General features: G+C 53.5%; 53 protein-coding genes and 4 tRNA genes (1 of these 57 running past the window's edge). 43 read left to right on the top strand and 14 right to left on the bottom strand.

What is annotated here, in order from left to right; genetic code table 11:
- The 10 genes from rffA to OGV77_RS06520 all read left to right on the top strand — a co-directional run.
- A protein-coding gene (gene rffA / locus OGV77_RS06565) for a dTDP-4-amino-4,6-dideoxygalactose transaminase (protein WP_047413319.1) crosses the window boundary here: on the top strand, positions 1–638 show its 3' portion. Its footprint begins 493 nt before the window's first position; the window shows 638 of its 1,131 coding nt (coding positions 494–1,131); its start codon lies off the left edge, out of view; it ends in the stop codon at positions 636–638.
- Position 639: 1 nt separating this feature from the next.
- Positions 640–1,890: a lipid III flippase WzxE gene (wzxE, locus tag OGV77_RS06560; RefSeq protein ID WP_043018978.1), complete on the top strand. Its 1,251-nt coding sequence runs from the start codon at positions 640–642 to the stop codon at positions 1,888–1,890.
- The gene (locus OGV77_RS06555; RefSeq protein WP_043018979.1) at positions 1,887–2,966 is read left to right on the top strand and encodes a TDP-N-acetylfucosamine:lipid II N-acetylfucosaminyltransferase; all 1,080 of its coding nucleotides are present in this window, start codon (positions 1,887–1,889) and stop codon (positions 2,964–2,966) included. The genes wzxE and OGV77_RS06555 overlap by 4 nt, the downstream gene beginning before the upstream one ends.
- A complete protein-coding gene (gene wzyE / locus OGV77_RS06550; protein WP_043018980.1) occupies positions 2,963–4,318 on the top strand; it encodes an ECA oligosaccharide polymerase in 1,356 nt (451 codons plus the stop codon). Before OGV77_RS06555 ends, wzyE begins: the two co-directional genes overlap by 4 nt.
- Positions 4,318–5,058: a lipopolysaccharide N-acetylmannosaminouronosyltransferase gene (gene wecG, locus OGV77_RS06545; protein WP_047407609.1), complete on the top strand. Its 741-nt coding sequence runs from the start codon at positions 4,318–4,320 to the stop codon at positions 5,056–5,058. The genes wzyE and wecG overlap by 1 nt, the downstream gene beginning before the upstream one ends.
- 278 nt (positions 5,059–5,336) lie before the next feature.
- Entirely contained in the window at positions 5,337–6,722 is a 1,386-nt protein-coding gene (gene thrP / locus OGV77_RS06540) for a bifunctional threonine/serine APC transporter ThrP (RefSeq protein WP_043018982.1), read from the top strand.
- 102 nt (positions 6,723–6,824) lie between these two features.
- Positions 6,825–6,901, top strand: a tRNA-Arg gene (locus OGV77_RS06535).
- Between the two features lie 56 nt (positions 6,902–6,957).
- Positions 6,958–7,033, top strand: a tRNA-His gene (locus OGV77_RS06530).
- Positions 7,034–7,053: 20 nt separating this feature from the next.
- Positions 7,054–7,139, top strand: a tRNA-Leu gene (locus tag OGV77_RS06525).
- Positions 7,140–7,180: 41 nt separating this feature from the next.
- Positions 7,181–7,257 (top strand) — tRNA-Pro (locus tag OGV77_RS06520).
- A gap of 545 nt (positions 7,258–7,802) precedes the next feature.
- On the opposite strand, the gene hemY is transcribed toward OGV77_RS06520, so the two are convergent.
- Genes hemY through hemC form a run of 4 tightly spaced genes read right to left on the bottom strand, consistent with a single transcriptional unit; the run spans position 7,803 to position 11,865 of the window.
- Positions 7,803–9,002, bottom strand: coding sequence for a protoheme IX biogenesis protein HemY (gene hemY, locus OGV77_RS06515; protein ID WP_043018983.1), 1,200 nt, complete (start codon positions 9,000–9,002; stop codon positions 7,803–7,805).
- Positions 9,003–9,004: 2 nt separating this feature from the next.
- Entirely contained in the window at positions 9,005–10,165 is a 1,161-nt protein-coding gene (gene hemX, locus OGV77_RS06510; RefSeq protein ID WP_087050442.1) for a uroporphyrinogen-III C-methyltransferase, read from the bottom strand.
- 21 nt (positions 10,166–10,186) lie between these two features.
- A complete protein-coding gene (hemD, locus tag OGV77_RS06505; protein ID WP_043018985.1) occupies positions 10,187–10,927 on the bottom strand; it encodes a uroporphyrinogen-III synthase in 741 nt (246 codons plus the stop codon).
- Positions 10,924–11,865 (bottom strand): hydroxymethylbilane synthase, encoded by a 942-nt coding sequence (gene hemC, locus OGV77_RS06500; protein WP_043018986.1) that lies wholly within the window; start codon positions 11,863–11,865, stop codon positions 10,924–10,926. The genes hemD and hemC overlap by 4 nt, the downstream gene beginning before the upstream one ends.
- A 395-nt stretch (positions 11,866–12,260) precedes the next feature.
- On the opposite strand from hemC, the gene cyaA reads away from it, so the two are divergent.
- On the top strand, positions 12,261–14,807 hold the full coding sequence (gene cyaA / locus OGV77_RS06495; protein ID WP_043018987.1) for a class I adenylate cyclase: 2,547 nt from the start codon (positions 12,261–12,263) through the stop codon (positions 14,805–14,807).
- A 75-nt stretch (positions 14,808–14,882) separates the two neighbouring features.
- Here cyaA and cyaY read toward each other — a convergent pair whose 3' ends face one another.
- Entirely contained in the window at positions 14,883–15,203 is a 321-nt protein-coding gene (gene cyaY, locus OGV77_RS06490; RefSeq protein ID WP_003828967.1) for an iron donor protein CyaY, read from the bottom strand.
- Between the two features lie 138 nt (positions 15,204–15,341).
- Between cyaY and lptM the strand changes: the two genes are divergently transcribed.
- The 8 genes from lptM (at position 15,342) to corA (ending at position 22,353) form a co-directional block, all read left to right on the top strand.
- A complete protein-coding gene (lptM, locus tag OGV77_RS06485) occupies positions 15,342–15,545 on the top strand; it encodes an LPS translocon maturation chaperone LptM (RefSeq protein WP_003017937.1) in 204 nt (67 codons plus the stop codon).
- 48 nt (positions 15,546–15,593) lie between these two features.
- Complete coding sequence (gene dapF / locus OGV77_RS06480; RefSeq protein WP_003017933.1) at positions 15,594–16,418, top strand: diaminopimelate epimerase; 825 nt, start codon at positions 15,594–15,596, stop codon at positions 16,416–16,418.
- Positions 16,415–17,122 carry a DUF484 domain-containing protein gene (locus OGV77_RS06475; RefSeq protein ID WP_043018988.1) on the top strand — a complete coding sequence of 236 codons (708 nt, stop codon included), beginning with the start codon at positions 16,415–16,417 and terminating at the stop codon, positions 17,120–17,122. The genes dapF and OGV77_RS06475 overlap by 4 nt, the downstream gene beginning before the upstream one ends.
- On the top strand, positions 17,119–18,021 hold the full coding sequence (gene xerC, locus OGV77_RS06470) for a tyrosine recombinase XerC (protein ID WP_032945700.1): 903 nt from the start codon (positions 17,119–17,121) through the stop codon (positions 18,019–18,021). The genes OGV77_RS06475 and xerC overlap by 4 nt, the downstream gene beginning before the upstream one ends.
- A complete protein-coding gene (gene yigB, locus OGV77_RS06465; RefSeq protein ID WP_087050441.1) occupies positions 18,021–18,737 on the top strand; it encodes a 5-amino-6-(5-phospho-D-ribitylamino)uracil phosphatase YigB in 717 nt (238 codons plus the stop codon). The genes xerC and yigB overlap by 1 nt, the downstream gene beginning before the upstream one ends.
- A gap of 88 nt (positions 18,738–18,825) precedes the next feature.
- Positions 18,826–20,988, top strand: a complete 2,163-nt coding sequence (gene uvrD / locus OGV77_RS06460) for a DNA helicase II (protein WP_286502633.1) — start codon at positions 18,826–18,828, stop codon at positions 20,986–20,988.
- A gap of 202 nt (positions 20,989–21,190) precedes the next feature.
- Positions 21,191–21,247, top strand: coding sequence for a YsgD/CorL family protein (ysgD, locus tag OGV77_RS06455; protein ID WP_212723238.1), 57 nt, complete (start codon positions 21,191–21,193; stop codon positions 21,245–21,247).
- A 155-nt stretch (positions 21,248–21,402) separates the two neighbouring features.
- Positions 21,403–22,353 carry a magnesium/cobalt transporter CorA gene (corA, locus tag OGV77_RS06450; RefSeq protein ID WP_003017920.1) on the top strand — a complete coding sequence of 317 codons (951 nt, stop codon included), beginning with the start codon at positions 21,403–21,405 and terminating at the stop codon, positions 22,351–22,353.
- A gap of 73 nt (positions 22,354–22,426) precedes the next feature.
- On the opposite strand, the gene rarD is transcribed toward corA, so the two are convergent.
- Both rarD and yigI read right to left on the bottom strand, forming a co-directional pair.
- Positions 22,427–23,320: an EamA family transporter RarD gene (rarD, locus tag OGV77_RS06445; protein WP_043018990.1), complete on the bottom strand. Its 894-nt coding sequence runs from the start codon at positions 23,318–23,320 to the stop codon at positions 22,427–22,429.
- A gap of 51 nt (positions 23,321–23,371) precedes the next feature.
- Positions 23,372–23,839: an acyl-CoA thioesterase YigI gene (gene yigI, locus OGV77_RS06440; RefSeq protein WP_003017917.1), complete on the bottom strand. Its 468-nt coding sequence runs from the start codon at positions 23,837–23,839 to the stop codon at positions 23,372–23,374.
- A gap of 289 nt (positions 23,840–24,128) precedes the next feature.
- Between yigI and pldA the strand changes: the two genes are divergently transcribed.
- The 3 genes from pldA to rhtC all read left to right on the top strand — a co-directional run bounded on the left by pldA (position 24,129) and on the right by rhtC (position 27,600).
- Complete coding sequence (gene pldA, locus OGV77_RS06435; RefSeq protein ID WP_047407588.1) at positions 24,129–24,998, top strand: phospholipase A; 870 nt, start codon at positions 24,129–24,131, stop codon at positions 24,996–24,998.
- Positions 24,999–25,086: 88 nt separating this feature from the next.
- Positions 25,087–26,916, top strand: coding sequence for an ATP-dependent DNA helicase RecQ (gene recQ / locus OGV77_RS06430; RefSeq protein ID WP_087050439.1), 1,830 nt, complete (start codon positions 25,087–25,089; stop codon positions 26,914–26,916).
- Between the two features lie 63 nt (positions 26,917–26,979).
- Complete coding sequence (gene rhtC, locus OGV77_RS06425) at positions 26,980–27,600, top strand: threonine export protein RhtC (RefSeq protein ID WP_087050438.1); 621 nt, start codon at positions 26,980–26,982, stop codon at positions 27,598–27,600.
- A gap of 38 nt (positions 27,601–27,638) precedes the next feature.
- On the opposite strand, the gene OGV77_RS06420 is transcribed toward rhtC, so the two are convergent.
- On the bottom strand, positions 27,639–28,523 hold the full coding sequence (locus OGV77_RS06420; protein WP_087050437.1) for an Rpn family recombination-promoting nuclease/putative transposase: 885 nt from the start codon (positions 28,521–28,523) through the stop codon (positions 27,639–27,641).
- 162 nt (positions 28,524–28,685) lie between these two features.
- Positions 28,686–29,306, bottom strand: coding sequence for a homoserine/homoserine lactone efflux protein (rhtB, locus tag OGV77_RS06415; protein ID WP_003828938.1), 621 nt, complete (start codon positions 29,304–29,306; stop codon positions 28,686–28,688).
- Positions 29,307–29,416: 110 nt separating this feature from the next.
- On the opposite strand from rhtB, the gene pldB reads away from it, so the two are divergent.
- From pldB to OGV77_RS06400, 3 genes are all read left to right on the top strand, one after another.
- Positions 29,417–30,433: a lysophospholipase L2 gene (gene pldB / locus OGV77_RS06410; protein ID WP_043018994.1), complete on the top strand. Its 1,017-nt coding sequence runs from the start codon at positions 29,417–29,419 to the stop codon at positions 30,431–30,433.
- Between the two features lie 15 nt (positions 30,434–30,448).
- Positions 30,449–31,249, top strand: a complete 801-nt coding sequence (gene yigL, locus OGV77_RS06405) for a sugar/pyridoxal phosphate phosphatase YigL (protein WP_008787091.1) — start codon at positions 30,449–30,451, stop codon at positions 31,247–31,249.
- Positions 31,250–31,329: 80 nt separating this feature from the next.
- Entirely contained in the window at positions 31,330–32,229 is a 900-nt protein-coding gene (locus OGV77_RS06400; protein WP_016157852.1) for a carboxylate/amino acid/amine transporter, read from the top strand.
- On the opposite strand, the gene metR is transcribed toward OGV77_RS06400, so the two are convergent.
- Positions 32,117–33,070 carry an HTH-type transcriptional regulator MetR gene (gene metR, locus OGV77_RS06395; protein ID WP_043018995.1) on the bottom strand — a complete coding sequence of 318 codons (954 nt, stop codon included), beginning with the start codon at positions 33,068–33,070 and terminating at the stop codon, positions 32,117–32,119. The two genes, OGV77_RS06400 and metR, sit on opposite strands and share 113 nt — an antisense overlap.
- 235 nt (positions 33,071–33,305) lie before the next feature.
- Here metR and metE point away from each other — a divergent pair, with 235 nt between their 5' ends.
- Positions 33,306–35,567: a 5-methyltetrahydropteroyltriglutamate--homocysteine S-methyltransferase gene (gene metE / locus OGV77_RS06390; protein WP_087050436.1), complete on the top strand. Its 2,262-nt coding sequence runs from the start codon at positions 33,306–33,308 to the stop codon at positions 35,565–35,567.
- 96 nt (positions 35,568–35,663) lie between these two features.
- Here the strand turns inward: metE and OGV77_RS06385 are convergent, their stop codons facing one another.
- A complete protein-coding gene (locus OGV77_RS06385; protein ID WP_047407573.1) occupies positions 35,664–36,470 on the bottom strand; it encodes a dienelactone hydrolase family protein in 807 nt (268 codons plus the stop codon).
- Between the two features lie 265 nt (positions 36,471–36,735).
- Here OGV77_RS06385 and udp point away from each other — a divergent pair, with 265 nt between their 5' ends.
- The 9 genes from udp (at position 36,736) to tatD (ending at position 44,678) form a co-directional block, all read left to right on the top strand.
- Positions 36,736–37,497: a uridine phosphorylase gene (gene udp / locus OGV77_RS06380; protein WP_003828923.1), complete on the top strand. Its 762-nt coding sequence runs from the start codon at positions 36,736–36,738 to the stop codon at positions 37,495–37,497.
- Positions 37,498–37,638: 141 nt separating this feature from the next.
- Positions 37,639–39,069 carry a DNA recombination protein RmuC gene (rmuC, locus tag OGV77_RS06375; RefSeq protein ID WP_087050435.1) on the top strand — a complete coding sequence of 477 codons (1,431 nt, stop codon included), beginning with the start codon at positions 37,639–37,641 and terminating at the stop codon, positions 39,067–39,069.
- Between the two features lie 94 nt (positions 39,070–39,163).
- Entirely contained in the window at positions 39,164–39,919 is a 756-nt protein-coding gene (ubiE, locus tag OGV77_RS06370) for a bifunctional demethylmenaquinone methyltransferase/2-methoxy-6-polyprenyl-1,4-benzoquinol methylase UbiE (RefSeq protein ID WP_003017897.1), read from the top strand.
- Positions 39,920–39,932: 13 nt separating this feature from the next.
- Positions 39,933–40,538 carry a ubiquinone biosynthesis protein UbiJ gene (gene ubiJ / locus OGV77_RS06365; protein WP_047407569.1) on the top strand — a complete coding sequence of 202 codons (606 nt, stop codon included), beginning with the start codon at positions 39,933–39,935 and terminating at the stop codon, positions 40,536–40,538.
- Positions 40,535–42,175 (top strand): ubiquinone biosynthesis regulatory protein kinase UbiB, encoded by a 1,641-nt coding sequence (gene ubiB / locus OGV77_RS06360; protein ID WP_043018999.1) that lies wholly within the window; start codon positions 40,535–40,537, stop codon positions 42,173–42,175. Before ubiJ ends, ubiB begins: the two co-directional genes overlap by 4 nt.
- A gap of 78 nt (positions 42,176–42,253) precedes the next feature.
- Complete coding sequence (gene tatA / locus OGV77_RS06355; RefSeq protein WP_003017888.1) at positions 42,254–42,508, top strand: Sec-independent protein translocase subunit TatA; 255 nt, start codon at positions 42,254–42,256, stop codon at positions 42,506–42,508.
- A 3-nt stretch (positions 42,509–42,511) separates the two neighbouring features.
- Positions 42,512–43,060, top strand: coding sequence for a Sec-independent protein translocase protein TatB (tatB, locus tag OGV77_RS06350; RefSeq protein ID WP_286502632.1), 549 nt, complete (start codon positions 42,512–42,514; stop codon positions 43,058–43,060).
- A 2-nt stretch (positions 43,061–43,062) separates the two neighbouring features.
- Positions 43,063–43,854 carry a Sec-independent protein translocase subunit TatC gene (gene tatC / locus OGV77_RS06345; protein WP_016155142.1) on the top strand — a complete coding sequence of 264 codons (792 nt, stop codon included), beginning with the start codon at positions 43,063–43,065 and terminating at the stop codon, positions 43,852–43,854.
- 41 nt (positions 43,855–43,895) lie between these two features.
- The gene (gene tatD / locus OGV77_RS06340; RefSeq protein WP_043019002.1) at positions 43,896–44,678 is read left to right on the top strand and encodes a 3'-5' ssDNA/RNA exonuclease TatD; all 783 of its coding nucleotides are present in this window, start codon (positions 43,896–43,898) and stop codon (positions 44,676–44,678) included.
- A 5-nt stretch (positions 44,679–44,683) separates the two neighbouring features.
- Here the strand turns inward: tatD and rfaH are convergent, their stop codons facing one another.
- Positions 44,684–45,172, bottom strand: a complete 489-nt coding sequence (gene rfaH, locus OGV77_RS06335; RefSeq protein WP_043019003.1) for a transcription/translation regulatory transformer protein RfaH — start codon at positions 45,170–45,172, stop codon at positions 44,684–44,686.
- Between the two features lie 204 nt (positions 45,173–45,376).
- Here rfaH and ubiD point away from each other — a divergent pair, with 204 nt between their 5' ends.
- The 4 genes from ubiD to OGV77_RS06315 all read left to right on the top strand — a co-directional run bounded on the left by ubiD (position 45,377) and on the right by OGV77_RS06315 (position 49,744).
- Positions 45,377–46,870: a 4-hydroxy-3-polyprenylbenzoate decarboxylase gene (gene ubiD / locus OGV77_RS06330; protein WP_003828905.1), complete on the top strand. Its 1,494-nt coding sequence runs from the start codon at positions 45,377–45,379 to the stop codon at positions 46,868–46,870.
- 40 nt (positions 46,871–46,910) lie between these two features.
- Positions 46,911–47,612 carry an NAD(P)H-flavin reductase gene (gene fre, locus OGV77_RS06325; protein ID WP_003828903.1) on the top strand — a complete coding sequence of 234 codons (702 nt, stop codon included), beginning with the start codon at positions 46,911–46,913 and terminating at the stop codon, positions 47,610–47,612.
- Positions 47,613–47,841: 229 nt separating this feature from the next.
- Positions 47,842–48,753 (top strand): ROK family protein, encoded by a 912-nt coding sequence (locus OGV77_RS06320; protein ID WP_087050434.1) that lies wholly within the window; start codon positions 47,842–47,844, stop codon positions 48,751–48,753.
- A 10-nt stretch (positions 48,754–48,763) separates the two neighbouring features.
- Complete coding sequence (locus tag OGV77_RS06315) at positions 48,764–49,744, top strand: LacI family DNA-binding transcriptional regulator (protein ID WP_286502631.1); 981 nt, start codon at positions 48,764–48,766, stop codon at positions 49,742–49,744.
- A 283-nt stretch (positions 49,745–50,027) separates the two neighbouring features.
- Here the strand turns inward: OGV77_RS06315 and fadA are convergent, their stop codons facing one another.
- A complete protein-coding gene (gene fadA, locus OGV77_RS06310; RefSeq protein WP_043019006.1) occupies positions 50,028–51,191 on the bottom strand; it encodes an acetyl-CoA C-acyltransferase FadA in 1,164 nt (387 codons plus the stop codon).
- Positions 51,192–51,200: 9 nt separating this feature from the next.
- Positions 51,201–53,390, bottom strand: a complete 2,190-nt coding sequence (fadB, locus tag OGV77_RS06305; protein ID WP_087050433.1) for a fatty acid oxidation complex subunit alpha FadB — start codon at positions 53,388–53,390, stop codon at positions 51,201–51,203.
- Positions 53,391–53,578: 188 nt separating this feature from the next.
- Between fadB and pepQ the strand changes: the two genes are divergently transcribed.
- From pepQ to hemG, 4 genes are read left to right on the top strand one after another with little or no spacing between them, the layout of a single operon-like run.
- Positions 53,579–54,910, top strand: a complete 1,332-nt coding sequence (pepQ, locus tag OGV77_RS06300) for a Xaa-Pro dipeptidase (protein WP_043019008.1) — start codon at positions 53,579–53,581, stop codon at positions 54,908–54,910.
- Positions 54,910–55,524 (top strand): IMPACT family protein, encoded by a 615-nt coding sequence (locus tag OGV77_RS06295; RefSeq protein WP_042313949.1) that lies wholly within the window; start codon positions 54,910–54,912, stop codon positions 55,522–55,524. Before pepQ ends, OGV77_RS06295 begins: the two co-directional genes overlap by 1 nt.
- 38 nt (positions 55,525–55,562) lie before the next feature.
- Positions 55,563–57,014 carry a Trk system potassium transporter TrkH gene (gene trkH, locus OGV77_RS06290; RefSeq protein WP_047407543.1) on the top strand — a complete coding sequence of 484 codons (1,452 nt, stop codon included), beginning with the start codon at positions 55,563–55,565 and terminating at the stop codon, positions 57,012–57,014.
- An 11-nt stretch (positions 57,015–57,025) separates the two neighbouring features.
- Positions 57,026–57,571: a menaquinone-dependent protoporphyrinogen IX dehydrogenase gene (gene hemG, locus OGV77_RS06285; protein ID WP_075145426.1), complete on the top strand. Its 546-nt coding sequence runs from the start codon at positions 57,026–57,028 to the stop codon at positions 57,569–57,571.
- The last annotated feature ends 100 nt before the right edge of the window (positions 57,572–57,671 follow it).

Below are 57,671 nucleotides of genomic sequence, written 5' to 3'. Positions count from 1 at the left end.
CGCTGGGGACGATTGGCCACATCGGCTGCTTTAGCTTTCATGAGACCAAAAACTACACCGCAGGCGGTGAGGGCGGCGCGACGCTGATTAATGATAAAAAATTAGTCGAACGTGCGGAGATCATCCGTGAAAAAGGGACGAATCGCAGTCAGTTTTTTCGCGGGCAGGTCGATAAGTATACCTGGCGTGATATCGGCTCCAGCTATCTGATGTCCGATCTGCAGGCCGCTTATCTGTGGGCGCAGCTGGAAGCAGCGGACCGTATTAACCAGCAGCGTCTGGCACTGTGGCAAAAGTATTACGATGCCCTCGAGCCGCTGGCGCGCGCCGGGCGCATTGATCTGCCTTCTGTTCCGGAAAACTGCGTGCAGAATGCCCATATGTTTTACATCAAGCTGCGTGATATCGACGATCGCACTGCGTTGATTAACTTCCTGAAAGAAGCTGAAATTATGGCGGTATTCCACTATATCCCGCTGCATGATTGCCCGGCTGGCGATAAATTTGGCGTGTTCTCCGGTGTTGATCGTTACACCACCAAAGAGAGCGAGCGCCTGCTGCGTTTACCGCTGTTCTACAATCTGTCGCCGGTGAACCAACGTACCGTCATTACGACCTTACTCAACTATTTCGCCTAATATGTCGCTTGCAAAAGCGTCCTTATGGACGGCGGCCAGTACGCTGGTAAAAATCGGTGCAGGTTTGCTGGTCGTGAAGCTCCTGGCGGTGTCGTTTGGCCCGGCAGGCGTGGGGCAGGCGGGTAACTTCCGCCAGATGGTCACCGTGCTTGGCGTGTTGGCGGGAGCCGGCATTTTCAATGGCGTCACGAAATACGTTGCGCAGCATCATGACGATCCGAGCCGGCTCCGTAAGGTGGTCGGTACATCTTCCGCGATGGTGCTGGGATTCTCTACGCTGATGGCGGTGATTTTCCTGCTGGCGGCCGCGCCTATCAGTCAGGGGTTATTTGGTCATACACATTACCAGGGGCTGGTTAGGCTGGTTGCGCTGGTGCAGATGGGTATTGCCTGGGCGAACCTGCTGCTGGCACTGATGAAGGGCTTCCGCGATGCGGCGGGTAACGCGCTGTCGTTGATTGTGGGGAGCCTGGTGGGCGTGGCGGCTTATTATGGCTGTTATCGCCTGGGAGGATATGAAGGCGCCTTGCTGGGTCTGGCACTGGTACCTGCGCTGGTTGTTATCCCTGCCGCTATTATGCTGGTTAAGCGCGGGGCGATCCCCCTGCATTATCTGAAGCCCTCGTGGGACAATGGTCTGGCAGGACAGTTGAGCAAGTTTACGCTGATGGCGTTGATAACTTCCGTAACGCTGCCTGTGGCATACGTGATGATGCGAAATCTGCTGGCGGCGCAGTATAGCTGGGATGATGTGGGGATCTGGCAGGGAGTGAGCAGTATTTCAGATGCTTATCTGCAATTTATCACCGCCTCATTCAGCGTTTACTTGCTGCCAACGTTGTCGCGTTTGACCGAAAAGCGCGACATTACACGCGAGGTGATCAAGTCGTTAAAGTTTGTGTTACCGGCGGTTGCCGCCGCGAGCTTTACCGTCTGGCTCCTGCGCGATTTTGCGATCTGGCTGCTTTTCTCCGTTAAATTTACCGCCATGCGCGACCTGTTCGCATGGCAACTGGTCGGCGATGTGCTGAAAGTCGGCGCCTACGTTTTTGGTTATCTGGTAATCGCGAAAGCGTCACTGCGGTTTTATATTTTGGCTGAAATTAGCCAGTTCGTATTGTTGACGGCGTTTGCCCATTGGCTGATCCCTGTACACGGCGCGTTGGGCGCGGCGCAGGCTTACATGGCAACGTACATTGTCTATTTTTCTCTTTGTTGTGGCGTGTTTTTACTCTGGCGTAGGCGGGCATGACTGTACTGATTCACGTTCTGGGATCGGATATCCCTCACCATAACCAAACCGTGCTGCGGTTTTTCAACGACTCGCTGGCCGCAACGAGCGAGCACGCACGCACGTTTATGGTTGCAGGCCAGGATACGGGGTTCAGTGAGAGCTGCCCGGCATTATCGCTGAGTTTCTACGACGGGAAAAAGGCGTTGGCTGAAGCGGTTATTGCGAAGGCGAAAGCGGATCGCCAACAGCGATTTTTCTTCCACGGTCAGTTCAACATCAGCTTGTGGTTAGCGTTGCTGAGTGGGGGGATTAAATCAGAGCAGTTTTACTGGCATATCTGGGGGGCGGATTTATATGAAGTCTCCAGTGGACTGAAATTCCGCCTGTTTTACCCGATTCGGCGTATGGCGCAGAATCGCGTGGGATGCGTGTTTGCCACGCGGGGTGATCTACACTATTTCGCCGAACAACACCCGCGTGTGCGTGGTGAGTTGCTCTATTTCCCAACGCGGATGGATCCGTCGCTCAATAATATGAGCAGTGAGTGCCCACGCAGCGGCAAGATGACGGTGCTGGTTGGTAACTCTGGCGATCGTAGTAATGAGCATGTAGCCGCGCTACGCGCCGTGCATCAGCAGTTCGGCGACACGGTGAATGTGATCGTGCCGATGGGTTATCCTGCCAATAATACCGCCTATATCGACGAGGTTCGCCAGGCGGGCCTGGCATTGTTTAGCGCTGATAATCTGCAAATTTTAAGCGAAAAGTTGGAATTTGATGCCTATCTGGCATTATTGCGTCAGTGTGATTTGGGTTACTTTATTTTTGCCCGCCAGCAAGGGATCGGAACCCTGTGTTTGCTGATCCAGGCAGGTATTCCGTGCGTGCTCAACCGAGAAAATCCCTTCTGGCAGGATATGGTGGAACAGAATCTCCCGGTATTATTTACCACTGATGAACTCAATGAAGGCGTTGTACGCGAAGCGCAGCGCCAGTTAGCATCGGTAGATAAAAATACAATCACCTTTTTTAGCCCGAATTATCTGCAGCCATGGCATAACGCGCTGCGCGTTGCTTCAGGAGAAATCGTATGAGCCTGATGCAATTCAGCGGTCTGCTGGTGGTCTGGCTGCTCTCCACCTTGTTTATCGCCACGCTGACCTGGTTTGAATTCCGTCGCGTGCGCTTTAACTTCAATGTTTTCTTCTCGTTGCTGTTTTTGCTGACGTTTTTCTTTGGGTTCCCGCTGACCAGCATCCTGGTGTTCCGCTTTGATGTGGCAGTCGCTCCGCCGGAGATCCTGCTGCAGGCTCTGCTATCAGCTGCCTGTTTCTATGCCGTCTACTACGTGACGTATAAAACGCGTCTGCGCAAGCGAGTAGAGAATAAGCCGCGCAGGCCGCTGTTTACCATCAATCGTGTTGAAGCCCATTTGACCTGGATTATCCTGATGGCGATTGCGCTGGTGAGCGTGGGCATCTTCTTTATGCACAACGGGTTCCTGTTGTTCAGACTGCAATCCTATAGCCAGATTTTTTCCAGTGAAGTCTCTGGGGTCGCTTTGAAGCGTTTCTTCTACTTCTTCATTCCGGCAATGCTGGTGGTCTATTTCCTGCGTCAGGACAGCAAAGCGTGGTTGTTCTTCCTGGTGAGCACCGTCGCGTTTGGTTTACTGACCTATATGATTGTGGGCGGAACTCGCGCCAATATCATTATCGCGTTTGCCATTTTCCTGTTTATCGGCATCATTCGCGGCTGGATTTCACTGTGGATGCTGGCCGCCGCGGGCGTACTGGGTATCATCGGGATGTTCTGGCTGGCGCTGAAGCGCTACGGGATGAACGTGAGCGGTGACGAGGCGTTCTATACTTTCCTGTATCTCACGCGTGACACCTTCTCGCCGTGGGAGAATCTGGCGCTGTTGCTGCAGAACTACAACAATATTGAGTTCCAGGGGCTGGCGCCGATTGTCCGTGACTTCTACGTCTTTATCCCCTCCTGGCTGTGGCCAGGGCGGCCGAGTATTGTACTCAATTCAGCGAATTACTTTACCTGGGAAGTGTTGAACAACCACTCGGGTCTGGCGATCTCGCCGACGTTAATTGGCTCGCTGGTGGTGATGGGCGGGGCGTTTTTTATACCGTTAGGCGCGATTGTCGTCGGGTTAATCATCAAATGGTTTGATTGGCTGTATGAATTAGGTAACCGAGAAACTAATCGCTATAAGTCGGCGATTTTGCACAGTTTCTGTTTCGGTGCCATTTTTAATATGATCGTTTTGGCACGTGAAGGGTTAGATTCGTTTGTCTCACGAGTGGTCTTTTTCCTCGTGATTTTCGGTGTCTGTCTGCTGGTGGCAAAATTGTTATTCTGGCTGTTTGATAGCGCGGGACTCATTCATAAACGAATAAAGTCGGTGCCCCGGACACAGGTTGAAGGATCGTAATGACGGATAATAATACTGCGCCGCTGTATTCGCTGCGTGGATTACAACTGATTGGCTGGCGTGATATGCAGCATGCGCTGAATTACCTGTTTGCAGAGGGGCATCTCAGACGGGGAACGCTGGTGGCTATTAATGCTGAGAAAATGCTGACAGCGGAGGATAACCCAGAGATCCGCACACTGATTGATGCTGCTGAATTTAAATATGCAGATGGAATTAGCGTTGTGCGCTCCTTGGGTAAAAAATACCCGCAGGCGCAGGTATCACGCGTGGCGGGGGCCGATCTTTGGGAAGCGCTGATGGCGCGAGCCGGGCAGGAAGGAACGCCTGTTTTCCTGATTGGCGGCAAGCCTGAAGTTCTGGCGCAAACTGAAGCCAAACTACGTGCTCAGTGGCGCGTGAACATTGTGGGTAGCCAGGACGGTTATTTTACGCCGGAGCAGCGTCAGGCGTTATTTGAGCGTATCCACGCCAGCGGCGCGCAATTTGTGACGGTGGCGATGGGCTCGCCGAAACAAGAGATCTTTATGCGTGATTGCCGGAAGATTCATCCCGACGCACTGTATATGGGCGTCGGGGGGACCTACGACGTCTTTACCGGTCATGTGAAGCGTGCGCCTAAAATCTGGCAAAATCTGGGGCTGGAGTGGCTGTATCGCTTACTGTCACAGCCAAGCCGTATCTCTCGTCAACTTCGCTTATTACGCTACCTCCGCTGGCACTATACCGGCAACCTCTGACGTCCTCTCTCCTCTGATAAGTAGCGTTATCTGCTAATTACGCTACTTATTCACAACATTATCGCTGCTTTCTCGCACAATCTATTTATTTTTTGAATGCTTTAATTGCCATTTAAGCGATTTTAGGAAACCATTCGCAACAATCATTGCAGTGCCGCGGTGTTTTTAGCGCCAACCGTTATGCGGTCGGTGCCGTATGGCCTGTGATGGAATAACAAGATGTACCCATAACGAGAACCGGTAGTACCGGACAATATGCAAACACAACAAGAGGATTTATGGCCGAGAACAAACCTGAGCTTCAGCGTGGGCTGGAGGCTCGTCACATCGAATTAATTGCCCTTGGGGGCACTATTGGCGTTGGGCTGTTTATGGGGGCCGCCAGTACCCTGAAATGGGCGGGGCCTTCGGTCTTGCTGGCGTATATCGTCGCCGGGCTGTTCGTCTTTTTCATTATGCGTTCTATGGGAGAGATGTTGTTCCTCGAGCCGGTTGCCGGTTCATTCGCTGTTTACGCCCATCGTTATATGAGCCCCTTCTTTGGCTATCTCACCGCCTGGTCATACTGGTTTATGTGGATGGCGGTGGGGATATCAGAGATTACCGCCATCGGGGTGTACGTTCAGTTCTGGTTCCCGGAGATGGCACAATGGATACCCGCACTGATTGCTGTCGGACTGGTTGCGTTGGCAAACCTCGCCGCAGTTCGTCTGTATGGTGAAATTGAGTTCTGGTTTGCCATGATCAAAGTGACCACTATCATTGTGATGATCGTCATTGGATTAGGGGTGATTTTTTTCGGCTTTGGCAACGGTGGTCAGGCAATCGGCTTTGGCAACCTGACCGAGCACGGCGGCTTCTTTGCCGGCGGCTGGAAGGGCTTCCTGACGGCATTGTGTATTGTTGTGGCGTCTTACCAGGGCGTAGAGCTGATCGGTATTACTGCGGGTGAAGCGAAGAATCCACAGGTCACTCTGCGAAGCGCGGTGGGTAAAGTACTGTGGCGTATCCTGATTTTCTACGTTGGCGCGATTTTTGTTATCGTCACTATTTTCCCGTGGAATGAGATTGGCAGCAACGGTAGTCCGTTCGTTCTGACCTTTGCCAAAATTGGTATCACCGCCGCAGCGGGGATTATTAACTTTGTGGTGCTGACGGCGGCGCTATCTGGCTGTAACAGCGGCATGTACAGCTGTGGGCGGATGCTCTACGCGTTGGCAAAGAATCGCCAGCTTCCTGCCGTTGTTGGAAAAGTATCTCGTCATGGCGTACCGGTTGCTGGTGTGGCTATTTCTATCGCGATCCTGCTGATTGGTTCGTGCCTGAACTACATCATTCCCAACCCGCAGCGTGTGTTCGTGTATGTTTATAGCGCCAGCGTGCTGCCGGGGATGGTGCCGTGGTTTGTGATCCTGATAAGCCAGCTGCGTTTCCGTCAGGCGCATAAAGCGGCGATCGCCAGTCATCCTTTCCGCTCGATTTTGTTCCCGTGGGCGAATTATTTGACGATGGCGTTCCTGATTTGCGTACTAATCGGCATGTATTTTAATGAAGATACCCGAATGTCGCTGTTTGTTGGCATTATCTTCTTACTGGCCGTGACGCTCATTTATAAGGTTTTTGGTCTGAATCGTCATGGTGCAGCCCATAAATTGCGGGAATAAGCGACAAAACGCACAAACCATGACCAAACGATAATTTATTTTAAAAAAGCACTAGACAGAAGACCGAGACCTCCGTAATATCCAGCCCCGCAACGGCGCTAAGCGCCCGTAGCTCAGCTGGATAGAGCGCTGCCCTCCGGAGGCAGAGGTCTCAGGTTCGAATCCTGTCGGGCGCACCATTAAGTTAGGTGCCGGAGCTGCGGTGGTTTTAATACCGCGTAAAAGATTTGCAGTGGTGGCTATAGCTCAGTTGGTAGAGCCCTGGATTGTGATTCCAGTTGTCGTGGGTTCGAATCCCATTAGCCACCCCATTAATTTAAAGTTGTGAAATGCGAAGGTGGCGGAATTGGTAGACGCGCTAGCTTCAGGTGTTAGTGTCCTTAGGATGTGGGGGTTCGAGTCCCCCCCCTCGCACCACGACTTAAAGAATTGAACTAAAAATTCAAAAAGCAGTAAAACGGCGAGTAGCGCAGCTTGGTAGCGCAACTGGTTTGGGACCAGTGGGTCGGAGGTTCGAATCCTCTCTCGCCGACCAATTTTGAACCCCGCTTCGGCGGGGTTTTTTGTTTTCTGATTTCCCCTTCTCAGCCTTTATTCCCGCGAATTACCTGATGTCTTAAAAAGTCCGGATCCATGGTTTTTGCAGTGCAATCGTGGCATGCCTTGTGCAATAATATGCAGGTAGATGCTCATTCCATCTCTTATGTTCGCCATCTGGCCTCATAAACTCAGGAATGATGCAGAGCCGTTTACGGTGCTTATCGTCCACAGACAGATGTCGCATCTTATATGCTAAATCATTCATGATGTGTCGAGACGGCCAGCATGGGAATCCCCCGGAGCTTACAAAGGTAAGTGACAGGGGTGAGCGTGTGCAGCCAACGAAGAGACAGCGTGAAGGATGAAGCATATAGCCTCATCAAACACCATGGACATAACGTTGAGTGAAGCACCCATTTATGTTGTCATACAGACCTGTTTAACGCCTGCTCCAAAAGAGCGGGCGTTTTTTTATGCATCTTGAATGATTTTGTGTATACGATTGCCCGGCAAGCGAAAGCGCCACCGGGCATTCAGGAGTTACTGCGGGGAGTTGTTGTTCTGCAGCGTCAACATCAGGCCATCACGACGCATGGTGGCGGCTTCTTCCGGCTGATGCAGTCTGTCCAGCGCGTCAGCAAGCCAGGCGTAGTCATAGGCATCCGGGCGCTGCTTGAGGGCTGCACGGAAGGCGAGCGTGGCTTCCTGCCATTCGCCGTGCTTCATTAGCGACTGACCCAGCGTGCTCCACAGCAACGGGCGATCGCCGACGGCTTTAATCTGCTGGCGCAGCACTTTTTCTATCTGTTCCGGGTTATTGGTTTTCAGACGCGGGATCGGCAGCACCAGGCGGTCGTCATACTGGCGTTTCAGACCATCAATGATGACCTGCTGCGCCGTATCGTGATCGTCACACTCAATCAGATGTTCAGCCATCGCCACCTGCAGGGCGACCTGGTGACGGGTTTTACGGTTCTGGTTTTTCCACCATGCGCGTAGCCCTTCGCTGCCCTGATCGGCGCGAACCTGATCCATCAGACCAACCCATGCCTGTTGTTCCAGCATAGCGCGGTGCTCGTCATCACCCACGCGCGCTTTCGCCATGGATGGAATGATATCCAGTAGCGAACTCCATGCGCCGGTACGAATGTAGGCCTGTTCAGCCAGACGCAGCACTTCCGGATGACGTGGCGTCACTTCCAGCAGTTTATCAACGCTGTGGCGCGCGGCGTGATTTTCATTACGCGCCAGCTGTAGGCGAACGCGAGCGATTTCTACCGGGATCGTATCATTTCCAGCCAGTTCAGCAGCACGCTCAAGGTGTTGGTTGGCGCGAGCTTCGTCACCGCGCTGCTGAGCCGCTTCTGCCGCCAGCAGGTAATTCACTACCGGCTGTTCTGCGTGATCGGCGTTTTTCGACATCAGCTTTTCAACCTGCTGATAATCGCCTTCTGCCAGCTTGAGCAGCGCCTGCTCGGTTTGCTTACGGGCGCGACGACGCTTCCGACCGACAAACCATCCGCGGGTATGCGCGCCTGTGCGGAAAATTCGGCGCAGTAGCCATTCAATCGCGAACAGGACGACCATGGCGACGATCAGGATGATCACCAGGCCCGTCACGCTGGTTTCAATATTGTAATTATCCGTCTGGATCAGCACGTAGCCCTGATGACCGGCAATCATCGGACCGACAACGATCCCGGCGATCAACAGCACAAAGAGCAATAATACTTTTAGCATCATTATTCTCCTTGCGGCGCAGTTGCCGGAGCGTCTGCTGCAGGTGCAGGTGCTGTGGCGGGTTGTGCCAGTAAATTACGTACGCGGGTCTGCATTAACTTGTCGAGAAGAGCCTGGCTTTGCAGCGTATCCGGTACGTCCATGCTGATGCTTTGTTGGCTCAGCTGGTCTACTTCTTCCAGGAAAGCTTTCGTTGCTGCATCGTCAGTGTCGTAGTAGGCGCGCACCCAGGTGGAGACGTTTTCCAGCGCCTGGCGATATGTTTCTTCCTGATGACGTGGCACGGCCTGGGCGGCTACTAACAAGCGGGAACGGATGTTTTCCCGTAAGTACACGTCCTGGTTTGGTGCCAGCAGCGGGACGGCGGTTTCATCACGACGGCGAACGGTGATAAAGCTGTCCATAAAGTTCTGCCAGCTTTTTTGCAGATTGACGCGCCATTCGCTGATCGAGCTGGAAAGCTCGCTGCTGTCGGAATCCATCGGCGAATCGTCGGTGTCGTTGTCGGCCAGACGCAGGTTATCGATCTGGTTAGATAGCTGATTCACTTTCAGGATAATGCCGTCATAGTCGACCTGAGTCACCGCGGAGAGGCTCGCGATATCGTCGGTAATCGCGCGACGGGCGGCGATCAGGCTCGGATCGTTCATATCCGCAAGGCTGGCGTCAGCGCTTTTCAGCAGCGCTGCGGCGGTAGTAACGTCCTGATCGCTCCATAATTTGCGACCGGCCAGTTTCACCAGAAAATCAGCCTGCGCCAGTAGCCATGTCCCGGCATCGCTGCCGGAGATAGTGGCGACCTTTTGCTGGACTTCGTCAAGCTGTTTGACCAGCGCGGCCTGCTGGCGTGTGGCTTCATCCAACTGCGTTGCCTGCTGTTTAATGATGCCTTCCAGCTCAGCTTTTTGACTCTCTTGCGCTTTTTGCAGCGCCGTCAGCTGGTTCGCCAGCGCATCGCTGGTTGCCGTCTGCGTTGTTGCCTGCTGTTTCCCCCAGCCATACAGCCCAACGCCTGCTGCCAGAGCAATAGCAATCGCCACAGCGCTCAGAATCAGCGCCGTGCTGCTCTTACTCTTTTTTTCAGTATTGACTGGCTGTGACGTGGTTTCCACGGCCTCCCTGGTCTCTTCAACCACGGCGGAGGATTTTTCTTGTTCCGTCATTATGGCATCCCATTATGAGAGTTATTGTAATGCGCGTAGTAGCGCATCGTTGTCGGCGTTATCAGCGACCTTAATATCTTGCCAGCCCAGTTCCCGGGCGAGGTGCGCCAGACGCTCACTGACGACCAGCAGCCGACAGCGTAGTAACCAGTGCTCACGATACCACTGCGGAATGAGCGACCAGAGCTGTTGTAGCATCTCTCCACTGGTAACAACCACCGTGGTCACGCCACGAGATTGCCAGCGCATCGCTTCTTCTGCACCATCGTAATATTTTGCACTGCGTTGATAACATTCACAAAAATCGACATCAGCTCCGCGTGCTGTTAGGGTTTCACCTATCAGCTCACGGCCACCGTTGCCGCGTAATATAAGCGCGCGTTTTCCCGCAATATTTTGTAATTCAGGTAATTGTAGCAAGACTTCGCTAATTTCCCGATCCAGAGGGTAGTGAATATTGAAACCGCTAACGGTGTGCAGCGCCAGCGCCGTTGTGCGGCCAATGGCAAAATAACCCGGAAGTGAGGGCCAGCTTTTCCTCTGCTGCTGAAGCTCAGCATCTGCAAAGGTAACGGCATGCTGCGAAAGGGCGAAGACCAGATCGTTCTCCGTCAGCGCTGACAGTCGGGAAGCAAGCGTTGCCAGTTCCCGACCCGGTGAAAACTCGATGAGCGGAAAACTCCAGGCCACCTGCCCCAGTGCGCGCAGACGGCTCACTAACTCTTCCCCTGCGGGAGACGGGCGGGTGACCAGAATACTCATGCGGGGGCTTCTCCGTTGTAAACTTCAGCCAGAATGGCGCGTGCACCGTTCTCCAGTAGCTCTTCAGCCAGAGAGATGCCCATTTGTTCAGCAGTCTGCGCCGCACCGCGACGCTCTCCGCATACCATCTGCGAACCGTCAGGCGCGCCGACCAGCGCCCGCAGCCAAATCTCACCGTCGATGAGTTCCGCATAACTGCCGATCGGGACCTGACAGCCCCCTTCCAGGCGGGTGTTCATCGCGCGTTCGGCTTTAACGCGTAGGGCGGTCTCTTCATGATTGAGCGGCGCTAACAGCGCCTGAGTGCGCATATCATCCAGTCGGCATTCTATGCCTACTGCGCCTTGCCCGACAGCGGGCAGGGAGACTTCCGGCGGCAGAGCGGTACGGACTCGCGACTCAAGACCTAAACGTTTTAGTCCGGCGACCGCCAGAATAATAGCGTCATAATCGCCGTTATCCAGTTTGCCGAGACGGGTGCCTACGTTGCCGCGCAGCGAACGGATGACGAGATCCGGGCGTCGCTTTGCCAACTGGCACTGGCGACGCAAACTGGATGTCCCGACGATGCTGCCCGCGGGGAGTTCATCCAGCGTGTTGTACTTATTTGAGACGAAAGCATCACGCGGATCCTCTCGCTCGCAAATGGTCACCAGTCCAAGGCCGTCAGGGAATTCAACCGGCACATCCTTCATGGAATGCACGGCGATATCGGCGCGTTTTTCCAGCAGTGCGACTTCCAGCTCTTTAACAAACAACCCTTTCCCTCCAACCTTCGCCAGCGGGGTATCAAGGATCACATCGCCACGGGTTACCATAGGAACCAGTTCCACGATCAGACCGGGGTGGTTTGCCATTAAGGCGTCTTTGACATAATGTGCCTGCCAGAGCGCAAGGGGGCTTTGGCGTGTGGCAATTCTCAAAACATTGTCTAACATGCTTGTTACCGTCATTATCAATCATTGACCATCCTAACATCCTTATCAAAGGGATGTCAGCGTTACGCTCAAACGTAAGTGAGAGGAAAAAGGCGCTGCATCATCACTGGCAGTGAATAATGACGAGAAACCTCCCGACCGTATGAAGGAATTTACACGTAACGAACGGTGCTACACTTGTATGTAGCGCATCTTTCTTTACGGTCAATGAGCAAGGTGTTAAATTGATCACGTTTTAGACCATTTTTTCGGCTGTACAGCATAAAAAAATATGGCCGAAAAACAGGTAACGGTTATTTTTGACATACGGTTTATCCGAATTGATGACGATTATTGTGCGCGCTTGCGCCGCAGCAATCGCCAACATGACGGGTAGCAACATCAGGCGATACGTCTTGTACCTCTATATTGAGACTCTGAAACAGAGACTGGATGCCATAAATCAACTGCGTGTGGATCGCGCGCTTGCTGCCATGGGACCTGCCTTCCAGCAGGTATACAGTCTGCTGCCGACATTATTGCACTACCACCATCCGCTGATGCCGGGTTACCTCGATGGTAACGTTCCCAAAGGCATATGTCTTTACACGCCTGATGAAACCCAACGCCACTACCTGAACGAACTGGAACTGTACCGCGGTATGTCGCCGCAGGATCCTCCCAAAGGCGAGCTGCCGATCACCGGCGTTTACTCAATGGGCAGCACCTCTTCGGTAGGGCAAAGCTGTTCCTCTGACCTTGATATCTGGGTCTGCCATCAATCCTGGCTGGATAGCGAAGAGCGCCAGTTGCTGCAGCGTAAATGTAGCCTGCTCGAAAGCTGGGCCGCCTCGCTGGGCGTGGAAGTCAGCTTCTTCCTGATTGATGAAAACCGTTTCCGTCACAATGAAAGCGGCAGTCTCGGTGGCGAAGACTGTGGCTCGACGCAACATATCCTGTTGCTTGATGAATTCTATCGCACCGCTGTGCGCCTCGCGGGTAAACGTATTCTGTGGAATATGGTGCCGGGAGATGAAGAAGAGCATTACGACGATTACGTCATGACGCTCTACGCACAGGGGGTGTTAACGCCAAATGAATGGCTGGATCTCGGCGGACTCAGTTCGCTCTCCGCCGAAGAGTACTTTGGCGCCAGCCTGTGGCAGCTGTACAAGAGTATCGACTCCCCGTACAAAGCGGTGCTGAAAACGCTGCTGCTGGAAGCCTATTCCTGGGAATACCCCAATCCGCGCCTGTTGGCGAAAGATATAAAACAGCGCCTGCACGATGGCGAGATCGTCTCTTTTGGTCTCGACCCTTACTGCATGATGCTGGAGCGCGTGACCGAGTACCTCACGGCCATTGAAGACCCGACGCGCCTGGATTTAGTGCGTCGATGTTTCTACTTAAAAGTGTGTGAGAAACTGAGCCGCGAGCGCGCCTGCGTGGGTTGGCGTCGTGAAGTATTAAGTCAGTTAGTGAATGAGTGGGGCTGGGATGACGCGCGTCTGACTATGCTGGATAACCGCGCTAACTGGAAGATTGACCAGGTACGCGAAGCGCATAACGAACTGCTCGATGCGATGATGCAGAGCTATCGTAATCTGATCCGCTTTGCGCGGCGCAATAACCTCAGCGTCAGCGCCAGTCCGCAGGATATCGGCGTGCTGACCCGTAAGCTGTATGCCGCCTTTGAAGCGTTGCCGGGTAAAGTTACGCTGGTGAACCCACAGATATCTCCGGATCTCTCGGAACCGAATCTGACCTTTATCCATGTGCCGCCGGGTCGTGCCAACCGTTCGGGTTGGTATCTCTATAACCGCGCGCCTAACATGGACTCGATCATCAGCCATCAGCCGCTGGAATATAACCGCTATCTCAATAAGCTGGTGGCGTGGGCCTGGTTCAACGGCCTGCTGACCTCGCGTACGCATTTGTTTATTAAGGGTAACGGCATTGTTGATTTGCCGAAGTTGCAGGAAATGGTCGCCGACGTGTCGCACCACTTCCCGTTGCGACTGCCCGCGCCAACGCCGAAAGCGCTCTATAGCCCATGCGAAATTCGCCATCTGGCGATTATCGTTAACCTTGAATATGACCCGACGGCGGCGTTTCGCAATCAGGTGGTGCATTTTGATTTCCGTAAGCTGGACGTCTTCAGCTTTGGCGAAGAACAAAATTGCCTGGTGGGTAGCGTCGACCTGCTGTACCGCAACTCGTGGAATGAAGTGCGTACCCTGCACTTCAACGGCGAGCAGGCGATGATTGAAGCGTTAAAAACGATTCTGGGCAAAATGCACCAGGATGCCGCGCCGCCGGATAGCGTTGAGGTCTTCTGCTATAGCCAGCATCTGCGCGGTTTAATTCGCACCCGTGTGCAGCAACTGGTGTCTGAGTGTATCGAATTACGCCTCTCCAGCACTCGTCAGGAAACCGGACGCTTCAAAGCGCTGCGCGTTTCCGGGCAGACGTGGGGACTGTTCTTCGAGCGCCTGAACGTTTCGGTACAGAAGCTGGAAAACGCGATTGAATTCTATGGCGCGATTTCACATAACAAACTGCACGGGCTTTCCGTTCAGGTTGAGACTAACCATGTGAAACTGCCGTCGGTGGTAGACGGTTTTGCCAGCGAAGGGATTATTCAGTTCTTTTTCGAAGAAACGGGTGATGAGCAGGGCTTTAATATCTACATTCTGGACGAGAGTAATCGGGCCGAGGTGTATCACCACTGCGAAGGTAGCAAAGAGGAACTGGTACGCGATGTCAGCCGTTTCTACTCATCATCGCACGATCGCTTTACCTACGGCTCCAGCTTCATCAACTTTAACTTGCCGCAGTTCTATCAGATTGTGAAAACAGACGGGCGCGCGCAGGTAATCCCGTTCCGTACCCAGCCAATTAGCGCCGTTCCGCCAGTCAGTCAGGACAGCGAAACGCCGCTGTTACAGCAGTATTTCTCGTGAGTTAACTTGCCCGGATGCGCGACGCTTACCGGGCCAAAGTAGGCCGGATAAGCGAAGCGCATCCGGCACTAAAACTTAACGGAAACTTACCTCTTCACCCGCCTGCTGCGTTGCCGCCTGTTCCAGCAGATCCCAGAACGTTTCGCCGCTACGGTCGCAGATCCACTCGTCGCCTTTCAGGTCAAAGTGGTAGCCGCCCTGTTTGGTCGCCAGCCACACCTGGTGCAGCGGCTCCTGACGGTTAATAATAATTTTGCTGCCGTTTTCGAAGCTGATGGTCAGCACGCCGCCGTTGATTTCACAATCGATATCGCTGTCGCCATCCCAGTCGTCCAGACGCTCTTCAATGGTCATCCACAGGGTGTCAGCAAGGCGATGAAATTCACTGTCGTTCATTTTCTTATCCTGTTTTTCGTGATGACGGCAGTATAACCTGAAACAAAACGCGTTGCAGATTACAGGCTAACTCTTGCTTTTACGCCTTCTCCTGCGATGATAGAAAACAGAAAGCATGAACTTTACAGGCAACCGATAATGAAAAACGTGTTAAAGCCACTCGCTGTCATTTTTACTCTGTTCAGCCTGACGGGCTGTGGGCTAAAAGGCCCGCTCTATTTTCCGCCAGCAGATAAAACCGCGCCGCCTCCGACCAAGAGCGTTCAGCCGCAATCGCAATCCACCACGCCTGAGAAAAACGATCGTGGGATTAGCGACGGACCTTCTCAGGTGAATTACTGACGGCAGGAATAGAGTTACATTTCTGTACCCGCGTGAACGGAGTGAATGATGCAATTCTCTAAAATGCATGGCCTTGGCAACGATTTTATGGTCGTCGACGCGGTAACGCAGAATGTTTTTTTCTCACCAGAGCTGATTCGCCGCCTGGCCGACAGGCATCTCGGCGTTGGATTTGATCAACTGCTGGTGGTTGAACCTCCGTACGATCCGGAGCTGGATTTCCACTACCGTATTTTTAATGCTGACGGCAGTGAAGTGTCACAGTGTGGCAATGGCGCCCGTTGTTTTGCCCGCTTTGTTCGCCTGAAAGGGCTGACCAATAAGCGTGATATCCGCGTCAGTACCGCGAATGGTCGTATGGTATTAACCGTAACCGACGACGAGCTGGTGCGGGTGAATATGGGTGAACCCAACTTTGAACCCTCGCAGGTTCCGTTTCGCGCCAACAAAGCAGAGAAGACCTATATTATGCGCGCGGCTGAACAGACAGTATTGTGCGGCGTGGTTTCAATGGGGAATCCGCACTGCGTGATTCAGGTTGATGATGTAGATACGGCCACGGTAGAAACCCTGGGACCGGTTCTGGAAAGCCACGAACGCTTCCCTGAACGCGCTAACATCGGGTTTATGCAGGTGGTAAAACGCGAGCATATCCGGCTGCGCGTCTATGAGCGCGGCGCGGGTGAAACGCAGGCCTGCGGCAGCGGTGCGTGCGCCGCCGTTGCGGTCGGTATCCAGCAGGGGCTGCTGGCAGAAGAAGTAAGGGTGGAATTGCCGGGCGGTCGACTTGATATCGCCTGGAAAGGTCCGGGTCATCCGCTGTATATGACTGGCCCGGCGGCACATGTCTACGACGGATTTATTCACTTATGAAGCAACCAGGGGAAGAACTACAGGAAACGCTCATGGAGCTGGACGACCGGGCGGTCGTCGATTACCTGCAACGTAATCCTGAGTTTTTTATCCGTAATGCCCAGGCCGTTGAAGCGATGCGTGTTCCGCACCCGGTGCGGGGCACGATTTCTTTAGTAGAATGGCATATGGCGCGGGCGCGTAATCATATTAACGTGCTGGAAGAGAACATGGCGCTGTTGATGGAACAAGCCAACGCCAATGAAAGCCTGTTCTATCGTCTGCTAAATCTGCAAGGACGGCTGGTGTCGGCCAGCAGTCTTGACGACATGCTGATGCGATTTCATCGCTGGGCGCGTGAGTTAGGCCTGGCCGGGGCGACGGTTCGTCTGTTCCCGGATCGCTGGCGACTTGGCGCACCATCAAAATTCACCCATCTGGCATTAAGCCGTCAGGCCTTTGAACCGTTGCGTATCCAGCGTTTGGGCCAGTCTCGGCATTATCTTGGGCCGCTCAATGGTCCGGAACTGTTGGTCATGATGCCGGAGGCGAAAGCGATAGGCTCGGTGGCGATGTCGATGCTCGGGCAAGATGGATCCCTGGGCGTGATGCTGTTCAGTAGCCGTGACGTTAATCATTACCAGCAGGGGCAAGGTACGCAATTACTGCAGGAAATCTCGCTGATGTTGCCGGAACTGCTGGAGCGCTGGATTGAACGCGTATGACCGATTCACCCCTTTCTCAGGATGTGGCGCGCTTTTTGCGCTATCTGGGCGTTGAGCGCCAGCTTAGCCCGATCACATTGCTTAATTATCAGCGTCAGCTTGATGCCATCATTGCGTTAGCCGGAGAAACCGGTCTGCAAAGCTGGCAACAATGTGACGCTGCGATGGTACGCAGTTTTGCCGTGCGCAGCCGTCGTAAAGGGCTGGGGCCAGCGAGTCTGGCGCTGCGCCTCTCCGCGTTGCGCAGTTTCTTCGACTGGCTGGTTAATCAGGGCGAACTGAAAGCCAATCCGGCAAAAAGCGTTTCCGCGCCGAAAGCGCCGCGTCATCTGCCTAAAAATATCGATGTCGACGACGTTAATCGTCTGCTGGATATCGATCTCAACGACCCTCTTGCCGTGCGTGATCGGGCAATGCTGGAAGTAATGTACGGCGCGGGGCTGCGTTTATCTGAACTGGTTGGGCTGGATATTAAACATCTCGATCTCGACACCGGCGAAGTGTGGGTGATGGGCAAAGGCAGTAAAGAGCGGCGTCTGCCAATTGGCCGCAATGCGGTGGCGTGGATTGAGCATTGGCTGGATCTGCGCGGGCTATTTGGCAGCGATGACGATGCGCTATTTTTGTCAAAACTGGGCAAACGTATCTCGGCGCGCAACGTGCAGAAACGCTTTGCGGAATGGGGTATCAAGCAGGGGCTGAACAGCCACGTACATCCCCACAAATTACGCCACTCCTTTGCGACGCATATGCTGGAGTCGAGCGGCGATCTGCGCGGAGTGCAGGAGTTATTGGGTCATGCCAATCTCTCCACGACTCAAATCTATACCCATCTTGATTTTCAACACCTGGCTTCAGTGTACGATGCGGCGCATCCGCGCGCCAAACGGGGGAAATAATGCGTTTTTACCGGCCTTTGGGGCGCATATCTGCGCTCACCTTTGACCTTGATGACACCCTTTACGATAACCGTCCCGTTATCACTCGCACCGAGCAGGAAGCGCTCGCGTTTGTACAGAATTACCATCCGGCGTTGAATTCGCTGCAAAATAGCGACCTACAGCGCCTACGTCAGGCTGTTCGCGACGCCGAGCCGGAAATCTACCACGATGTTACCCAATGGCGTCACCGTGCCGTAGAGCGCGCTATGCTGGAGGCGGGGTTGTCAGAGGCAGAAGCCAAAATGGGGGCGAATGCGGCGATGATGAATTTTGCCAAATGGCGTAGCCGTATTGATGTCCCGCAGTCAACGCATGACACGTTGAAGGCGCTGGCCCGCAAATGGCCGCTGGTGGCGATCACCAACGGTAATGCGCAGCCGGAACTGTTTGGCCTGGGCGATTATTTTGAGTTTGTGCTGCGCGCCGGTCCCGACGGGCGCTCAAAACCGTTCAGCGACATGTACGCGCTGGCGGCGGAAAAACTGAAAATGCCCGTAGAGGAAATCCTGCACGTGGGCGACGACCTGACGACTGACGTGGCGGGGGCCATCCGTTGCGGTATGCAGGCCTGCTGGATCAAACCGGAAAATGCCGACCTGATGCAAACCGCAGACAGCCGTTTGCTGCCGCATATCGAAATTTCACAGTTGGCATCTCTGACCTCGCTGATATAATCACCAGCAGAACTCTGTATATATACCCAGCTTTTTGGCGGATGGCGCTACGCTTTTCCGCCTTACCTACTTTTACGCGGCGGTGCCAATGGACGTTTCTTACCTGCTCGACAGCCTTAATGATAAACAGCGTGAAGCGGTGGCCGCGCCACGCAGCAACATGCTGGTTTTGGCAGGCGCGGGGAGTGGTAAAACGCGCGTGCTGGTGCACCGTATTGCCTGGTTACTGACGGTTGAGAACAACTCGCCGTACTCCATTATGGCGGTGACTTTTACCAACAAAGCGGCGGCGGAAATGCGCCACCGTATTGGTCAGATCATGGGAACCAGCCAGGGCGGTATGTGGGTGGGTACATTCCACGGTCTGGCGCACCGTCTGCTGCGCGCGCACCATATGGATGCAAACTTGCCGCAGGATTTCCAGATCCTCGACAGCGAAGACCAACTGCGTTTGCTTAAGCGTCTGATCAAGGCGATGAACCTTGATGAGAAGCAGTGGCCACCGCGTCAGGCGATGTGGTTCATCAATAGCCAGAAAGACGAAGGTCTGCGTCCGCATCATCTGCAAAGCTACGGTAACCCGGTTGAGCAAACCTGGCAGAAAGTGTATCAGGCTTACCAGGAAGCGTGTGACCGCGCGGGGCTGGTGGATTTCGCCGAGCTGCTGCTGCGCGCTCATGAACTGTGGCTTAACAAGCCGCATATCCTGCAGCACTACCGCGAACGCTTTACCAATATCCTGGTGGACGAATTCCAGGATACCAACAACATTCAGTACGCGTGGATCCGCCTGCTGGCGGGCGATACCGGCAAAGTGATGATCGTGGGTGATGACGATCAGTCGATCTACGGCTGGCGCGGAGCGCAGGTGGAAAACATCCAGCGCTTCCTCACGGATTTCCCGGGCGCAGAAACCATTCGTCTGGAGCAGAACTACCGTTCGACCAACAACATCCTCAGCGCGGCTAACGCCCTGATTGAAAACAATAATGGGCGTCTGGGTAAAAAGCTGTGGACTGATGGCGTTGATGGCGAACCGATCTCGCTTTACTGCGCGTTCAACGAACTCGATGAAGCGCGCTTTGTGGTCAATCGTATCAAAACCTGGCAGGACAACGGCGGTGCGCTGGAACAATGCGCCATTCTGTATCGCAGCAACGCCCAGTCGCGCGTACTGGAAGAGGCGCTGTTACAAGCCAGCATGCCGTATCGGATCTATGGCGGGATGCGCTTCTTCGAACGCCAGGAAATCAAAGATGCGCTCTCTTACCTGCGCCTGATCGCCAACCGCAATGACGACGCCGCGTTTGAACGCGTGGTGAATACGCCAACCCGCGGGATTGGCGATCGTACTTTAGATGTGGTGCGTCAGACCTCCCGTGACCGTCAGCTAACGCTGTGGCAGGCCTGTCGTGAGCTGTTGCAGGAAAAAGCTCTCGCGGGTCGTGCTGCCAGCGCCTTACAGCGCTTTATGGAGCTGATTGACGCACTGGCCCAGGAGACCGCGGATATGCCGCTGCACGTGCAGACTGACCGGGTGATTAAAGACTCCGGCCTGCGCATGATGTACGAGCAGGAAAAAGGCGAGAAGGGCCAGACGCGTATCGAAAACTTAGACGAATTGGTGACGGCAACGCGCCAGTTCAGCTACAACGAAGAAGACGAAGACTTAATGCCGCTGCAGGCGTTCCTGTCTCACGCCGCGCTGGAAGCAGGTGAAGGGCAAGCGGATACCTGGCAGGACGCGGTACAGTTGATGACGCTGCACTCGGCGAAAGGTCTGGAATTCCCGCAGGTGTTTATCGTGGGGATGGAAGAAGGCATGTTCCCCAGCAAGATGTCGCTGGACGAAGGTGGTCGCCTCGAAGAAGAGCGCCGCCTGGCTTACGTCGGCGTGACCCGCGCGATGCAAAAGCTGACGCTGACCTACGCCGAAACACGTCGTCTGTACGGCAAAGAGGTTTACCATCGTCCGTCGCGCTTTATCGGCGAACTGCCGGAAGCGTGCGTTGAAGAGGTTCGCCTGCGCGCCACGGTCAGCCGTCCGGTGAGCCATCAGCGGATGGGCACGCCAATGGCGGAAAACGATACCGGCTACAAGCTCGGTCAGCGCGTGCGCCATGCTAAATTTGGCGAGGGCACCATCGTCAACCTGGAAGGAAGCGGCGAGCATAGTCGTTTGCAGGTCGCGTTCCAGGGGCAGGGGATCAAATGGCTGGTAGCGGCCTACGCCAGACTGGAAACGGTTTAATCGGTTCGGCTTTGCCGGATAAGGCCAAGCCGACATCCGGCAACCTGTCGGTTAATATTCTGAAATCATAGATAAATAATTCCCCTCTGCTAACCTTTCTGTATAAGGGGAAATTATTACTTTTTCGCCATCCGTTGCGTGTTGACGTCAAAATTTTGCTGGCGTAACATGCGCGCACGATTACGCTAAGAGGACATTCGCCTTGGACACACCCAGTAGATACTGGCTCATTATCCTGTCATCCAGGATCAACTCCTAAGGCTATCCCTTTTTGCTGATAGCCTTCGCGGTTGTCAGCGACCTTCTGTTTTTTTCCCGTCGCGCTGAGTCAGGCTGTTTAATGGTCTGAAACCCAATTTGTTTCTGTGTGCCCTCCGAACTGTCCGATAATTTTTTGCATTGGGAGTCCCGGTCATGCTGAGCGCATTTCAACTGGAAAACAATCGTTTAACTCGCCTTGAGGCAGACGAGATCGAGCACCTGGCCAGTTCGGTTTGGGTCGATTTAGTCGAGCCGGATGACGAAGAACGAAACCGTGTGCAAAAGGACTTGGGCCAGAATCTGGCTACGCGCCCTGAACTGGAAGACATCGAAGCATCCGCACGTTTTTTTGAAGACGAAGACGGTCTGCACATTCACTCCTTCTTCTTTTATGAAGATGCCGACGATCACGCGGGTAACTCAACCGTCGCATTTACCATTCGCGAAGGCCGCCTGTTTACCCTGCGCGAGCGCGAACTGCCGGCTTTCCGCCTGTACCGCATGCGTGCGCGTAATCAGGCTATGGTGGATGGCAACGCCTACGAGCTGCTGCTTGACCTGTTCGAAACCAAAATTGAACAGTTGGCGGATGAGATCGAAAACATCTACAGCGACCTGGAAAAACTCAGCCGTGTGATCATGGAAGGGCGTCAGGGCGATGAATATGACGAAGCGCTGTCGACGCTGGCGGAACTGGAAGATATCGGCTGGAAGGTTCGTCTGTGTCTGATGGATACCCAGCGCGCGCTAAACTTCCTGGTGCGTAAAGCGCGTTTGCCGGGCAGTCAGCTGGAGCAGGCGCGTGAGATCCTGCGCGATATCGAATCCCTGCTGCCGCACAATGAATCGCTGTTCCAGAAGGTTAACTTCCTGATGCAGGCGGCGATGGGCTTTATCAATATCGAGCAGAACCGCATCATCAAGATCTTCTCGGTGGTCTCTGTGGTGTTCCTGCCACCGACGCTGGTGGCTTCCAGCTACGGGATGAACTTTGAATTCATGCCTGAACTGCACTGGAGCTTCGGTTATCCAGGAGCGATTGTCTTTATGATGCTCGCGGGTCTGGCGCCGTATCTATACTTTAAGCGCAAGAACTGGCTGTAATGGCTGTGACTTATCCGACCTACGGAGATGTGCTTTTGTAGGCCGGATAAGCGAAGCGCCATCCGGCAATCTTCTAGCTTCGACGAACCCGTCGTTGCGTATAAATCGCATCCATCACGAAAATCGCCAGCGCTACCCAGATAAACGCAAACGTGACCATTTTATCCGCTCCCGGAACTTCACCGTAAAAGGTGACTGCCAGCAGGAACATCAACGTAGGTCCGATATACTGGAAGAAACCCAGCGTTGAAAGACGCAGACGGGTTGCCGCGCCGGTAAAGCACAGCAGCGGAATGGTGGTCACGACGCCCGCAGCAATCAGCAGCAGGTTAAGCGACATAGGGTTTTGCCCCATATGGCTGGTTGAGCTGTCCGCAATGCCAAACAGATAGATGGCCGCAACGGGTAAAAGCCACAGGGTTTCGATCAGCATGCCGGTTTGTGCTTCGACGGCAATCTTCTTGCGCACCAGGCCATAGAAGGCAAAGCTGAACGCGAGTCCCAGCGCGATTATTGGCAGCGATCCAAAGGTCCACAGCTGTACCAGTACGCCGCAGGCGGCTAACAGTACCGCCAGCCACTGCATGCGACGAAAGCGCTCGCCGAGGAATAACATTCCCAGCACAATATTCACCAGCGGGTTGATAAAATAACCCAGGCTGGCTTCCAGCATATGGTGATTATTGACCGCCCAAATGAACAGCAGCCAGTTTCCGCCGATGAGCACGGCAGAGAGCGCCAGCAGGAAAATCTTCTTTGGCGTTTGTAGTAGCGTTTTGACGCCCGACCACTGGCGACTGATGCTCATCAGTACCACCATAAAGAAAAACGACCAGATGACGCGGTGCGTCAGGATCTCATCTGCTGGGACATAGTAAATCAGCTTGAAGTAGGCAGGAGCGATACCCCAAATAAAATAAGCAGCAAGAGCGAGTAACACGCCCTGCCGCGTTTGTTTAGCATCCATCGGGAAAACTCATTGCAGAAATGTAACAGCAGTTTACCTTTTTTTGGACACTTACCCCACCATATAAGTGGCGGTTGCGCTGGCAATATAAAGTTGTTCTTCGTTATGCAATTCCACGCGCGCAACGGCGACTTTATTACCCGCCCGCAGCAGGCTACTGGTGGCGGTAAAGCGATTCCCTCTTCCCGGACGCAGGTAATCAACGCGTAAATCGATTGTTCCCATACGTGACATCCGCTGACGCAGCTCATCCTCGCTGATCGTTTCATGGCGGGTCAGCGTACTCCCAACGCACACCAGCCCAGCAGCGACGTCCAGCGCCGAGGCGATCACGCCGCCATGCAGAATGCTTTGCGCCCAGTTGCCGACCATCATCGGTTGGTTATTAAAGGCTAATTGAGCAAATTCTTTCTCATAGCGTTCAAGCTCCAGTCCCAGCGCCCGATTAAACGGCATATGATAGACAAACATTTCACCCACTAACTTCAGCGCTTCCTCAGCAGTAAGTACGGCAGACATACGATCCCTACACCTCAATGGTTAATGAAATGTTGATATTATGCTTATTATTTGTTGTTTTCTACTTTAAGACCGGATGACTAACGAGGAAATCGCTAAGTATGTATACCCGTCATACTTCAAGTTGCATGTGCGTTGGCAGCGTCTGCTCACCCCAGTCACTTACTTTAGTAAGCTCCTGGGGTTTACAGACTTGCCGCCTTCCTGCAATTTGAATTATTTAGGGTATAGAATGCTTGCCAGATAATTATACAATTCATCAATATTTTGGTTCAGGAGAACATTACCGATGCGGGCGATTCTGGGATGGTTACTACCAGCAGTCATGCTGCCGTTGACCGCTTATGCGCAGGAAGCGACAGTGAAAGAGATTCATGATGCACCGGCGGTTCGCGGCAGTATTATCGCTAACATGCTGCAGGAACATGACAACCCTTTCACGCTTTACCCTTATGACACCAACTATCTCATCTACACCAATACCAGCGACATGAACAAAGAGGCGATCAGCAGCTATAGCTGGTCCGAAAATGCGCGCAAAGATGAGGTTAAGTTTCAGCTAAGCCTGGCGTTTCCGCTCTGGCGTGGGATATTAGGGCCGAATTCGGTACTCGGCGGCTCTTATACCCAAAAGTCATGGTGGCAGCTTTCGAACAGTGAAGAGTCCTCACCGTTTCGCGAGACCAACTATGAACCGCAATTGTTCCTTGGTTTTGCCACCGACTATCGCTTTGCCGGTTGGACGCTCCGTGATATCGAAATGGGTTATAACCATGACTCCAACGGCCGTTCCGATCCTACTTCGCGTAGCTGGAACCGTCTTTACACCCGACTGATGGCTGAAAATGGTAACTGGCTGGTGGAAGTTAAGCCGTGGTACGTTATTGGAAGCACCGACGATAACCCTGATATCACCAAATATATGGGCTACTATCAGTTGAAAATGGGCTATCACCTGGGTGACGCGGTCATCAGTGTGAAAGGTCAGTACAACTGGAATACCGGCTATGGCGGCGCAGAGCTTGGTGCCAGCTATCCTATTACGAAACATGTGCGTCTTTACACCCAGGTGTACAGCGGTTACGGCGAATCGCTGATTGACTACAACTTCAATCAGACTCGTGTTGGCGTGGGTGTGATGCTCAACGATATCTTCTGACAGATATTGAGAGTATTTTAATCATTGCAGTTTCTCTCTCAGGCGCTGAAAATAGCGCCTGTTTTTATTTCAGGCTAATGGGGTTAATGTGGCGCAGGCGGAAGTGTTGAATCTGGAAATGGGCGCTAAACAGGTTTTGCAGGAAACCTTTGGCTACCAACAGTTTCGCCCCGGTCAGGAAGAAATCATTGATACCGTGATCTCTGGTCGCGACTGCCTGGTCGTTATGCCGACCGGTGGCGGTAAATCCCTGTGCTATCAAATTCCCGCATTATTGCTTAACGGGCTCACCGTTGTTGTTTCTCCGCTGATTTCCCTGATGAAAGATCAGGTCGATCAACTGCTGGCCAACGGCGTGGCGGCTGCGTGTCTGAACTCCACCCAAAGTCGTGAGCAGCAGCTTGAGGTCATGGCAGGTTGTCGCAGCGGGCAGATTCGCTTGTTGTACATTGCGCCAGAACGTCTGATGCTGGATAACTTCCTTGAAAATCTGGCGCACTGGAATCCGGTATTGCTGGCCGTTGATGAAGCGCACTGTATCTCGCAGTGGGGGCATGATTTCCGCCCGGAATACGCCGCGCTGGGACAGTTGCGCCAGCGTTTCCCGAGCCTGCCGTTTGTGGCGCTGACCGCAACGGCGGATGAAACCACCCGGCTGGATATTGTGCGTCTGCTGGGGCTCAACGATCCGTTAATTCAGATCAGCAGCTTTGACCGCCCGAATATTCGCTACATGCTGATGGAGAAATTTAAGCCGCTCGATCAGCTGATGCGCTACGTGCAAGAGCAGCGCGGTAAGTCTGGAATTATCTACTGCAACAGCCGCGCCAAAGTTGAAGATACCGCCGCGCGTTTGCAAAGCCGGGGTATCAGCGCCGGGGCTTATCATGCCGGGCTGGAAAACGCCGTACGCGCTGAAGTGCAGGAGAAATTCCAGCGCGATGACCTGCAAATCGTGGTAGCGACCGTGGCGTTCGGTATGGGAATCAACAAACCTAACGTACGCTTCGTGGTGCATTTCGATATTCCGCGCAATATCGAATCCTATTACCAGGAAACAGGCCGTGCCGGACGTGACGGCCTGCCGGCGGAAGCGATGCTGTTTTACGATCCGGCGGATATGGCATGGCTGCGCCGTTGCCTTGAAGAAAAACCCACAGGACAGCTGCTGGATATCGAACGGCACAAGCTCAATGCGATGGGGGCATTTGCCGAGGCGCAAACCTGTCGTCGTCTGGTGCTGCTGAACTATTTTGGCGAAGGGCGGCAGGAGCCCTGTGGTAACTGCGACATCTGCCTCGATCCGCCAAAACAGTACGACGGACTTATGGATGCGCGCAAAGCGCTGTCGACTATCTACCGTGTGAATCAACGCTTTGGTATGGGTTACGTCGTGGAGGTTCTGCGCGGAGCGAATAACCAGCGTATTCGCGAACTGGCCCATGACAAGCTGCCGGTCTATGGCATTGGCCGTGAGCTAAGCCATGAACATTGGGTTAGCGTTATTCGCCAGCTTATTCATCTTGGTCTGGTGACGCAGAATATTGCCCATCACTCCGCGTTACAGCTAACTGAAGCCGCGCGTCCTGTGCTGCGTGGTGACGTTGCGCTACAGCTTGCGGTACCGCGTATTGTGGCGCTGAAACCGCGTGCGATGCAGAAATCCTTCGGTGGCAACTATGACCGCAAACTGTTCGCCAAATTGCGTAAGCTGCGTAAAGCCATTGCCGATGAAGAGAATATCCCGCCGTATGTCGTCTTTAACGACGCCACGTTGATTGAAATGGCCGAGCAGATGCCGGTTTCGCCGAGCGAAATGCTGAGCGTCAACGGCGTGGGAATGCGTAAACTTGAGCGTTTTGGCAAAGAGTTTATGGCACTTATTCGCGCGCACGTTGATGGTGACGACGAAGAGTAGTCAGCGAGGCAAAAAAGTGCCAGGATGGTGACTCACTGAACTATTCCCCCGCGAGTCATTTTTATGTTAACGCTATTTTTCACCGTTGCGTTGGTGCATATCGTTGCGCTGATGAGTCCCGGTCCCGATTTTTTCTTTGTTTCTCAAACGGCCGTTAGCCGTTCGCGCAAAGAAGCCATGATGGGCGTGCTGGGTATTACCTGTGGCGTCATGGTCTGGGCTGGCGTGGCGCTGCTCGGCCTGCATCTGATTATCGAAAAAATGGCCTGGTTGCATACCATTATCATGGTGGGCGGCGGTCTGTATCTGTGCTGGATGGGTTACCAGATGCTGCGCGGCGCGTTAAAAAAACAGGACGTAGCGGCCCCTACCCCACAGGTTGAGCTGGCACAGAGCGGACGCAGCTTTTTGAAAGGTCTGCTGACCAATCTGGCGAATCCTAAAGCCATTATCTATTTTGGCTCCGTGTTCTCATTGTTTGTTGGCGATAGCGTAGGAACAGGCGCGCGATGGGGCATTTTCGCGCTGATCATCGTGGAAACGCTGGCGTGGTTCACCGTGGTCGCCAGCCTGTTTGCACTCCCGAAGATGCGTCGCGGCTATCAGCGTCTGGCGAAGTGGATTGATGGCTTTGCCGGCGCGCTGTTCGCAGGCTTCGGTATCCATCTGATTATTTCGCGCTAAATTTGTTACCCGCCTGGGCGTCCCAGGCGGAATGCGGTTTATTGCGCAAGTTTCTGTAGCTCATCCTTCGAAAGGCCGGTCATTTCCATAATTGCGTCGGTATCAAGACCCCGTTTGAGCATTGCTTTTGCTACATCAGTAAGGGCAAGGCGCCTCCCTTCTTCACGGCCTATCTGTTTTAGTTGATCCGCCATTGTCATCAGTTTGTCTCCATGCTGCGGCACACGCTGTGCCAGCTTATACAATAATGTTTGAACATCTTGTGTATTCCCTGCTTGCACCATGTAGTTTACCAGCACGGTTAATTGTTGTCCGCTCATCTTCTCCAGCATAAACAGACGGGTAAGTTTATCCAGCAGCTGCGCCATGTCGCGCTGGCGAATGTGTTTTTGTACTAATGTCAGCGCTGCCATACTGCGATGCTGCATGATCTCATCATCTGGAATAACCGTCACATCCACCAACGGGAACGGTGCGCTGTAAAGTTGAAGAGCGGTACCCGAATCCTCAAAGTGATCCAGCCAGTTCATCGAACCTTGCCAGGGGCTTTGCTTGCCATGGTAAAAGAGCACAGGAATAACCAGCGGTAATGTGTCGTTTCCCGCCTCAAGATGACGTTGCATCGCGGCGATGGCGTAGCGCATCAGGCGAAATGACATATGTTTGTCCGGTGAGCTTTGATGCTCAATGAGCACATGTACATAGCCATGCCCGCTGGTGGTTTCCAGTGAGTAGAGAATATCGCTGAAATAGGGGCGCAGATCGTCCTCCACAAAGCTGCCTGATTCCAGGCGGAGCGTTTCCAGCTTGCAGATTTTGATTAACGAGGGTGGAAGATGAAGTTCAATAAAGTCCCGCGCGGTTTCCACGCGGGAGAGGAAGGTCTTAAATACTGAATCATGTGGTGTCGTTGCTTCCGCCATCGTCCATCATCCGTGAGTGGTGAATGTGGCAGCATTCTGGCATTAGCAATCAACGTCTAACAGTGCAGAATGAAAGACTTTTCTCCCTTTGCGGCGAAGTACGAACTGTCATGTTCAGACGCTCTTACAGTTAGCATTTCATTGCGAGCGCCGTTCCATTTGCTAGGCATGCCTTGCCGATGCCAGCAGAGCGCCTATCAGCATAAATAGCGAGCCAAACACTTTGTTGAGCGCCTTCATTTGCTTTGGTCCTTTAATCCAGCCTGCAATGCGCGTGGCCAGCGTCGCGTAACCGATCATCACAATGATATCGACCACGATGGTCGTAACGCCAAGCACCACGTACTGCATCAGCTGCGGTTCCTGCGGCAGGATAAACTGCGGGAACAGAGCGGCAAGAAAAACAATGCTTTTGGGGTTGGTCAAATTAACAAAGACCGCACGTTTGAACAGGCGGCTGCGCGATTGCGTATTCGCCATGGTATTCAGATCGATAGCGCCCGCCGCGCGCCACTGCTGGATTCCCAGCCAAATCAGATAGGCCGCTCCCGCCCACTTCAGCACCTCAAATGCGATCACCGAACGTGAGAATAGCGTTCCCAGTCCTACGCCAACCAGAACGATATGAATGCCCAACCCGGTCTGTAAACCCGCAATCGACGCGCTTGCACCGCGATAGCCGTGACTGATGGCGGTGGTCATGGTGTTGATTGCGCCAGAGCCTGGAGACAAGCTCAAAATAATAGAGGTCAGCAGGTAGGCGAACCACCATTCAAAGGTCATGAGAAACTCCCGGATTGTCTATTTTTATGCCACAATACTCTACTGCCGTTAGGTTGTGTCAGCGACGGCGAAAAAAACGATTTTACTTGGTCAGCGAGGCTGGATACCCGATGTTTCAGCAGCAAAAAGACTGGGAAACAAGAGAAAACGCGTTTGCTGCTTTTTCCATGGGGCCACTGACAGATTTCTGGCGTCAGCGGGAAGAAGCGGAATTTACGGGCGTGGATAATATCCCCGTACATTTTGTTCGTTTTCATGCAGAAAAAAACGATCGCGTCATCGTCGTCTGTCCTGGACGCATTGAAAGCTACGTGAAATACGCTGAACTGGCGTATGACCTGTTTCACTCTGGTTTTGACGTCCTCATTATCGATCACCGTGGGCAGGGCCGTTCCGGGCGTATGCTTTCGGATCCGCATCGTGGTCATGTCGATAACTTTAATGACTATGTCGATGATTTAACCGCCTTCTGGCAGCAGGAAGTGCTACCCGGTCCGTGGAGAAAACGCTATATACTGGCGCATTCTATGGGCGGTGCGATTGCCACATTGTTCCTGCAGCGCCACCCGAATCAGTGTGATGCTATCGCGCTTTGTGCGCCGATGTTTGGTATTGTGATGCGCTTTCCCGACTGGATGGTGCGCCATATTCTGGACTGGGCTGAAGGGCATCCGCGGATCCGAGAAGGCTATGCGATGGGAACCGGGCGCTGGCGGGCGCTGCCATTCGGTATGAATGCGTTAACGCATAGTCGACAGCGCTATCGGCGCAATCTCCGCTTCTATGCGGATGAGCCGCGACTGCGCGTTGGCGGCCCCACATACCACTGGGTTCGTGAAGGTATTCTGGCAGGCGAACAGGTTCTGGCCGGAGCAGGAGACGACGCGACGCCGACGCTGCTGATTCAGGCTGAAGAAGAGCGGGTGGTAGATAACCGCATGCACGATCGTTTTTGTGAACTCCGCGCCGCAGCAGGCCATCCTGTAGAAGGGGGTCAGCCGCTTGTCATCAAAGGCGCGTACCATGAGATCCTTTTTGAAAAGGACGCAATGCGCTCAGTCGCGCTTAACGCTATTGTCGAATTTTTCGACAAGCATAACTCATCCAGCGGAACCCGCTTTGCCTAGAGGTTGAATTTTCTTATGTATCAGGTTGTTGCGTCTGATTTAGACGGTACGCTGCTTTCTCCCGACCATACTTTGTCCCCTTATGCCAAAGAGACGCTGAAGTTATTGACCGCTCGCGGCGTTAACTTCGTGTTTGCGACAGGCCGTCATCATGTTGATGTGGGGCAAATTCGCGATAACCTCGGCATTAAAACCTACATGATCACGTCTAACGGCGCGCGCGTGCATGATTCTGACGGGAATCTGGTGTTTTCGCATAATCTGGATCGCGACATTGCCAGCGACCTGTTTGGCGTAGTGAATGCAAATCCGGACATCGTGACCAACGTTTATCGCGATGATGAGTGGTTTATGAACCGCCACCGGCCGGACGAAATGCGCTTTTTTAAAGAAGCGGTGTTTAACTATTCCCTGTTTGAACCTGCGTTACTGGAGCCTGAAGGCGTCAGCAAAGTGTTCTTCACCACCGATTCTCACGAAAGGCTGCTGCCGCTGGAGCAGGCGATTAACGCCCGCTGGGGCGATCGTGTCAACGTCAGCTTTTCTACGCTTACCTGTCTGGAAGTCATGGCTGGCGGCGTATCGAAAGGTCATGCGCTGGAAGCGGTAGCGAAAGCGATGGGCTACAGCCTGAAAGACTGCATCGCTTTTGGCGATGGGATGAACGACGCGGAAATGCTCTCCATGGCAGGTAAAGGCTGCATCATGGGCAACGCCCACCAGCGCCTGAAGGATCTGCACCCGGAACTGGAAGTCATTGGTCTTAATGCCGACGATGCCGTCCCGCACTATCTGCGTGAGCTGTTTTTGCAATAACTTTTTTGTTCGTTAGTTGACCAGTCGTCAACTAAAAACTTCGCTACAATGGGTGTACCTTCTGTTAAGAGACATCCATTGTGGCGTTACTCATCATTACCACAATTCTGTGGGCCTTTTCCTTTAGCCTGTTTGGCGAGTACCTTGCCGGTCATGTCGATAGCTATTTTGCGGTGCTGGTGCGTGTTGGGCTGGCGGCGCTGGTGTTCCTGCCGTTTCTACGTACCCGTGGGCACAGCGTAAAAACGATCGCGTTGTATATGCTGGTGGGGGCCATGCAGCTTGGTATCATGTATATGCTGAGTTTTCACGCCTATCTGTACCTGACGGTTTCAGAACTGCTGCTCTTTACCGTGCTGACGCCGCTCTACATTACGCTGATTTACGATCTGATGAGTGGACGTCGTCTGCGCTGGAGCTATGCCTTCAGTGCGTTGCTGGCGGTGATTGGCGCAGGGATCATTCGTTACGATCAGGTGACCAGTCACTTCTGGACCGGCCTGCTGCTGGTGCAGTTGTCCAATATCAGCTTTGCCATTGGTATGGTGGGCTATAAACGTCTGATGGAAACGCGGCCAATGCCGCAGCACAACGCCTTTGCCTGGTTTTATATGGGTGCCTTTATGGTGGCAGTAGTTGCCTGGTTCATGCTGGGTAATGCGCAGAAAATGCCTGCAACTACGCTACAGTGGGGAATTCTGGTATTTCTTGGCGTGGCGGCGTCCGGCATTGGTTACTTTATGTGGAACTATGGCGCGACCCAGGTGGATGCGGGTACGCTGGGTATCATGAACAATATGCATGTGCCGGCCGGGCTGTTGGTTAATCTGGCTATCTGGCATCAACAGCCTCACTGGCCAAGCTTCATCATTGGGGCGGCTGTGATAGTGGCCTCACTGTGGGTACATCGAAAGTGGGTCGTTCCGCACTCCGTACAAACGGCAGGTGATCGCAGGCGTGATTCCGCGCTGAGCGAATAAACGCTTCTGTGACCGGCTGTCGCTGCTCGCCATCACGTACGGCGGCGTACAGTCGGCTCCACAATCCATCGCCCAGAGTTTTAGTCACCACCAGACCCTGGCGTTCAAAACTCTCCACCACCCAGTGTGGTAAAGCCGCAATACCCATTCTGGCTGCAACCATCTGAATCAGCAGCAGGGTGTTATCCACGCTCTTTAGCGAAGGACTCACGCCCGCAGGCTGCAGGAAGTGTCGCCAGACATCCAGTCGACTCCGTTGCACCGGGTAAATAAGCAGCGTCTCGCTGGCTAAATCCTCCGGCGTAATTTGCGTTTTGTTGGCCAGCGGATGGTCCGGCGCCAATATCAGACGGACTTCAAAATCGAACATCGGCGAGTAGTGCAATCCGCTGCGCGGCAGGATGTCGGAGGTTAACACCAGATCCAGCTCGTCCTGCTGTAGCGCCGGTTGCGGATCGAACGTCACGCCGGATTTAAAGTCCATCTCCACCTGCGGCCAGTTGGCACGAAAATTCTCCAGCGCGGGCGTCAGCCACTGGATACAGCTGTGGCATTCAATCGCGATTCGCAGCCGGGTTTGCTGTGGTTCGTTGCAAGCCTGCAGCGCACGACCAATTTGCGGCAACACCTGATTAGCTAACTGCAGCAGGATTTCCCCCTGCGGCGTAAAGCGCAGAGGCTGGCTTTTACGGATAAAAAGTCGAAAGCCAAGGCGCTGCTCCAGATCGCTGAACTGGTGAGAAAGGGCGGATTGGGTCTGATGCAACGTTGCCGCTGCGGCTGCCAGAGAACCACTATTCCGCAACGCCTGTAGCGTTTTCAGGTGTTTAATCTCGATCATGAAAGTCCTTCACTTCGGCATGAACAAATTGCGCTTGAGGAATATACAGTAACCGCCAATTATGGATGTGTAAACATCTGGACGGCTAAAATCCTTCGTCTTTTAAATTTATGGTGCGTTGGCTTCGTTTCCCCACCCCAGTCACTTACTTCAGTAAGCTCCTGGGGATGAGTAAACTTGCCGCCTTCCCTAAATTCAAAATCCATAGGATTTACATATAATTAGAGGAAGAAAAATGACAATATTGAATCACACCCTCGGTTTCCCTCGCGTTGGCCTGCGTCGCGAGTTGAAGAAAGCGCAAGAAAGCTACTGGGCGGGAAATTCCTCCCGTGAAGATTTGCTGACAGTTGGCCGCGAGCTGCGTGCCCGCCACTGGGATCAGCAGAAGCAGGCGGGGGTTGACCTGCTGCCGGTGGGCGATTTTGCCTGGTACGATCACGTCCTGACCACCAGTCTGTTGCTCGGCAACGTTCCGGCTCGTCATCAAAATAAAGATGGCTCTGTCGATATCGACACCTTATTCCGCATTGGCCGTGGCCGCGCACCAACGGGTGAACCCGCGGCGGCGGCAGAAATGACCAAATGGTTTAACACCAACTATCACTACATGGTGCCGGAGTTCACCAAAGGTCAGCAGTTCAAACTGACCTGGACCCAACTGCTGGATGAAGTGGACGAAGCGCTGGCGCTCGGTCACAAGGTGAAGCCTGTGCTGTTGGGACCGGTAACTTATCTGTGGCTGGGGAAAGTGAAGGGCGAACAGTTTGACCGCCTGAGCCTGTTGAACGATATTCTGCCGGTTTACCAGCAGGTGCTGGCTGAGTTGGCGAAACGCGGTATTGAGTGGGTGCAGATTGATGAACCTGCTCTGGTACTGGAGCTGCCGCAAGCGTGGCTGGATGCTTTTAAACCGGCTTATGACGCCCTGCAAGGCCAGGTGAAGCTGCTACTGACCACCTACTTCGAAGGCGTAACGCCAAACCTGAATACCATTACTGCGCTGCCGGTGCAGGGGCTGCACGTTGACTTCGTGCACGGCAAAGATGATGTCGCCGAGCTGCATAAACGTCTGCCTGCCGACTGGCTGCTGTCAGCGGGTCTGGTGAACGGTCGCAACGTCTGGCGTGCCGATCTCAGCGAAAAATATGCGCAAATTAAAGATATCGTCGGGAAACGTGACCTGTGGGTGGCTTCCTCCTGCTCTCTGCTGCACAGCCCAATCGATCTCAGCGTGGAAACCCGCCTTGATGCAGAAGTGAAGAGCTGGTTTGCCTTCGCGCTGCAAAAATGTGGCGAGCTGGCGCTGCTGCGCGATGCGTTGAACAGCGGCGATACGGCGGCAATTGTGGAATGGAGCGCACCGATCCAGGCGCGTCGTCACTCTACCCGCGTACATAACGCCACAGTGGAAAAACGTCTGGCGGCGATCACCGCCCAGGACAGCCAGCGCGCCAACGCTTATCCAGTTCGTGCCGAGGCACAGCGTGCCCGTTTTAATCTGCCGGCATGGCCGACCACGACTATCGGCTCATTCCCGCAAACCACCGAAATTCGTGGTCTGCGTCTGGACTTCAAAAAGGGCAACCTGGATGCCGGTAACTACCGCACCGGTATCGCAGAACATATCAAACAAGCGATCGTTGAACAGGAACGTCTGGGGCTCGATGTGCTAGTGCACGGTGAAGCCGAGCGTAACGACATGGTCGAGTACTTTGGCGAACACCTGGACGGTTTCGTCTTTACCCAAAACGGTTGGGTGCAGAGCTACGGCTCTCGCTGCGTGAAGCCGCCGGTGGTGATTGGCGATGTCAGCCGCCCGGAAGCGATCACCGTTGAGTGGGCGAAGTATGCCCAGTCGCTGACCGACAAACCGGTAAAAGGCATGCTGACGGGTCCGGTGACCATTCTCTGCTGGTCATTCCCGCGTGAAGACGTGACGCGTGAAACCATCGCTAAGCAGATTGCGCTGGCGCTGCGTGACGAGGTAGCGGATTTGGAAGCGGCGGGTATTGGCATCATCCAGATTGATGAACCGGCGCTGCGCGAAGGTCTGCCGCTGCGCCGCAGCGACTGGGCAGCGTATCTGGAGTGGGGCGTGGAAGCCTTCCGCATTAACGCGGCGGTGGCGAAGGATGAAACCCAGATCCACACCCACATGTGTTATTGCGAGTTCAATGACATCATGGACTCCATTGCGGCGCTGGACGCGGACGTGATCACCATTGAGACGTCACGCTCTGATATGGAACTGCTGGAATCGTTTGAAGAGTTCGACTATCCGAACGAAATCGGGCCGGGCGTATACGATATTCACTCGCCGAACGTCCCGAGCGTGGAGTGGATTGAAGCCCTGCTGAAGAAAGCCGAGCAGCGTATTCCGGCTGAGCGTCTGTGGGTGAACCCGGATTGCGGCCTGAAAACGCGCGGCTGGCCGGAAACGCGGGCGGCGCTGGCGAACATGGTCAAAGCAGCGCAGAATCTGCGTCAGGCGTAATTCGGTGCCCGGGAAGCGCTGGCGCTTGCCCGGGTTATTGGAAATCGCAACAGTTGTAGGCCCGGTAAGGTGTTGCTGCCACCGGGCAATTAACGTTTATTTCTTCCCGCCGTATTGCGCGAACCACTCCAGCATCCTCTGCCAGCCGTCTTTCGCGGACTCTTCGTGATAGCTCGGGCGATAATCGGCGTTAAAAGCATGTCCGGCATCGGGATACACTACGATTTCCGCTTTTGCATTGGCGGCGCGCAGCGCCTGACGCATTGTTTCAACGGTATCTTGCGGAATACTGGTGTCCTGGCCGCCATACAGTCCCAGAACGGGGGCGTTAAGATCGGTCGCGATATCAACGGGATGTTTCGGCGAGTTGAGGGTTTTATCACCTACCAGCTTGCCGTACCACGCCACCGCCGCTTTTAACTGCGGATTATGTGCGGCATACAGCCAGGTGATGCGTCCACCCCAGCAGAATCCGGTGATCATCAACTGGTGCGCATCTCCTCCGTTGCGGGAGGCCCAGCTGGCGACGTGGTCCAAATCGGCCAGTACCTGAGAGTCAGGCACTTTGGCGACAAGGCCACTGAGTAGCGTAGGGATATCGGCAAAGTCATTGGGATCGCCTTCGCGAAAATAGAGTTCTGGTGCGATAGCCAGATACCCTTCCAGAGCCAGACGGCGGCAAACGTCACGAATGTGTTCATGAATGCCAAAAATTTCCTGCACGACAATAACCACGGGCAGGGGGCCATCGGTCTGTTTTGGTCGTGCGTGATACGCTGGCATATCATCGCCTTGTGACGGTATGGACGTTACCCCGGCGATAATTGCGTTATCCGGAGTGTGGACCGTGGTAGACGTCGGTGGAGATACAGCAGGTGCAAAGCCAGGTTGTCGTGTTGTCATGGTATTCTCCGTACCCTTAAATATTCAGCCAAAAAGCGCATTGTTAACTATAGACACATGCAACGAACCACATTGCCTTAAACGGTCTATCTTTTGTGCAAGGCTTCCTTACATCGCATCATTTATGTGATATGCATCACCATTTTATGGTAATTGAATGCAATTGATTTACATCATAGTGATGACTGTCACGAAAATATGTTTATGCCTTCGGTAAAGTGTGTTTTTGCTTCTTCTGACAAAACCGATTCACAGAGGAGTTTTTATGTCTAAGTCTGATGTTTTTCATCTCGGCCTCACTAAGAACGATTTACAAGGGGCTACGCTTGCTATCGTCCCTGGCGACCCGGAGCGTGTGGAAAAGATCGCCGCGCTGATGGATAAGCCGGTTAAGCTGGCATCTCATCGCGAGTTCACTACCTGGCGTGCTGAGCTGGATGGTAAAGCCGTGATCGTGTGCTCTACCGGTATCGGCGGCCCGTCCACCTCTATTGCCGTAGAAGAACTGGCACAACTGGGCATTCGTACCTTCCTGCGTATCGGTACGACTGGCGCTATCCAGCCGCATATCAACGTGGGTGATGTACTGGTTACCACTGCATCTGTTCGTCTGGACGGTGCAAGCCTGCATTTCGCGCCAATGGAATTCCCGGCCGTTGCGGACTTCGAGTGCACCACCGCGCTAGTGGAAGCAGCGAAATCTATCGGCGCTACCACTCACGTGGGCGTTACCGCGTCTTCTGACACCTTCTATCCGGGACAGGAGCGTTATGACACCTTCTCTGGTCGCGTCGTGAGCCGTTTCAAAGGCTCAATGGAAGAGTGGCAGTCTATGGGCGTCATGAACTACGAAATGGAATCTGCGACGTTGCTGACCATGTGCGCAAGCCAGGGTCTGCGTGCCGGTATGGTTGCGGGTGTTATCGTGAACCGTACTCAGCAAGAGATCCCTAATGCGGAAACGATGAAACAAACGGAAAGCCACGCGGTGAAAATCGTGGTGGAAGCCGCGCGTCGTTTACTGTAATTCTCCCGTCTATTCAAAAAGGCCGACGCGTTCGGCCTTTTTATTTTGCGTAGTGCCTCGCAGGAAATTCCTTTTAAACTGGACGTTTATACAGCACAATTCTATTTTGTGCGGGTAAGTCGTTGCTGTAAGGGGGGCGTTGTGGATATTTCAATTATGATGAGTGCCGTGCTGGCGTTAGCCGCAGGGTTGTTGGTGGGATGGCTCGCAACAAAAGCGCACGCCGACAGGATCCGTGCCGACCTCATCGAAGAGCGACGTGAAATGGATATTGCGCTAAGCGCCGCCCGCCAGCAGCTTTCTCAGGAAGCTCACTGGCGTGATGAGTGCGAACTCCTCAATAACGAATTGCGCAGCCTGCACAGCATCAACACCTCTCTCGAAGCCGATCTCCGTGAAGTCACCACCCGGCTGGAAGCGACGCAGCAGCATGCGGAAGATAAAATCCGCCAGATGATCAACAGCGAACAGCGGCTGAGCGAACAGTTTGAAAATCTGGCGAACCGTATTTTTGAGCACAGTAACCGTCGCGTAGATGAGCAAAACCGGCAAAGTCTGAACAATCTGCTGGCACCGCTTCGCGAACAACTGGACGGTTTTCGACGTCAGGTTCAGGATAGCTTTGGTAAAGAGGCGCAGGAGCGCCATACCCTGGCGCACGAAATTCGTAATCTACAGCAACTGAACGCGCAGATGGCGCAGGAAGCGGTAAACCTGACGCGGGCATTAAAAGGCGATAACAAAACGCAGGGCAACTGGGGTGAGGTCGTACTCACGCGGGTGCTTGAGGCTTCTGGTCTGCGCGAAGGCTATGAATACGAAACCCAGGTCAGTATCGAGAACGACGCCCGTTCGCGGATGCAGCCTGATGTCATCGTCCGGCTACCGCAGGGTAAAGATGTGGTGATCGATGCGAAAATGACGCTGGTCGCCTATGAACGCTATTTTAACGCTGAAGATGAATACACCCGCGAGAGCGCGTTGCAGGAGCACATTGCCTCGGTGCGAAACCATATTCGTTTGCTGGGGCGCAAAGACTATCAGCAGCTCCCGGGGCTGCGCACGCTTGACTATGTGCTGATGTTTATCCCCGTTGAGCCTGCTTTTTTACTGGCCCTCGACAGACAGCCCGAACTGATTACCGAAGCGCTTAGAAATAACATTATGCTGGTGAGCCCTACCACGCTGTTGGTGGCGTTGCGCACGATCGCCAATCTGTGGCGCTACGAGCATCAGAGTCGTAATGCGCAACAAATTGCCGATCGGGCCAGCAAACTTTATGACAAGATGCGATTGTTTGTGGATGATATGTCGGCAATTGGCCAAAGCCTGGATAAAGCCCAGGATAACTACCGACAGGCGATGAAAAAACTTTCTTCAGGCCGTGGAAACGTCCTGTCGCAGGCAGAAGCGTTTCGCAGTTTAGGTGTAGAAATTAAGCGCGAGATTAATCCTGAGCTGGCTGAACAAGCCACTACGCAGGATGAAGAATACCGCTTGCGCTCGGTCCCTGAGACGCAACAGGATGAACCTTACCCTGATGATGAAGCGGTAAATCAGCAATCAAACTAGTTCGTTTGGGGTAGTTGAACCGGGCAGAAGGGTAGGGCAAATTGGCCCAATCTGTTACACTTCTCGAACATTTTTTGGATGAGCAGGCACTGAGATGGTGGATAATTCACAAGAAACGACGCACTTTGGCTTTCAGACCGTCGCTAAAGAGCAGAAAGCTGACATGGTGGCCCACGTTTTTCATTCTGTGGCGTCTAAATATGACGTTATGAATGACTTAATGTCATTTGGCATTCATCGTTTGTGGAAGCGCTTCACCATTGACTGCAGTGGCGTGCGTCGCGGGCAAACCGTTCTCGATTTGGCGGGCGGTACCGGCGATCTGACGGCAAAATTCTCTCGCATGGTAGGCGAAACCGGCAAAGTTGTGCTGGCGGATATCAATGACTCAATGCTCAAAATGGGACGCGAAAAGCTGCGTAATATCGGCGTAGTGGGTAACGTTGAGTACGTTCAGGCGAACGCGGAAGCACTGCCTTTCCCTGACAACACGTTTGACTGCATCACCATCTCTTTCGGTCTGCGTAACGTAACGGATAAAGACAAAGCATTACGCTCCATGTATCGCGTGTTGAAACCGGGCGGACGCTTACTGGTGCTGGAGTTCTCCAAACCGATTATCGAACCGCTGAGCAAAGCTTACGACGCCTACTCTTTCCATGTTCTGCCACGCATTGGTTCCATGGTGGCAAGCGACGCAGATAGTTATCGCTATTTGGCGGAGTCTATCCGCATGCATCCCGATCAGGACACCTTAAAAGCTATGATGCAAGATGCCGGGTTCGAAAGCGTTGATTATTACAACCTGACGGCAGGTGTCGTTGCGCTGCATCGTGGTTACAAGTTCTGACAGGAGATTGGGGATGCCTTTAAAACCCTTAGTGACCGCCGGCGTTGAAAATTTGCTCAACAGCTTTCTGTACCGTTCTCCTGCGCTTAAGTCAGCCAGAACGCGCTTACAGGGCAAAGTTCTGCGTGTTGAGCTCAAAGGATTTTCAACACCGTTAGTGCTGGTGTTTAGTGAGCGCCAGGTCGATGTGCTGGGGGCATGGGAAGGCGAAGCCGATTGCACCGTAATCACACATGCCAGCGTGTTACCGAAATTACGCGACCGGCAGCAACTAACCACGCTTATCCGCAGCGGTGAGCTGGAAGTTCAGGGCGATATCCAGATCGTGCAGAATTTTGTCGCACTGGCCGATCTGGCGGAGTTTGATCCCGCAGAACTGTTAGCGCCCTATACCGGCGATATTGTCGCGGAAGGGGTTAGCAAAGTATTGCGTGGTGGAGCGAAGTTCCTGCGCCATAACATTCAGCGCCAGCAGCGCTATGTTGCCGAAGCGATCACCGAAGAGTGGCGTATGGCTCCGGGTCCGCTTGAGGTTGCATGGTTTGCAGAGGAAACGGCAGCCGTTGAGCGTGCGGTTGAATCCCTGGCTAAACGGCTGGAAAAACTGGAGGCCAAATGACGCCAGGTGAAGTACGGCGCCTTTATTTCATCATACGCACTTTTTTAAGCTACGGCCTTGATGAACTCATCCCCAAAATGCGTATCACGCTGCCGATCCGGTTGTGGCGCTACTCGCTGTTCTGGATGCCCAACCGACATAAAGACAAACCGCTGGGAGAAAGGCTGAGGCTCGCTTTGCAGGAACTCGGCCCGGTGTGGATCAAATTTGGGCAAATGCTCTCTACCCGTCGTGACCTTTTCCCTCCGCACATCGCCGATCAGCTAGCGCTATTGCAGGATCGGGTTGCCCCATTCGATGGGCAAAGAGCCAAAGAACAAATCGAAGAGGCGATGGGTGGGCTACCCGTTGAGGAATGGTTTGATGATTTTGAGATCACGCCGCTGGCATCTGCGTCTATTGCTCAGGTTCACACCGCGCGACTGAAATCGAATGGCAAAGAGGTGGTGATCAAAGTTATTCGCCCGGACATACTGCCGGTAATCAAAGCAGATTTGAAACTGATCTACCGCCTTGCTCGTTGGGTTCCTCGTCTGCTCCCAGATGGCCGCCGCCTGCGACCAACCGAAGTGGTCCGTGAATATGAAAAAACGTTGATTGATGAGCTGAATCTGCTGCGTGAGTCGGCGAACGCAATTCAACTGCGACGTAATTTTGAAGACAGCCCAATGCTGTACATCCCGGAAGTGTACTCCGACTATTGCAGTCAGAATATGATGGTGATGGAGCGCATTTACGGTATTCCCGTTTCAGATGTCACCACGCTTGAGAAGAATGGCACCAATATGAAGCTGCTGGCTGAACGTGGTGTTCAGGTCTTCTTTACTCAGGTATTCCGCGATAGCTTTTTCCATGCGGACATGCACCCTGGGAACATTTTCGTGAGTTATGAGCACCCTGAAAACCCGAAATACATTGGTATTGATTGTGGGATTGTGGGGTCTTTAAACAAAGAAGATAAGCGTTACCTGGCTGAAAACTTCATCGCGTTCTTTAACCGCGACTACCGCAAAGTTGCTGAACTGCACGTTGATTCTGGCTGGGTTCCGCCGGATACCAACGTAGAAGAGTTTGAATTCGCCATTCGTACCGTGTGCGAACCGATTTTTGAAAAACCGCTGGCGGAGATTTCCTTTGGTCATGTGCTGTTGAATCTGTTCAACACTGCGCGCCGATTCAACATGGAAGTTCAGCCTCAACTGGTCTTACTACAGAAGACGTTGCTGTACGTTGAAGGCGTCGGACGACAGCTCTACCCGCAGTTAGATTTATGGAAAACGGCCAAGCCTTTCCTCGAGTCCTGGATCAAAGATCAGGTCGGTATTCCGGCGCTTGTCAGAGCATTTAAAGAAAAAGCACCGTTCTGGGTCGAAAAAATGCCAGAAATACCTGAACTGGTGTATGACAGTTTGCGCCAGGGCAAATATTTACAGCACAGTGTTGATAAGATTGCCCGCGAGCTTCACGCGAATCATGTACGCCAGGGACAATCCCGTTATTTATTGGGCATTGGCGCAACATTGTTGCTAAGTGGAACATTCCTGCTGGTAAGCCGTCCTGAGTGGGGGCTTATGCCGGGTTGGTTAATGGCAGGCGGCGTCTTAGCCTGGTTGATCGGCTGGCGCAAAATGCGCTGAATTTTTCATCGCCCAAGGCAGGTCGTGTAACGTATACTACGGCCTTATTAATTCATCATCTATGACAGAGGAACATGTATGGGTGGTATCAGTATTTGGCAGTTGTTGATCATTGCCGTCATCGTTGTACTGCTATTTGGCACCAAGAAACTCGGCTCCATCGGTTCCGATCTTGGCGCGTCGATTAAAGGCTTTAAAAAAGCGATGGGTGATGATGAGCCTAAGCAAGATAAAACCAGCCAGGACGCTGATTTTACTGCTAAATCCATCACCGATAAGCAGGGCGAAGTGAAAAAGGAAGACGCCAAAAGCCAAGATAAAGAGCAGGTATAATCCGTGTTTGATATCGGTTTTAGCGAACTGTTATTGGTGTTCGTTATCGGCCTCATCGTCCTGGGGCCGCAACGATTACCCGTAGCGGTAAAAACGGTTGCTGGCTGGGTTCGTGCTTTGCGTTCCCTGGCGACTACTGTTCAGAATGAACTGACCCAGGAGCTTAAGCTTCAGGAGTTTCAGGACAGCCTGAAGAAAGTAGAGAAAGCGAGCCTGACAAATCTGACCCCGGAGCTGAAAGCCTCAATGGATGAGCTGCGTGAAGCGGCAGAGTCGATGAAGCGTTCTTACAGCGTGCACGATCCTGAGAAAGCGAGCGATGAAGCGCACACTATCCATAACCCGGTAGTGAAAGATGCGGAAGCGCAGCGAGAAGGGGTTACCCCTGCCGCCGCAGAAAACCAGGCCAGTTCGCCGGAGCAAAAACCGGAATCCACGGGTGCTAAAACGCCAGAGCCAACGGAAAACACTTCCGCAACGTTAATGGATGCAGATAAGAAAGCTGCCGCACCTGTTGTCGAATCCTCCCCCTCGTCGAGTGATAAACCGTAAACATGGCTGTAGAAGATACCCAACCGCTCATTACGCATCTTATTGAACTGCGTAAGCGACTCCTGAACTGCATCATTGCGGTAATCGTGATCTTTCTGGCGTTGGTTTACTTTGCCAACGACATTTACCATATGGTTGCGGCGCCGCTGATTAAACAGATGCCGCAGGGTGCAACGATGATCGCCACCGATGTGGCCTCGCCGTTCTTTACCCCGATAAAGTTGACCTTCATGGTGTCGCTGATCCTGTCAGCGCCAGTGATCCTCTACCAGGTGTGGGCATTTATTGCGCCTGCTTTGTATAAACATGAACGTCGACTGGTTGTGCCGCTGCTGGTTTCCAGTTCGTTGTTGTTCTACATCGGCATGGCATTCGCCTATTTTGTCGTCTTTCCGTTGGCGTTTGGTTTTCTGGCCAACACGGCTCCGCAAGGCGTGCAGGTATCGACGGACATTGCCAGCTATCTCAGTTTTGTAATGGCGCTGTTTATGGCTTTCGGTGTCTCTTTTGAGGTTCCGGTCGCCATCGTGCTGCTATGCTGGATGGGCATTACGACGCCTGATGATTTACGCAAGAAACGCCCTTACGTTGTGGTGGGCGCATTTGTCGTCGGGATGCTACTGACCCCGCCAGATGTCTTCTCGCAAACGCTGTTGGCGATACCGATGTACTGCCTGTTCGAGGTGGGGGTTTTCTTCTCTCGTTTCTATGTCGGTAAGCGACGTACGCGAGATGAGGACAACGAGGCTGAAGAAGCAAAAGAAGCCGAAGCCACCGAGAAAACTGAAGAATAAACTCAACCGCCCGTCAGGGCGGTTGTCATATGGGAGGAAGCATGTTTGATATTGGCGTTAATTTAACCAGTTCACAATTTGCAAAAGACCGGGATGAGGTCGTGGCGCGGGCCTTTGCTGCGGGCGTAAACGGTATGCTTCTGACCGGAACAAACCTGCACGAAAGTCAGCAGGCTTTAAAGCTGGCGCAGCATTATCCACATTGCTGGTCTACGGCTGGCGTGCACCCGCATGACAGCAGCCAATGGCAATCCTCAACGGAAGACGAGATTATCGCGCTGGCAAACCAGTCGAAGGTGGTTGCAATTGGTGAGTGCGGCCTGGATTTCAATCGAAATTTCTCCACGCCGCAGGAGCAAGAACGTGCTTTTGAGGCGCAGCTGCGCATTGCTGCTGAACTGCAGATGCCGATTTTCATGCATTGTCGGGACGCCCATGAGCGTTTTCTGACGTTGCTGGAACCGTGGCTGGACAGCCTGCCCGGCGCGGTGCTGCACTGTTTCACCGGCTCGCGCCAGGAGATGCAGGACTGCGTGGACCGAGGGCTTTATATTGGTATCACCGGGTGGGTCTGTGATGAGCGCCGGGGAATGGAACTGCGTGAGCTGCTGCCGTTTATTCCGGTAGAACGACTGCTGGTAGAAACCGATGCGCCTTATCTACTCCCTCGCGACTTAACGCCTAAGCCGACGTCACGACGCAATGAACCGGCGCACCTGCCGCATATTCTTGAGCGTATTGCCCACTGGCGCGGGGAAGATCCTCAATGGCTGTCAGCCACCATTGATGCCAACGTCAGAACGCTGTTCGAAGTGACCTTCTAACCGCCTTATATTTTTCGAAAACCGGTGTTTTTCACGCTCTGCTTAATCTCTTTATTCAACAGGTTAAGCAGTAGCATGGAACGCGCTTCGCCATCCGGTTCGGTGAAGATCGCTTTTAGCCCTTCAAACGCCCCTTCAGTGATAATCACACTGTCCCCAGGCTGCGGCGTTTGCGGATCCACAATACCTTCAGGCTTGTAGATAGAAAGCTGGTGAATAACGGGAGAAGGGACAGTCGCAGGCGTCGCGCCAAAACGGACGAAATGGCTGACACCACGCGTGGCGTTGATGGTGGTGGTGTGGATCACTTCCGGGTCGAACTCGACAAACATGTAATTAGGGAATAGTGGTTCACTGACTGTGGTACGTTTACCGCGCACTATTTTTTCCAGGGTGATCATAGGCGTCAGGCAGTTCACCGCCTGCCTTTCCAGGTGTTCCTGGGCTCGCTGAAGTTGCCCACGTTTGCAGTACAGTAAATACCAGGATTGCATAATAACTCTTATCCGCTTGTTCTGAGCGCCAGCATAGCAAAAGCCATGAGTTAAGTTAATTATACCCGCCTCAAAGCAGGCTGAAACCCAATGGGTATATACTCCCGGGGCTTATATGTATCGCCAGAGTTCACGCTAATTTAACAAAAATACAGCATCGCAATGATGAACGCCGTATAATGAAGCGCTTACGAAGAGGCCATAATGGACGCCATGAAATATCACGATTTACGCGACTTCCTGACGCTGCTTGAACAGCAGGGCGAGCTCAAACGCATTTCGCTTGAGGTGGATCCCCACCTGGAAATTACTGAAATTGCCGATCGCACTCTGCGTGCCGGTGGGCCTGCGTTATTGTTTGAGAATCCTAAAGGTTATTCAATGCCGGTGCTGTGTAACCTGTTTGGCACACCAAAGCGTGTTGCGATGGGGATGGGGCAAGAAGATGTCTCGGCGCTACGGGAAGTCGGTAAACTGTTGGCGTTTTTGAAAGAGCCAGAGCCGCCGAAAGGATTCCGCGATCTGTTTGATAAGCTGCCGCAGTTTAAGCAGGTGTTGAACATGCCGACTAAGCGGTTACGCGGTGCGCCTTGTCAGCAAAAAATCTACTCAGGCGATGACGTCGATTTAAACCGAATTCCGATTATGACCTGTTGGCCGGAAGATGCCGCGCCACTGATTACCTGGGGGCTAACCGTAACGCGTGGCCCGCATAAAGAGCGGCAGAATCTGGGCATCTATCGCCAGCAGCTGATCGGTAAAAACAAGCTTATTATGCGCTGGTTGTCCCATCGCGGCGGCGCGCTTGATTATCAGGAGTGGTGCGCGGCGCATCCGGGTGAACGCTTCCCGGTTTCTGTGGCCTTGGGAGCAGACCCGGCAACAATTCTGGGCGCTGTTACACCTGTCCCGGATACGTTATCTGAATACGCATTTGCCGGACTGTTGCGCGGCACCAAGACCGAAGTGGTCAAATGTATTTCCAACGATCTGGAAGTGCCTGCCAGCGCTGAAATCGTGCTGGAAGGGTATATCGAACCGGGTGAGTTGGCCCCGGAAGGGCCGTATGGCGATCATACCGGCTACTACAACGAAGTAGATAGCTTCCCGGTCTTTACCGTCACGCACATTACCCAGCGCGAAGATGCGATTTATCACTCTACCTATACCGGACGTCCGCCAGATGAGCCCGCGGTACTCGGCGTGGCGCTGAACGAAGTTTTCGTTCCTATTCTGCAAAAGCAGTTCCCGGAGATTGTCGATTTTTACCTGCCTCCGGAAGGCTGTTCATATCGTCTGGCCGTAGTGACGATGAAAAAACAGTACGCTGGTCATGCCAAACGCGTCATGATGGGTGTCTGGTCGTTTTTGCGCCAGTTTATGTACACCAAATTTGTTATTGTTTGCGATGATGACGTCAACGCACGCGACTGGAATGATGTGATTTGGGCAATTACTACCCGTATGGACCCTGCCCGGGATACGGTACTGGTAGAGAATACCCCAATTGATTACCTGGACTTTGCCTCGCCGGTTTCCGGTCTTGGTTCAAAAATGGGGCTGGATGCCACTAATAAATGGCCGGGCGAAACCCAACGCGAATGGGGACGTCCGATTAAAAAAGATCCTGAAGTAACTGCGCGTATTGACGCAATTTGGGATGAACTGGCCATCTTTAATGACGGCAAAAGCGCCTGAGGCGCGATCGTTTTGCCTATTGATCCGACAGAGAGAGCGCATGACAACCTTAAGCTGTAAAGTGACCTCGGTAGAAGCTATCACTGACACCGTATATCGCGTTCGTTTAGTGCCAGACGCGGCGTTTTCCTTTCGTGCCGGCCAGTATCTAATGGTCGTGATGGACGAAAGGGATAAGCGTCCGTTCTCCATGGCATCAACGCCGGACGAGCAAGGATTCATTGAGCTGCACGTTGGCGCCTCTGAGCTAAATCTTTATGCCATGGCCGTGATGGATCGCATTCTGAAAGACCGGGAAATCAAGGTCGACATTCCGCATGGCGAGGCCTGGCTGCGCGATGAAGACGAGCGCCCGCTGATCCTGATTGCCGGTGGTACAGGGTTCTCTTACGTGCGTTCTATTCTGCTTACTGCACTGGCGCGCAATCCAAACCGCGATATCACCATTTACTGGGGCGGGCGCGAAGAGAAGCATCTCTACGATCTCTCAGAGCTGGAAGCGCTGTCAGTGAACCACCCGAATCTGCGCGTTGAGCCAGTGGTGGAACAGCCTGAAGACGGTTGGCGTGGTCGTACGGGAACCGTGTTAACGGCAGTACTGCAGGATTACGGTACCCTGGCGGAGCATGATATCTACATCGCCGGTCGCTTCGAAATGGCCAAAATCGCGCGCGATCTGTTCTGTAATGAACGCAGTGCGCGTGAAGATCGCCTGTTTGGCGACGCTTTCGCGTTCATTTAAGCGCTGTGCGCCGGAGCCCTTCCGGCGCATCCATTACCCACCTTACTTCCTCTGGCAGGGTGCAAGCCCGGTTTCGTTGTTTCTCTTTTTCAGCACATTTTTAGTAAACACGTTTTTTTCTGTCTATTAATCATAAAACTGAGGTTTTGTGACAGGCCTCTTTTTGTTTAGTAAACAAAATTGGCAAACTAGACAGCATCACATTGCGAGACGCAAACGAGGAAAATCCATGAGGCTCGGACTGGATATCGGCGGGACTAAAATTGAAGCGGTGGTGATTGATAACGCGGGTGAAATTGTTTACCGCGAGCGATGCGCGACACCGAAGCAGAGTTACGGCGATTTTTTCCAGGCCGTGACGGAGATGATTGCTAAGGCAAGGCTGGCCGTTAATCAGCCTTTATCGGTTGGCGTTGGGGTGCCTGGCGCGGTGGATAGCGAAGGTTTGATTAAGAATTCGAACATCCTGGTGCTGAATCAGCAGGCCTTTGCGCAAGACCTTGAGCGAGCATCAGGAATGCCAGTGCCGGTTACCAATGATGCCAACTGCTTTACCCTGTCAGAAGTGATGGACGGCAGTGGGCGTGGGCATAGCGTGGTATTTGGCGTGATCCTTGGTACCGGATGCGGCGGTGGAGTATGCATCGATAACCGATTGATCTCCGGCCCTAACGCCTGTGCGGGTGAGTGGGGGCATAATGCATTACCGCGCTACCACGAATCTCAGGACGGGGCTGGAGTGACTTGCTATTGCGGACAGTTGAACTGTATTGAGAGCTTTATTTCAGGCAGCGGGCTGGAACGCCAGTATTTGAATTACACCGCGCAACATGCGGGTGTGCCACAAATTATGCAACGGGTAGAATCGGGCGATGCAGATGCCTGTTTGTTATGGGAACGCTATTGCGATCAACTGGCGCGCGCGTTGGCAAGCATTGTGAATACGCTCGATCCCGATGTTATCGTGCTGGGAGGTGGGGTATCTAATATTGATACACTGTATTCAGGCTTGCAGGCACGAGTGGCGCAGTACGTATTTGGTAAGCAGTGCCGCACACCGATCGTTCGGGCCCGCCACGGCGACAGCAGCGGCGTACGCGGCGCGGCCTGGCTGGGAGCACAACAAGCCAGCATAAATTAATGAGAGCGAAATGACGAAACCTGTACGCATCAGAGATATTGCCGAAGCGTGTGGTGTCTCGGTTGGCGCTGTTTCCCGCGCCCTGAAAGGGCAGCCGGGGCTGCGTGAAGACACCCGGCTGCGCATTATTTCAGTGGCGCAGCAGCAGGGTTATGATTTTTCTCGCCTGCGTGCAGACAAAATCAAACGTGTCCTGTTTTTACTGCATCGCCAGCACAATATCAGCCGGGCTTTGCCGTTTTACTCTCAGCTGCTGCTGGGCATAGAAGATCGTTGTCGCGAACACGGGATTGCGCTGAGTTTTCTCTCAATCGGCCCTGGTGATGCAGTGAGTGAGCAGGTGATGCTGCATCAGCCTGATGCGCTGATCTGCGCGGGATTTTTTGAGCCTGAATTGCTTGGGCTGCTGCAACAGATGAAATTGCCGTTGGTACTGGTGGATCTCTGGGCGTCGGGCTTACCTTGCGTGAATCCGGACAACACTCAAGGCGGTTATCTGGCCACGCAACATTTGATTGCGCAAGGGCGCAGCCGCATTGCTTTTCTCGCCAGCACGCTCGCGCACTACAGCATCCGTCAGCGCGAGAAGGGTTACCGTCAGGCATTGTATGAGGCCCGTTTGCTAATGCCGCCAGAGTACGACGCCGTTGCACCGCCGTTGCTGGATACCGAGCAATCTCTGGTGGAGGCGGTGAAGGAGTTGCTCAGTCTGCCGGAGCCGCCTGATGCCATTTTTGCCTATAACGATGCGGCAGCGCTGGTTGTTCAGCGGGTGTGTGCACAGCGGGGTATACGTATTCCGGAAGATCTCGCGCTGGTGGGGTTTGATGATATCGATGCTGCGGCCTGGTCGCACCCGCCACTGACCACCATTGCGGTTGATAAAAAGCAGTTGGGGCGTGAAGCGCTGCGTTTACTGCTGGAAGAGAAGCAGGAAGAGAATCTGCTATTGCCGGTGCAGTTAGTGGTGCGCGGTAGTTCAGAGAAATAAAAAACCCGCCCCTGACAGGCGGGAAAAACGGCAACTAAACTTTCTCTCTTCGCCATTGGCACCATAACTGTGTTGGCTGCGCTCATTCACCCGAATCACTTACTACACGTAAGCTCATCGGGATGAATGAGGGACATCCGTGTCCCTCACTGAAAGCAGCCTTCGGCTGTTCAAATTCGTTCCTGACGAATTTGTCATTCACTTGCCGCCTTGTTCTGGCACCAATGGCTTTGAGATAACATTTCGTAGGCCGGGCAAGCGAAGCGCCCCCGGCATGCTTTGATTAAACTCGCTCAAATACCGTCGCGATGCCCTGGCCTAACCCGATACACATCGTCGCGAGGCCAAACTGTACGTCTTTGCGTTCCATCAGGTTGAGCAGGGTGGTGCTGATACGCGCCCCGGAACAGCCCAGTGGATGACCCAAAGCGATCGCCCCGCCGTTGAGGTTGATCTTCTCGTCGATCTGCTCCATCAGCCCCAGATCTTTAATGCACGGCAGGATCTGAGCGGCAAAGGCTTCGTTCATCTCAAACAAACCGATGTCGCTGGTGGAGAGTCCCGCTTTTTTCAGCGCCAGTTTTGAGGCCGGAACCGGACCGTAACCCATGATTGACGGGTCGCAACCCACAACAGCCATCGAACGAATACGGGCACGCGGCGTCAGACCCAGCTCACGGGCGCGGCTTTCGCTCATGACCAGCATCGCGGCAGCACCATCGGAAAGCGCGGAGGAGGTACCGGCAGTGACCGTTCCGCTAACTGGATCGAACGCTGGGCGCAGGGTGGAGAGCGCTTCAACGGTTGTCTCCGGGCGGATAACCTCATCGTAGTTAAACTGTTTCAGCACGCCGTCGGCATCATGACCGCCGGTCGGGATGATTTCGTTTTTAAACGCGCCAGACTGCGTTGCTGCCCAGGCACGGGCGTGTGAACGCGCGGCGAAGGCGTCCTGCATTTCACGGCTGATGCCGTGCATACGAGAGAGCATTTCCGCGGTCAGACCCATCATTCCCGCGGCTTTTGCCACGTTGCGGCTCATGCCCGGGTGGAAATCAACGCCGTGACTCATCGGCACATGACCCATATGCTCCACGCCGCCAATCAGGCACGCCTGAGCATCGCCGGTCATGATCATGCGTGCCGCATCGTGTAGCGCCTGCATGGACGAACCGCACAGACGGTTGACCGTGACGGCCGGAACGGAATGTGGAACTTCCGCCAGCAGCGCGGCGTTACGGGCGATGTTGAAACCCTGCTCCAGCGTTTGCTGCACACAGCCCCAGTAAATATCATCAAGCGCGGCTGGCTCCAGCGCCGGATTACGCGCCAGCAGGCTACGCATTAAATGTGCGGAGAGATCTTCTGCCCGCACGTGACGAAACGCCCCCCCTTTCGAACGGCCCATCGGGGTACGGATCGCATCAACAATTACAACCTGTTCCATTGTGACTCCTTAAGCCGTTTTCAGGCTGCCAACCGGGCGGGCAGGCTCAACCTGGGGATAATACGGTTCGTTATGGCGCGCTTTGTCACGCAGACCGGCCGGAACTTCATACAGCGGGCCAAGGTGCTGATACTGCTGAGCCATATCGAGATACTTCGCGCTGCCAAGCGTATCCAGCCAGCGGAACGTGCCGCCGTGGAACGGAGGGAAGCCCAGGCCATACACCAGCGCCATATCGGCTTCTGCCGGGCTGGCGATAATGCCTTCTTCCAGACAACGCACCACTTCGTTGACCATTGGGATCATCATGCGGGCGATAATCTCTTCATCGCTGAAGTCGTGTTTCGGCTGGCTGACCTCAGCCAGAAGACCGTCAACGGTGGTATCTTCTTCTTTCTTCGGCTTGCCCTTGTTGTCTTCTTTATAACGCCAGAATCCGAGGCCGTTTTTCTGCCCGAAACGGTTAGCATCAAACAGTGCATCTATCGCATCGCGATAATCTTTCTGCATACGCTGAGGGAAGCCTGCGGACATCACAGCCTGTGCGTGATGCGCGGTATCAATACCCACCACGTCCAGCAGATAAGCCGGACCCATCGGCCAGCCAAACTGTTTTTCCATTACTTTGTCGACTTTGCGGAAATCCGCCCCGTCGCGCAGCAACTGGCTGAAACCGGCAAAATAGGGGAACAGCACGCGGTTGACGAAGAAACCGGGGCAGTCATTAACCACAATCGGCGTTTTGCCCATCTGGCTTGCCCAGGCGACTACCTTAGCGATGGTTTCATCCGAGCTTTTCTCGCCGCGAATGATCTCAACCAGCGGCATACGGTGCACCGGGTTAAAGAAATGCATCCCACAGAAGTTTTCCGGGCGCTTAAGCGCGCTGGCCAGCTCGTTGATGGGGATGGTGGAGGTATTCGACGCCAGTACGGTGTCCGGGCGAACCTGATCTTCGGTTTCCGCCAGTACCGCTTTTTTCACTTTCGGGTTTTCCACAACCGCTTCAACCACCACGTCCACACGCTCAAAACCGCTGTAGTCGAGGGTTGGATGGATAGTGGAAATCACGCCCGCCATTTTCAGACCGTCAATTTTGCCGCGCTCGAGCTGTTTGTTCAGCAACTTGGCCGCTTCGGTCATGCCCAGCGTTAATGATTTGTCGTTGATGTCTTTCATGACAACCGGCACGCCTTTCCAGGCCGACTGGTACGCGATGCCGCCGCCCATAATGCCTGCGCCCAGCACCGCCGCTTGCTTTGGTGCCTCAATATTTTTGGTGAGCTTTTTGGCTTTGGCTTTCACGAACTGATCGTTAAGGAAAATCCCAACCAGGGCGCGGGCTTCACTGGTGTGCGCCAGTGGAACAAAGCTTTTATTTTCCAGATTTAGCGCTTCTTCACGACCAAAACGGGCCGCTGCTTCAATGGTTTTTACCGCGGTAATCGGTGCGGGATAATGCTTACCTGCCGTCTGCGCCACCATGCCTTTAGCGATGGTAAAGCTCATAGCCGCTTCAATTTTGCTGAGTTTCAACGGCTCCAGCTTCGGCTGACGTTTGGCTTTCCAGTCGAGGTCACCGTTAATCGCCTGACGTAATACCGCGATCGCGCCATCAAGCAGTTTGTCTTGTTTCACTACGCCATCGACCAGGCCGATTTTTAGCGCCTGCTCAGCACCAACATCTTTACCTGCCGCAATAATTTCCAGCGCGCTGTCCGCACCCAGCATACGTGGCATACGCACGGAACCGCCAAAGCCCGGCATAATGCCCAGCTTGGTTTCCGGCAGGCCAATGCGCAGGTCCGGCGTTGCCAGACGATAATCGGTTGCCAGAACACATTCGCAGCCGCCACCCAGCGCGTAGCCGTTTACCGCTGAGAGGGTCGGAACAGGCAGATCTTCGAGGCGATTAAAGACGCTGTTGGCAAAATGCAGCCACTGGCTCAGTTGTTCTTCAGGCACGAGGAACAGTGAAAGGAATTCGGTGATATCGGCACCAACAATAAAGGCTGCTTTATTAGAACGCAGCAGCAGCCCTTTTAAATTCGGTTGTTTTTCCAGCACATCAAGCGCATGGCCCAGGCTGGCAACGGTGGCCGTGTCGAGTTTATTGACCGAGCCAGGGGCATCGAACACCAGTTCGGCGATGCCATCTTCCAGCCAGTCGAGGTACAGGGTGTCGCCTTTGTAAAGCATGTCAGTCTCCTGAATCCGCAAGGTGATCTGGTCATACCAGATGAATCGAAGTGTGTGTTTTATGTTAAAAAAATGCAAATGAATGATTAAAGAAATGACGATTCGATCACGCTCGGCAGAAATCACGCACTCACAAAGCGATGTGCTAAGATGCGGAGACTTGAGGTCAAAAAACAGAAGGATAGAAAATGGAATCACTGGCCGCACTCTATAAAAATCATATCGTTACCTTACAAGAACGGACGCGCGACGCGCTGGAACGCTTTAAGCTGGATGCGTTACTTATTCACTCAGGCGAACTTGTTAACGTCTTTCTCGACGATCATCCGTACCCGTTTAAGGTCAATCCGCAATTCAAAGCCTGGGTGCCTGTAACGCAGGTTCCTAACTGCTGGTTGCTGGTGGATGGCGTGAACAAGCCGAAACTGTGGTTCTACCTGCCGGTCGATTACTGGCACAACGTTGAGCCGCTGCCGACCTCCTTCTGGACGGAAGAAATTGAGATCATCGCGCTGCCAAAAGCGGATGGTATCGGTAGCCAACTGCCTGCTGCTCGCGGCAATATCGGTTACATCGGCCCGGTTCCGGAGCGTGCGCTGCAACTGGACATCGCGGCCAGCAACATCAACCCGAAAGGGGTGATCGACTACCTGCATTATTACCGCGCCTATAAAACGGATTACGAGCTGGCCTGTATGCGCGAAGCGCAGAAAATGGCGGTGAATGGACACCGGGCCGCGGAAGAAGCGTTTCGTTCCGGGATGAGCGAGTTTGACATCAACCTCGCTTACCTGACTGCGACTGGTCACCGCGATACCGACGTACCGTACAGCAACATCGTGGCGCTTAACGAGCATGCCTCGGTACTTCATTACACCAGGCTGGATCATCAGGCTCCGTCTGAAATCCGCAGCTTCCTGCTGGATGCCGGTGCGGAATACAACGGCTATGCGGCAGACCTGACGCGTACCTGGTCGGCGAAAAGCGACAACGACTATGCGCATCTGGTGAAAGACGTTAACGACGAAGAGCTGGCGCTGATTGCTACCATGAAAGCAGGCACCAGCTACGTGGATTATCACATTCAGTTTCATCAGCGCATCGCGAAGCTGCTGCGTAAGCATCAAATCATCACCGATATGAGTGAAGAGGCGATGGTGGAAAACGATCTTACCGGGCCGTTTATGCCGCATGGTATCGGGCACCCGCTGGGCCTGCAGGTACACGATGTCGCTGGTTTTATGCAGGACGACAGCGGCACTCATCTGGCCGCGCCGTCGAAGTATCCTTACCTGCGCTGCACCCGTGTTCTGCAACCGGGCATGGTTCTGACCATCGAACCGGGTATCTACTTTATTGAATCGCTGCTGGCACCGTGGCGTGAAGGGCAATTCAGCAAACACTTCAACTGGCAGAAAATTGAAGCCCTGAAACCGTTCGGCGGTATTCGTATTGAAGACAACGTGGTGGTCCACGAGAACAATATCGAAAACATGACGCGGGATTTAAAACTGGCGTAATGGACAGTTGGTTAATCCCTGCGGCGCCGGTTAGCGTCGTTGAAGAGATCAAAAAAAGCCGCTTCATTACGTTGCTCGCCCATACGGACGGCGTAGAAGCGGCAAAAGCGTTTGTTGAGTCAGTCAAAGCGGAACACCCTGACGCCCGCCACCATTGTGTGGCGTGGGTGGCGGGTGCGCCCAACGACTCGCAGCAGTTGGGGTTTTCAGACGATGGCGAACCGGCGGGTACGGCAGGCAAACCGATGCTCGCGCAGCTGATGGGGAGCGGCGTCGGCGAGATTACCGCGGTGGTGGTGCGCTACTACGGCGGTATCCTTCTCGGTACGGGTGGTCTGGTAAAAGCCTACGGTGGCGGTGTGAATCAGGCGCTGCGCCAGTTAACGACACAGCGCAAGACGCCATTAACCGAATATACTTTGCAGTGTGAGTACGGTCAGCTGGCAGGCATTGAAGCTTTGCTGGGGCAGTTTGACGGTAAAGTCGTTGCCAGTGATTACCAGGCTTTTGTTCGGCTCAGAGTGGCGCTTCCTTATGCCAAAGTGGATGAATTTTCGGCAAAACTGGCGGATTTTAGTCGTGGTTCATTGCAATTGTTAGCGATTGAAGAATAATCCCCACCTCATTTTAAAGAACTAAGGAAGCGGCAGAGATGCATTTTCGCGCCATCACCCGAATCGTTGGACTACTGGTCATCTTATTCTCGGGGACAATGATCATCCCCGGACTGGTAGCGCTCATCTACCGTGATGGGGCAGGGCGTGCATTTACCCAAACTTTCTTTGTTGCTCTGGCTATCGGCTCTATGCTGTGGTGGCCAAACCGTAAAGAGAAGGGCGAGCTGAAGTCGCGCGAAGGGTTTCTGATAGTCGTCTTGTTCTGGACCGTGCTGGGCAGCGTGGGTGCGCTACCGTTCATTTTTGCGGAAAGTCCTAACCTCACGATAACCGACGCTTTTTTTGAATCCTTTTCCGGTTTAACCACCACGGGTGCGACGACGCTGGTGGGGCTTGATTCATTGCCACACGCGATTCTCTTTTATCGCCAGATGCTGCAATGGTTCGGCGGGATGGGGATCATCGTGCTGGCGGTGGCTATCCTGCCTATTCTTGGCGTGGGTGGTATGCAGCTCTATCGGGCAGAAATGCCCGGGCCGCTGAAAGATAATAAGATGCGCCCGCGTATTGCCGAAACGGCGAAAACACTGTGGCTTATCTATGTATTACTGACAGTGGCGTGCGCGCTGGCGCTATGGTTTGCCGGGATGCCCGCGTTTGACGCCATTGGTCATAGCTTTGCCACAATTGCCATCGGCGGCTTTTCCACACACGATGCCAGCGTGGGGTATTTCGACAGTCCCACGATTAACACCATTATTGCTATCTTCTTGCTGATCTCCGGTTGTAACTATGGCCTGCACTTCTCTTTATTAAGTGGGCGTAGTCTGAAGGTCTACTGGCGCGATCCGGAATTCCGCATGTTCATTGGTGTGCAGTTGACGCTGGTAGTTATCTGTACGCTGGTGTTGTGGATACATAATACCTATGGATCGGCGCTCACGACGATCAACCAGGCCTTTTTCCAGGTGGTGTCGATGGCGACGACCGCCGGATTTACCACGGACAGTATTGCCCGCTGGCCGCTGTTCCTGCCGGTGCTGTTACTGTGTTCTGCTTTTATCGGCGGCTGTGCCGGGTCGACGGGCGGTGGCTTGAAGGTGATTCGTATCCTGCTGCTGTTTAAGCAGGGTAACCGTGAATTGAAACGACTGGTCCACCCGAATGCGGTTTACAGTATCAAACTGGGTAACCGTGCGTTACCGGAGCGAATCCTTGAAGCTGTGTGGGGATTCTTCTCTGCCTATGCGCTGGTCTTTATTATCAGTATGCTGGCGATTATTGCGACCGGTGTTGATGACTTCTCCGCGTTTGCCTCCGTTGTGGCGACGCTGAATAACCTGGGGCCAGGGCTGGGTGTTGTCGCTGACAACTTTGCCAGTATGAACCCCGTGGCGAAGTGGATCCTGATTGCCAATATGCTGTTTGGTCGTCTGGAGGTCTTTACTCTGCTGGTACTCTTTACCCCTACCTTCTGGCGTGAATAATGGAGTAACACGTGAAAACACTGATTCTTTTTTCTTCCCGGGACGGACAAACCCGTGAAATCGCCGAGTATCTGGCTTCTGAGCTCAAAGAGCTGGGTGTTTGGGCGGATGTCGTAAATTTGCATCGTACCGCGGAGCCTGACTGGCAAAATTATGACAGCGTGGTGATTGGCGCTTCGATTCGCTATGGGCATTACCATGCTGCTTTTCAGGAGTTTGTGAAAAAGCATGCCACGCGGCTGAACGCGATGCCGAGTGCGTTCTACTCCGTAAACCTTGTTGCCCGTAAACCGGAAAAACGTACGCCGCAAACCAACAGCTATGCGCGTAAGTTCCTGATGAGTTCGCCGTGGCGACCAGATCGCAGTGCGGTTATTGCCGGCGCTTTGCTGTATCCCCGCTATCGCTGGTATGACCGCGTTATGATCCAACTGATAATGAAGATGTCTGGCGGTGAAACGGATACGAATAAAGAAGTGGTGTATACCGATTGGGAACAGGTCGCAGGTTTTGCGCGAGAAATCGTCCAATTAACCAACAAAACGTTGTCAAAATAAGCGTAAAGAATAAAAAATACGCACTCGGAAGATTATTTTAAATTTCCCCTTGTCAGCCTGAAATAACTCCCTATAATGCGCCTCCACTGACACGGAACAA

The organism is Citrobacter sp. Ce129 (genome assembly GCF_030334545.1).
GTDB lineage: Bacteria > Pseudomonadota > Gammaproteobacteria > Enterobacterales > Enterobacteriaceae > Citrobacter > Citrobacter europaeus.
Note: the sequence above shows the minus strand (reverse complement) of the source record. Positions and strands in the feature narration are given on the sequence as shown.

Bases quoted from the DNA above. Each gene is read 5' to 3' on its own strand.
- fre (WP_003828903.1), top strand. From the start codon at position 46,911: ATGACAACCTTAAGCTGTAAAGTGACCTCGGTAGAAGCTATCACTGAC.
- udp (WP_003828923.1), top strand. From the start codon at position 36,736: ATGTCTAAGTCTGATGTTTTTCATCTCGGCCTCACTAAGAACGATTTA.
- rhtB (WP_003828938.1), bottom strand. From the start codon at position 29,306: ATGACCTTTGAATGGTGGTTCGCCTACCTGCTGACCTCTATTATTTTG.
- OGV77_RS06315 (WP_286502631.1), top strand. From the start codon at position 48,764: ATGACGAAACCTGTACGCATCAGAGATATTGCCGAAGCGTGTGGTGTC.
- OGV77_RS06555 (WP_043018979.1), top strand. From the start codon at position 1,887: ATGACTGTACTGATTCACGTTCTGGGATCGGATATCCCTCACCATAAC.
- xerC (WP_032945700.1), top strand. From the start codon at position 17,119: ATGACCGATTCACCCCTTTCTCAGGATGTGGCGCGCTTTTTGCGCTAT.
- yigL (WP_008787091.1), top strand. From the start codon at position 30,449: ATGTATCAGGTTGTTGCGTCTGATTTAGACGGTACGCTGCTTTCTCCC.
- hemD (WP_043018985.1), bottom strand. From the start codon at position 10,927: ATGAGTATTCTGGTCACCCGCCCGTCTCCCGCAGGGGAAGAGTTAGTG.
- metE (WP_087050436.1), top strand. From the start codon at position 33,306: ATGACAATATTGAATCACACCCTCGGTTTCCCTCGCGTTGGCCTGCGT.
- pldA (WP_047407588.1), top strand. From the start codon at position 24,129: ATGCGGGCGATTCTGGGATGGTTACTACCAGCAGTCATGCTGCCGTTG.
- yigB (WP_087050441.1), top strand. From the start codon at position 18,021: ATGCGTTTTTACCGGCCTTTGGGGCGCATATCTGCGCTCACCTTTGAC.
- rfaH (WP_043019003.1), bottom strand. From the start codon at position 45,172: ATGCAATCCTGGTATTTACTGTACTGCAAACGTGGGCAACTTCAGCGA.
- hemY (WP_043018983.1), bottom strand. From the start codon at position 9,002: ATGCTAAAAGTATTATTGCTCTTTGTGCTGTTGATCGCCGGGATCGTT.
- pepQ (WP_043019008.1), top strand. From the start codon at position 53,579: ATGGAATCACTGGCCGCACTCTATAAAAATCATATCGTTACCTTACAA.
- rhtC (WP_087050438.1), top strand. From the start codon at position 26,980: ATGTTAACGCTATTTTTCACCGTTGCGTTGGTGCATATCGTTGCGCTG.
- fadA (WP_043019006.1), bottom strand. From the start codon at position 51,191: ATGGAACAGGTTGTAATTGTTGATGCGATCCGTACCCCGATGGGCCGT.
- OGV77_RS06420 (WP_087050437.1), bottom strand. From the start codon at position 28,523: ATGGCGGAAGCAACGACACCACATGATTCAGTATTTAAGACCTTCCTC.
- pldB (WP_043018994.1), top strand. From the start codon at position 29,417: ATGTTTCAGCAGCAAAAAGACTGGGAAACAAGAGAAAACGCGTTTGCT.
- yigI (WP_003017917.1), bottom strand. From the start codon at position 23,839: ATGTCTGCCGTACTTACTGCTGAGGAAGCGCTGAAGTTAGTGGGTGAA.
- OGV77_RS06385 (WP_047407573.1), bottom strand. From the start codon at position 36,470: ATGACAACACGACAACCTGGCTTTGCACCTGCTGTATCTCCACCGACG.
- uvrD (WP_286502633.1), top strand. From the start codon at position 18,826: ATGGACGTTTCTTACCTGCTCGACAGCCTTAATGATAAACAGCGTGAA.
- cyaY (WP_003828967.1), bottom strand. From the start codon at position 15,203: ATGAACGACAGTGAATTTCATCGCCTTGCTGACACCCTGTGGATGACC.
- hemC (WP_043018986.1), bottom strand. From the start codon at position 11,865: ATGTTAGACAATGTTTTGAGAATTGCCACACGCCAAAGCCCCCTTGCG.
- tatD (WP_043019002.1), top strand. From the start codon at position 43,896: ATGTTTGATATTGGCGTTAATTTAACCAGTTCACAATTTGCAAAAGAC.
- wecG (WP_047407609.1), top strand. From the start codon at position 4,318: ATGACGGATAATAATACTGCGCCGCTGTATTCGCTGCGTGGATTACAA.
- OGV77_RS06475 (WP_043018988.1), top strand. From the start codon at position 16,415: ATGAAGCAACCAGGGGAAGAACTACAGGAAACGCTCATGGAGCTGGAC.
- ubiJ (WP_047407569.1), top strand. From the start codon at position 39,933: ATGCCTTTAAAACCCTTAGTGACCGCCGGCGTTGAAAATTTGCTCAAC.
- tatC (WP_016155142.1), top strand. From the start codon at position 43,063: ATGGCTGTAGAAGATACCCAACCGCTCATTACGCATCTTATTGAACTG.
- lptM (WP_003017937.1), top strand. From the start codon at position 15,342: ATGAAAAACGTGTTAAAGCCACTCGCTGTCATTTTTACTCTGTTCAGC.
- thrP (WP_043018982.1), top strand. From the start codon at position 5,337: ATGGCCGAGAACAAACCTGAGCTTCAGCGTGGGCTGGAGGCTCGTCAC.
- tatA (WP_003017888.1), top strand. From the start codon at position 42,254: ATGGGTGGTATCAGTATTTGGCAGTTGTTGATCATTGCCGTCATCGTT.
- OGV77_RS06295 (WP_042313949.1), top strand. From the start codon at position 54,910: ATGGACAGTTGGTTAATCCCTGCGGCGCCGGTTAGCGTCGTTGAAGAG.
- OGV77_RS06320 (WP_087050434.1), top strand. From the start codon at position 47,842: ATGAGGCTCGGACTGGATATCGGCGGGACTAAAATTGAAGCGGTGGTG.
- ubiE (WP_003017897.1), top strand. From the start codon at position 39,164: ATGGTGGATAATTCACAAGAAACGACGCACTTTGGCTTTCAGACCGTC.
- wzxE (WP_043018978.1), top strand. From the start codon at position 640: ATGTCGCTTGCAAAAGCGTCCTTATGGACGGCGGCCAGTACGCTGGTA.
- hemX (WP_087050442.1), bottom strand. From the start codon at position 10,165: ATGACGGAACAAGAAAAATCCTCCGCCGTGGTTGAAGAGACCAGGGAG.
- rarD (WP_043018990.1), bottom strand. From the start codon at position 23,320: ATGGATGCTAAACAAACGCGGCAGGGCGTGTTACTCGCTCTTGCTGCT.
- ubiB (WP_043018999.1), top strand. From the start codon at position 40,535: ATGACGCCAGGTGAAGTACGGCGCCTTTATTTCATCATACGCACTTTT.
- fadB (WP_087050433.1), bottom strand. From the start codon at position 53,390: ATGCTTTACAAAGGCGACACCCTGTACCTCGACTGGCTGGAAGATGGC.
- corA (WP_003017920.1), top strand. From the start codon at position 21,403: ATGCTGAGCGCATTTCAACTGGAAAACAATCGTTTAACTCGCCTTGAG.
- metR (WP_043018995.1), bottom strand. From the start codon at position 33,070: ATGATCGAGATTAAACACCTGAAAACGCTACAGGCGTTGCGGAATAGT.
- trkH (WP_047407543.1), top strand. From the start codon at position 55,563: ATGCATTTTCGCGCCATCACCCGAATCGTTGGACTACTGGTCATCTTA.
- dapF (WP_003017933.1), top strand. From the start codon at position 15,594: ATGCAATTCTCTAAAATGCATGGCCTTGGCAACGATTTTATGGTCGTC.
- ubiD (WP_003828905.1), top strand. From the start codon at position 45,377: ATGGACGCCATGAAATATCACGATTTACGCGACTTCCTGACGCTGCTT.
- wzyE (WP_043018980.1), top strand. From the start codon at position 2,963: ATGAGCCTGATGCAATTCAGCGGTCTGCTGGTGGTCTGGCTGCTCTCC.